Raw genomic sequence first — 55771 nt, 5'->3', positions numbered from 1 at the left:
CCCAGCCCCCGCCGAGCACCGTGGCGTAGAAGCGGGACACGTCGTCGATGCCGTGGTACTCCAGCGGGATCGGCGGCATGGAGACGCGGATGTCGTCGGTCAGCAGCGCCAGCAGCGCCTCGACGTCACCCGAGCCGTACGCCCGGACGAACCTGTCCACCAGGGTCCGCTCCGCCGCGGAGCCGGGCGCCGGCGGCGGCTCGTGCGCGCCGGCGGGCGGCAGCCGGTCCCGCAGACCGGCGCGGGCCCGCTTGAGCGCGCTGGTCACCGAGTCGACGGTCGTCCCGAGCAGTCCGGCGACCTCGTCGGCGTGGTAACCGAGCACGTCGCGCAGGATGAGCACGGCGAGCTGCCGGCCCGGCAGCAGCTGGAGCGCCGTCACGAAGGCCAGCGAGACGGCCTCCGTCTGCTCGTAGCGGGCGGCGGGACCCAGCGGCTCCCCGAACGCGCCCTCCAGCAGGGCGTCCGGATACGGCTGGAGCCAGACGGCCTCCCCGAGCCGCGTCGGCTCCGGCGGTTCGACCCCGGGGAAGTCCCAGGCCGCGGCCGGCCGGCGGCTCGCCGCGCGCAGGGTGTCCAGACACCGGTTGGTCGCGATCCGGTACAGCCAGGTGCGCACCGAGGCCCGCCCCTCGAACCCGCGCATGCCCTGCCAGGCGGACAGCAGCGTGTCCTGGAGGGCGTCCTCCGCGTCCTGGAGGGAGCCGAGCATCCGGTAGCAGTGCACCTGGAGTTCCCTCCGGTGCGGCTCGGTCAGCTCCCGGAACGCGTCGCCGTCCCCGGCCCGCGCCCTGGTGATCAGGTCGGCGGCAGCCGTGCTCACTCTCGCGTCACCCCTCTTCCGTTCTTCCGTGATGTGCCGTTCGGGGTATGGACTCCGGCCGGACCCGGAACTGGGCGCTCGGCGCGCGCCCAGTTCCGCGGGAGGGCGGCGTCTGCACCCCCGAGACCCGGGCGGCCGGAGCACACCGGCCGTCCGCACACCGAGGAGGACACATGCAATTCGCCGACAAGACGGTCCTGATCACCGGGGCGAGCCGCGGCATCGGACGGGCCCTGGTCGACGAGGTCCTGGCCAGGGGAGCGCGGCGGGTGTACGCCGGGACCCGCGGGCCGCTGCCCCATCCCGACGCCCGCGTCGTACCGCTGCCCCTGGACGTCACCAGCGAGGAACAGATCCGGGCCGCCGCCGAGCACGTCGGCACGCTCGACGTCCTCGTCAACAACGCCGGACTGGCGCTCTACGGGGACCTGGCCGAACGGTCCGCCCTCGAAAGGCAGTTGGCCGTCAACCTGTACGGCCTCCACGACGTCACCGGCGCGTTCGTGCCCCACCTCGTGCGGTCCCGGGGAACCCTCGTCAACGTGCTGTCCCTGGCGGCCGTCGCGGCCGTACCGGTCATGCCCGCCTACTCGGTGTCCAAGGCCGCCGCGTTCGCCCTGTCCCAGTCGCAGCGCGCCCTCCTGGCCGGGCAGGGCGTCAGCGTCCACGCCGTGCTGAGCGGACCGGTCGACACCGACATGACCCGCGACCTCGACATCCCCAAGTCGACACCGGAGTCCGTCGCCCGGGGCATCGCAGACGGCGTGGAGAAGGGGGAGGAGGAGATCTTCCCGGACCCGCTGTCGGAGACGATCGCCGAGGGCTGGCAGTCCGGGCCGGCCAAGGCGCTGGAGCGCCAGAACGCCGAGCTGCTCTGACCGCACCGCCCGCGGGACGCGGGGCGGCCGGTGTCAGCCGGCCGCCTCCCGCCCCGGGTGCGCCGTCGGCCGGGGGCGTTGGTGAGGATGCGCTGGTGGAGCAGGCTGAGCGTCGGCCCGGGGGAGATGCCCAGCTCCTCGGAGAGGAAGCGGCGGGCGTGGTGGAAGGCGTGCAGCGCGTCGGCCTGCCGGCCGGAGCGGAACAGCGTCGGCATCTGCAGCTCCCGCAGCCGCTCGGACAGCGGATCCGCCGCGATCAGCACCGCCAGATCCGCCAACGCCTCGCCGAACAGTCCGAGTTCGACCTCCGCGGCGATACGGTCCTCGGTCGCGGCGTTCCTCAGGAAGGTCAGCCGGTCCCGCTGCGCCCGTGTGTACGGACCGGTGAGCCCCGCGAGGGCCGGACCGCGCCACAGACCCGGCGCCTCGCGCAACTCCCGGGCGGCGACGGCGAACTCACGGCGCCACAGGGCCTGCGAGCCGCTGCGGGCGAACCGTTGGAAGCGGAACACGTCCACGTTCCCGCACGGCATCGCGTAGCCGCGCGCCACCGGCATGATGACGCTCGGCCCGCCCGGACACGCCCCGTCGTCCAGCACCCGGCGCAGCCGGGAGACATAGGTGCGGACCGTGCTCCCGGCGGTGCGGGGCCGGTGCTCGCCCCACAGGCCGGCGGCCAGTTCCTCGGGCCCGGTCTGGGTGCCCTCGCGCAGCAGCAGCGCGGCGAGCACCGCCCGCTGCTGCGGCGGGCCCAGCTCCAGTTCCCGGCCGCCCCGCCAGGCCCGCACGGGCCCCAGCAGGGAGAACGTCAGGTCCGTCCCGTACATCGTCCTCGTCCCTCGTCCGTGTGTCCGTCCGTCGCCGCCCGTCCGAAGGGGCGTCAGCACGCCTCCAGTTCGATCAGCGAGTACAGCGACCGGGTCGGGCTGATCGCCGTCCGCTTCCAGCCCGTCGAGGAGAACAGGGCGTCGAACTCGTCGAGGTCGCGCTCCTGCCCCGCGGACACGGCAAGCATGTTCATGTCCAGGAGGGCGGCGGGACCGGGGTCGCCCGCCTCCCCGACCAGGGCCTCGATCACCAGGAGCCGGGCGCCGGGCCGGGCCGCCGCACGGCAGTTGCGGAGGATGGTGAGGCACTGCTCGTCGTTCCAGTCGTGCAGGATCCACTTCAGCAGGTAGTAGTCCGCCTCCGGCACCCGCTCGAAGAAGTCGCCGGCGACGGCCTCGAACCGGTCCGCGAGCCCCGCGTCGGCAGCGGCCCGCGCACTGCCCGCGACCACGTGGGGCAGGTCGAACACCTCGCCGCGGAGGTGCGGATGGGTGGCAAGCGAATTCAGCCCGTACGGTCGGCGGCGCCCGGGTCGACACGGCCCAACAGGGCATCCAGACCGGCCAGTTCCCGCGCGTCGAGCGTCCCGAACAGCCGCTGGAGCGAACGCATCCCGGCCCGTTCGCCCGCCGTGAGCGCGGCGCGCCCCCGGTCGGTGAGGGCGACGGTCTTGCGGCGCCGGTCCTGGGGATCGGCGGTCCGGGTGACCAGACCGAGCCGTTCCAGGGCCTCCACGGCCTGGGTGACCGAGCGTGGGGCCTGGCCGAGCGCCCCGGCGAGTTCGGCCTGGTGCACGTCACCGCGTTCGGCCAGCAGCCGCAGCACCTTGGCGCGGGACAGCGACAGCCCCGCGGCGTTCATGTCCCGGTCGACCGTCTCGCGCACCCGGTGGGCAACGGCCAGGAAGGACAGGCCGACCAGGGCGGAAGCACTCTCGGCGGGCCTCGCTTCTTGCTCACTCATCGTGTCGGGTATCGTCCCACACGTACTTCATGAGGTACCTCACCAATGGAGGGGCGATGACCCACCGTCCTGTCGCAGTGATCACCGGCGCCACGTCGGGCCTGGGCCGGATCACGGCACTCGAACTCGCCGGCCGCGGCTACCGCCTCGGCGTCGTGGCCCGCTCCCGCGCCAGGGCGCAGGCGCTGCTCGCGGACCTGCGGGCGGCGGCGCCCGGCGCCCCGGCCGACGTCTTCCTCGCCGATCTGAGCCTGGTCTCCGAGGCGCGGCGGTTGGGCGAGGAGATCGCCGCCGCGTACCCCCGCCTGGACGTACTGGTCAACAACGCCGGTGTGCACGCCTTCTCGCAGCGCGTCACGTCCGAGGGCCTGGCGGAGATGACCGCGGTCAACCACCTGGCCCCGTTCGCCCTCACCGCGGCCCTGATCCCCACCTTGGCGGCCGGCGGCCCGTCCCGCGTGGTGAACGTCGCCTCGGAGGCCGCCCGGCACGCGAGGGGGATCTCCCCGAGGGCCGACCTGCGCCGTACCGACCCCTACACCCGACGCGAGTCGATGGTCCGGTACGGCCGCACAAAGCTGATGACGATCATGTGGACCCAGGAGCTGGCCCGGCGCCTGGACGCCACGCGGACCACGGCCAACTGCTGCGACCCCGGCTTCAACACCACCGGCCTCGGCCGCGACCTCCCCGGTGCCGAACCGCTGCGACGCCTGCTGGGTGCCCTCCGCGTCGGCGACCCCCGCCGGGGCGCGTCCGTCATCGTCCGCCTCGCGACGGCCCCGGACCTGGCCCGGACGACGGGAGCCTACGTCTCCGTACGGGACGCCGCCCCCCTGCCGTGCCCGGCGCCCGGCCGCGACGAGTCCGTCCAGCGGGAACTGTGGGAGGAAACGGCCGCGCTGCTCGGGGAGTTGGGGGAGACGGGGCCGGAGACGGGTTCCGCGGAACGACCGGCGTGAACACGGACGTGCCGGACGCCGCCGCCCGCCGCCCGCCGACGAGGCGAAGCCCGAACCCCGCACCGGGCCCCGCGTCCCCGTCCGTGCCGTCCGACGGAAATCCCGACGGTCCGTCACCTTCCGGTTCGTCCCGTTGCAACCCTTGACGTACCACAAGGCGGGAGCGAGCATTTCAGGCGCACTGACAACGTTGTCTTGGAAAGGTGCCGCGTGTGTCCCACGGACCCGTACCCCTCGACCGTCGCCGCTTCGTCCAACTCCTCGGCGCCTCCGCCGCCCTCGCCGGCGTCCCCCTCACCCTCGCGTCCGGTACCGCCCACGCCGACGCGGAACCGGCCCGCCGGACGCCGGACGAGGTCGCGGAGACCTACTACCGGGTCCTGCTGAACCACACCCACTGGTCCGAGACGCAGTGGGACCAGACCCGCGGCTACTACACGGACAAGGACTTCGGCTTCGCCGTGGTGCTCGGCAACGCCGTGCTGCTCACCCGCGGTTCCTACGACGCCGAGCGCGCCGGCGTCGACGAGCCGACCCTCAGGTCCCGCACCCTGGCGACGATCCGGCACTTCGCGACGTCCAACCGGCTGACCGGTGGCACCCAGTGGGGCCGCACGCTCTTCTTCGACACCACCTTCCAGCTGTACTTCGTGCTTGCCGCCCGCCTGCTGTGGGACGAACTCGACGAGGCGACCCGTACCGCCGTCGACACCATCGCCCGCGAACAGGCCGCCTACACCACGGCGTTGGGCACCGCCGACGACCCCGCCTCGGCGGGCTGGACCCCGCACGGGCTGACCGGCGGCTTCCAGGGCGACACCAAGCTGGAGGAGATGGGCGTCTACGCGCAGTCCCTCGCCCCCGGCCTGGCCTGGGCCGCGGACGACCCCCGGCACGCCGACTGGCTGGCCGCCTACGGCACCTGGTCGCGCAACGAGACCGGACTGCCCCCGGCCGACCTCGCCAACCCGGCCCGCGTCGACGGCGTCCCCGTCTCCGGCAACACGGCCCGGAACCTGTACGACACCTTCATCGTGGAGAACCACGGCTCCTTCGGCCCGCACTACCAGGAAGAACTGTGGCGCACGTCGGGTCGCAACGCCGCCCACTTCATCGTCGCCGGCCGCCCGCTGCCGCAGGTGCTCACCGACCAGCCGAATGCCACCCCGCTGTGGCGCACCCTCCTCGGTGTGATGAGCGACGCGGGCGAGCCGCTGATGCCCATGGTCAACGACCGTGAGCACCTCTACGGCCGGGACGTGATCCCGCTCGCCTTCCTCGCCCAGGTGACGGGCGACCGCGCCGCCGCCCGCGCCGAAGTCGCCCTGGCGCAACGGCTGGAGGCGTACCAGGCATATCCGCCGCAGTACCGGCTCGCCAAGTTCTCCGGCGAGCCCAAGTACGAGCCGGAGGCCCGCGCCGAACTGGCCATCAGCTACCTCCTGCACCAGTGGGCGGCGAGCCGGGGCCGCACGGTCCGCCCGCTGACCGAGGAGGAACTGTTCCGCGGGGCGTCCGGTGCCACCGACTTCGGCACGGGCCCCGGTCTGGTCTCGCACCAGTCGCCCGGCGCCTGGGCGGGCGCCGTCACGAAGCCGGGCTTCGTGAAGTTCGCCTGGCAACCGGCGCACGACGACTGGCTGTTCAAGCTCAGCGGCACCACCCCCATGTTCCTGCCGACGGCCACGGCGTCGGTGACGGGCCGCCAGGTCCGCACGTACACCGGGCCGCGCGACGGGTTCGACGGCAGCGCGACCCTGCTCCGTCTCGGCTCCGGCCACGCGGGCCTGACCACGCTGCCCTCGGGTGCCGTGGTCTACGCGACGACGGGCACCGACGCCGGCGAGGGCCATCTGGAGGTGTACAACCTCACCATGCCGGGGGTGGCGGGCCTGACGGGCTCGCGCACCTACCGCTTCGCCGAGGGCAGCGCGACCGTCGCCGCCCAGGACTCCCGCCCGGCGACCGGTGCGGCACGAGTGGACGACCTCACGTTCCCGCCCGCCCAGGTGCGCCACCTGCGCATGCTCGGGGTCCGGCCGGACCCGACGTACGGATACTCGCTGTACGCCTTCGAGGCCCGCGACGGCGCCGACGGCACCGACCTCGCCCGCGGCGGCACCGCCACGGCGTCCTCCTTCGACTCCGGCAAGGAACCGGCGCTCGCCGTCGACGGGAACGCGACGAGCCGATGGGCGGTGTCGCGGGCGGACCGTCCCCGCGCGGACAGCTGGCTCGCCGTGGACCTCGGCGCCACCCGCACCGTGGACCGGGTGACCCTCCGCTGGGAGGCCGCGGCCGGTCGCGCCTACACGGTGCAGGGCTCCGCCGACGGGCAGCAGTGGACCGACCTCGTCTCCTGGCCGGTGCCCGACGCGGCCAGCCGGGGCGGCTGGCTCGACGTCGACGGCCGCGCCGGCCTCGTCGTGCGCGACGCGAAGCGGCAACTGGCCGTGTACGGCGACACCGTCGTCCTGTCCGACGGCCCGGCCGCACCCCTCCTCGTCGAGGCGCTCCCCGGCGCGACCGCCGCCCGGCTGGCGGAACTCGCCCGCGCCGCCGCCCCGCAGGCCGACGACGACGCCATCCGCGCGGCGCTCACCGAGGACCACCTCAGCCTGTTCAACCTCTCCGAGCGGCCCGTCTCCACGCGGGTCCGCATACCCGGGGCCCGCTCCCGCGCGGTGCTGTTCGAGGGCCGGCAGACCCTGACCGCGGACGGCACCGACTACGAGGCGGACCTCGACGCCGCGACCGCCCTGCTGCTCGCGCCCCGGCTGACCCTGCGTCCGATCCCCGGCGAACGGCTGCCCGTGGGCCTGCGCGCCCAGGTCGTCGACGCCGCCACGGTCCGGCTGGACGGGCCGTCCTGCCGGGTCCGGGTGACGGGCCAGGGCCAGGACGAGGTGGCCGTGGTCCGCGCGGGCCGCACCACCACCGTCACCCTGCGTGGTGCCGTCGCCTTCCCCCTGGACGACCTCGCCCTCGGCCGCACGGTCTTCCCGACCAGCCCCCTGCCGCCCGGCATGTCGGACCCGGCCGCCGCCGCGGACGGCGACCCGCACACGGCGTGGACGCCCGGCCCCGACGGCCGCATGGTCGTCGACCTGGGCGCCCCGGTCCGCGTACGCGATCTCCGCACGGAGTGGACGGAGGGTCATGTGCCCGCCCTGCGCGCCGAGTACAGCACGGACGGTCTGACCTACACGGCCGCAGGACGGCTCGCCGGTCACGGCCGGACCAGGGAACTCGCCCTGGACGCCGTCGCCCGCTATGTCGCGCTGGCGACGGACGCGGGGGAGCGGGGCGGCGCCCGGCTCGTACGGCTCGCCCTGCGCTGACCGGGGTCTTCGGCCGCGGTACGGGCCGGTCGTGGTGAGGACCGGCCCGTACCGGTGGTCGGTGGGGCCTCCGGCACGCTCCCGGAGGCCCCTGTCCGGGGGCCACGGATGTTCCTGCCCGGGTGCCGCGGACGTTCCTGTCCGAGTGCCGCGGACGGTTCCCTCGCGCGTTTCCGTCGCGCGACCCGTTGACAATTACGCTGTAGCAAATACGGTACGTGGCATGGGACAGCTTCCGCACCTCGCCTCGCCCGTGACCCTCGGGGACCAGGCGTACACCGCCATCCGAGAGGCCATCGTCTCGGGCGTGCTCCAGCGCGGTGAGAAGGTGACCGAGCGCGGGCTCGCCGAGTCCCTGGACATCAGCGCCACCCCGGTCCGCGAGGCGCTGCGCCGTCTCGAACAGGACCGGCTGGTGGAGCGGATCGGTCCGCGCTCCGTCCGGATCGCCAAGTTCGACGAGGACGAACTGCGCGAGTTCACCATGATCGAGGACGTGCTGCGGGCGCTGGCCGCCCGGCTCGCCGCGGAGAAGGCGACCGCGGCCCAGCGCCGGGGGATGAGCGACCTGCTGGAGGAGGCCGACGCCCTGCGGGCCCAGGTGGAGAGCGCCGAACCCGGCAGCGCAGAGGAGCGCGGGCTCATCGTCTCGATCATGGACCGCATGCGCCGGTTCCACACCCTGGTGGACCAGGCCAGCGGAAACTCCTCGCTGATCCAGATGCTGCGCATGGTCGACGCCTTCGGGGCGGACGAACGACGCCACAGCGTCCTGTCCGAACTCGGCGGCGAACGACGCCAGGCCGTGGAGGAGCGCTACCGGCAGCACCGCGCCATCTACGACGCCGTCGCCGCGGGCAACGGCGAGCGCGCGGAGGAGCTCATGCGGGCCCACAGCCGCACCTCCAACATCTCCCGGCTGGCTCAGCGCTTCTCCGACTGAGCCGCCCGAGCCACCCGAGCCGCGAAAGCGGCCGCGCGGGGCCGTCCGGCTCCGCCACACAGCTCACGCTATAGCAAATAGTGGAGGATCGATGAGGATCTCACTCCCCGGCATCTGCGCGGTGACGGCCGCCTGCTCCCTGGCACTGGCCGGCTGCGGCGGCTCCACGGCGGGAACGCCGACACGGACGTCCGGAGCGGGCGCCGGCGCGGGTGCCGGCGTCGACGTCGGCAAGGCGTCCGCCCCCACCCCCGTGGACGCCGCCACCCTGGCCAGGGCCAGGAAACAGGGCTCGGTCCTCCTGTACACGAACGCCGACGAACAGCAGATGAAGCCCGTCACCGCGGCCTTCCACGCCGCGTACCCCGACCTGACCCTGCGCGTGCTCAGCATGGACGACAGCCAGACCTTCCAGCGCTACGCCACCGAGTCCGCCACCGGCGTCCGCACCGCCGACGTCGTCATGGGCACCGACGCGGTCGGCATGCTGAACTTCGTCGGCGAGGGCAACGTCCTCGACTACACCGACCCCAACCTGAAGAACCTGCCCGCGTACGCACGGCTCGCGCCCGGTGTCACCGCCATGTCCGAGGACCCGGTGGTCGCCGTCTACAACACCGCCCTCGTCCCCGAGGACCGGCAGCCCAAGGACATCACCTCGCTGGCGAAGCTGTCCGACTCGCTCAAGGGCAAGGTCGCCACCACGGACCTCACCAACCCCACCTCGTTCGGGGCCGTCGCCGGCTACCTCGACAAGCACGGCGAGGCCGGGTGGAAGAACATCGAACGGCTCGGGCCCAACTCCGGTGTGGAGTCCGGGACCGGCAACCTGATGCAGAAGCTCGCCCAGGGCCAGTACCAGGCCGGCTACTTCGTCGTCGGCACCGTACGCGCCCTGATCACGGGCGACGCCGCCAAGATCCTCGACTACACGTACCTCACCGACGGAACTCCCCTGCTCCCGAGGGCCGTCGCGGTCACGAAGAAGGCCGCCGCACCCGACGCGGCGAAGGTCTTCGTCAACTTCCTGCTCTCCGTGAAGGGCCAGGAGGCCGCCTGCAAGGGCGGGTTCACCCCGTACCGCGACGGCGTCGACTGCGCCTACGGCGTCCCCGCCGTCAAACAGGCCGTCGGCGCCGACAACCTGATCCTCGGCGGCTACCCGAAGGGCATCGTCCAGGACAAGCCCGGCATACGGGCCCGCTGGAACAAGGCGTACGGCCGGTGAGCACCACCCGGTCCACTTCCCCCGCGCCGCCTCGCGACCGCCTCCGGGCAGGCGTCCGACGGCACCCGCGCACCAGCCACTACCTGCTGTGGGCCCTCGCCCTCGTGGTCGTCGTCGGCCCCGTCGTACCGGTGGCCGTCGCCTCCCTGTGGTCCACGCCGCTGTACGACTCCGGCGGACACCTCACCTGGAAGAACTACCGGGCGCTCCTCACCGACGGCGAATGGTGGACGGCCGTCGCCCACTCGGTGCTGTTCGCCGCGCTCAACACGATCGGCTCCCTCCTCCTCGGCACCGCCTGCGCCGTCCTGTTCACCCGCACCGACCTGCCCGGCCGCCGGCTCCTGTCCACGGTGCTGCTCGTGCCCCTGGCCCTGCCCGGCCTCGTACTCATCCTCGGCTGGGCCGTCATGTGGACCCCCGCCGGATTCGCCTCCTCCTGGCTGAGGACCCACACCGTGCTGCGCATGCCCGTCGACCTCTACAGCATCCCCGGCATGGCCCTGGTCGGCGTCAGCGTGGCCGCCCCGGTCGTCTTCCTGCTGTGCCGCGCCACCCTGCTCGCCGTCGATCCCGCCCTGGAGGACGCGGCGCGCACCTCCGGCGCCGGTCCCCTGCGCAGCCTGGTCTCCGTCAGCCTGCCCCTGCTGCGCCCGGCCCTGACCAACGCCGCCCTGCTGGTCTTCGCCCTGTCCATGGAAGTGCTCGGACTGCCCCTGATCCTGGGCTTCTCCAACAAGATCACCCTGATCTCCACCTATCTGTACGACCACTGGGTCAACGACTCCGAGCAGGGCCTCGTCTCCGCTGGCGCCGTCTGTCTGCTGGCCGCCGTCTCGGGACTCCTGGTGCTCCGCAACCGGCTGGTGGGGGACACCGCGCGCTTCACCACCACGACCGGGAAGGCCACCGGCGTCCGCCTCCTCCGGCTCGGGCCGTGGCGCTGGCTGCCGTCGGCGCTGATCGCCCTCGTCCTGCTCGTCTCCGTCGTCGTTCCCCTCGCGGGCGTCGTCCTCGCGGCCTTCACCTCGATCCTGTCGCCGTTCATCTCCCCGTGGAGCGTGCTCACCCTCGGCAACTTCTCCACCGTCCTCGACAATCCGCTCTACACGCGGTCCCTCGTCAACAGCCTGCTCATCGCGACGGTCGGCGGCGCGCTGACCACCGTCGCCATCGCCGTGCTGTCCGTCGTCGCCCACCGCTCCGACTTCCGCTTCCGCGGTTCGCTGCAACAGGTCATGCTCTGGCCGCGGATGATGCCCGCACTGATCACCGGCATGGCCTTCTTCTGGAGCTTCGCCCTGCTCGACAGGTCGGGAACGCTGCGCGCCGGACTCTGGGGCGTCGGCCTCGCCTTCGCCGTCCGCAGCCTCGCCCTCGGCTACAGCGCCTTCCACCCGGCCCTGGCCGGCATCGGCGCCGACCTCGACAACGCCGCCCGCACCTCCGGGGCCACCTGGTGGAAGGCGATGCGCACCATCGTCTTCCGCCTGGTCGCGCCCGCCATGGCCGCCTCGTTCGTCCTGCTGTTCGTGTCCATGCTCAACGAGTCCGAACCGGCCGTCTTCCTCGTCACCGACCGGACGCCCGTCCTCGGCCTGACCATGCTGCAACTCGCCGCCACGAGCACCGGCGGGACCGTCGCAGCGCTGGGAGTGATCCAAATGATCATCACGCTGGTCGTCCTGGGCGCGGGGCGCGCCCTGCTGGGGGTGCGTCCCCGTGCCTAGCCTCCACCTCGACGGGATCACCAAGCGGTTCACGCAGCACACCGCTCTGCACGACCTGTCCCTGACCGTCCGGGAGGGCGAGATCTTCACCCTCCTCGGCCCCAGCGGCTGCGGCAAGTCCACCACCCTGTGGTCGATCGCCGGCCTGCACCGGCCCGACTCCGGCACCATCGCCTTCGGCGACCGCGTCGTCTACGACCACGGCCGGGTCGACGTACCCCCCGAACACCGCAACTGCGGCGTGGTGTTCCAGTCGTACGCCGTCTGGCCCCACATGTCGGTGTACGACAACGTCGGCTACCCGCTGAAGCTGCGCAGGACCGGCAGGGCCCAGCGCGACCGCCGCGTCCGCGAAGTGCTCGACCTCGTCGAACTCGGACACCACGCGCGCCGCTACCCGCACGAACTCTCCGGCGGCCAGCAGCAACGTGTCGCGCTCGCCCGCGCCCTGGCCCATCCGCCCGAGATGCTGCTGCTCGACGAGCCGTTCTCCAACCTGGACGCCAAGCTCCGCGACCGCTCCCGCCACTGGCTGAAGACCCTTCAGCAACAGGTCGGCGTCACCACGGTGTTCGTCACCCACGACCAGGACGAGGCGCTGGCCGTCAGCGACCGCGTCGCCGTCATGGACCAGGGCCGGGTACGGCAGATCGGCACGCCCGTCGACGTCTACGACCACCCGGCCGACCTGTTCGTGGCCGACTTCGTGGGCACCGCCAACATCCTTCCCGCCACGGTCGTCGAGGCCGACGGGACGGACGCGCTGATCCACGTGGCCGGCCTGGACGCCCCGCTGACGGTGCCGCACACCGGCAGGCGCCGCGGGCCGGCGCACATCGTCGTCCGGCCCGAGAACATCGACATCGTCCGCGACACGGCGCGGGAACGCGCGGCCGACGAGCGTGCGGCGGCGCGGGACACCGTCACCGCGCCCGTCGAGAGCCGGACGTACCTCGGCGACCACTACCGCTACCGCATCCGCATCGGCGGAACGCCGGTGACGGTCACCACCACCCGCCGCGTCGACACGGACACCCTCACCGTCCGCCTCCCTCCCGAGGCCGTCCGCATCCACCACGAGGACCCGGCAGAGGAATCCGCAGAGGACCGTGCGGAGGGCTCCGGCAGGGACCCCGCGGAGGGCTCCGGCAAGGAGTCCGCGGAGGAATCCGCCGGGGACCCCGCAGAGGAATCCGCCACCCACGAGGAGAACCCCCATGTCCCCGTCCAATGACGCCCCGTCCGCCGAGACCGCGGCCGCCGGTGCCCCGGTCGCCGGTCCCGCCGACCGGGCCGGTGTCCTGGTGCCGGCCGGCATGCTCGGCGCCGGATTCGACCCCTCCACCGTCGAACGCGGTCTGCTCCTGAACCCCGACGTCATCGCCGTCGACGGCGGCTCCACCGACTCCGGCCCCCACTACCTCGGCACGGGCACCGCGAAGACCACCGCCGCGGCCGTCGCCCGCGACCTGCGCATCCTCCTCATCGCCGCCGCCCGCGCCGACGTCCCCCTCGTCGTGGGCTCCTGCGGCACCGGCGGCACCGACTCGGGGGTCGACTGGGTGGCCGGCATCACCGAGGAGGTCATGGCGGACGAGGGCCTCGACCTGAGAGTCGCCCGCGTCTACAGCGAGCAGGAGTCCTCGTTCCTGAAGGAGCAACTGGACGCCGACCGCATCCGGCCGCTGCCGCCGCTCGGCCCCCTGGACGCGGCCACCCTGGAGGACTGCACCCACATCGTCGGCATGATGGGCCACGAACCCATCGCCGACGCCATCCGGGCGGGCGCACAGGTCGTCCTGGCCGGCCGCGCCACCGACACGGCCGTGGCCGCCGCCGTCCCCCTGATGCTCGGGCTGCCGCCGGGACCTACCTGGCACGCCGCCAAGATCGTCGAATGCGGCGGCCAGTGCACCACCGACCCCCGATCGGGCGGCGTCTTCGCCACCATCGACCGGACCGGCTTCGTCGTCGAACCGCTCGCCCCGCACGCCGCCTGCACCCCGATCTCCGTCGCCGCGCACATGCTCTACGAGACCGTCGACCCCTACCGCATGCGCGAACCGGCCGGCACCCTCGACGTCTCCGACGCCGTGTACACCGCGCTCGACGACCGTCGTGTCCGCGTCGAGGGCTCCCGCTTCGAGCAGGCCGAACAGCACACGATCAAACTGGAGGGCTCCCGCGTCACCGGCTACGAGACCGTCTCGTTCACCGGCATCCGCGACCCCTACATCACCGCCCACATCGACCGCTGGGCCGCGCTGCTGCGCACGATCCTCGCCGAACGCATCGCGCAGACCCTCGGACTGCCCCCCGACGACTACGCCGTGGACGTCCGCCTGTACGGCCACAACGCGATCCTCGACGACCTCGACCCCGATCCCGGCCCGCCGCGCGAGGTCGGCGTCATGCTCCTCGTCAACGCCCCCACCCAGGCCCTCGCGACCGCCGTCGCCAAGGTCGCCAACCCGCTGATGCTGCACCTGCCGCTGCCCGAGATGCAGTACCTGCCCAGCTTCGCCTTCGCGACCTCCCCCGCGGAGACCGAACGCGGCGCCGCCTACGAGTTCGCGCTCCACCACGTCGTTGAGGTCGACTCGCCGACCGGCATGTTCCGCACCCACCACTCCCACGAGGTCACCCGTGCCTGAGCCCCACCGCCGGCCCCTGCTCGCGGACCGCGCCCTGGAGATCCGCTCCAAGAACGCGGGCCCGTTCTGGGTCACCCTGGAAACCTTCATGGAGGACGCCGCCGGCTACGCCGTCGCGGCCGACGACACCTTCCTGAACGAACGCACCATCGCCGGCCTCTACCGGGTCGACCCCCGGCAGGTACGGATCTTCCGCATCCCCGAGCTGAACGTCGTCAAGATCTCCTTCCCCCGGCCCGTCCCCCAGGCCGGCCTCCGGGACCGTGACGTCCACGCCGGCCAGCACCACGTCCCGCTCGCCTCCCTGCCGATCCCCGACCGCCACCTCGGTACTTTTGGCACCCCAGGTACCCCAGACACCCCCGGTGCCCCGAGTACCCCCGGCACTCCTGGTGCCGCCGGTGAGGAGGCCGACCGTGCCTGAACCCACCGCCGCGGTGGACGTCACCGCCGGCCGGCTCGACCTGCTCCGCCGACTCGACACACCGACGGTGTGCAACGCCCTGGCCCTCGCCGACCCCTCCCTCGGCCTCTCCCACGTCACCACCCGGCCGTTGCGCTGCGTCCGCCCGGACCTGCCGCCCATGGTCGGCTTCGCCCGCACCGCGACCATCAGGACCGCCGCCCCGCCCGCCGACCGGGAGGAGGCGGCCGAACTCCGGGCCTCCTACTACAAGTACGTTGCCCTTGGAGGACCTCGACGGCGACCGGGCCGGCACCGGCTGCATGTGGGGCGAGGTCAACACCACCATCCACCAGCGCCTCGGCTGCCTCGGCACCGTCACCAACGGCAGTGTCCGGGACGTCGACGACAACGCCCCCGGCTTCCAGATCCTCGCCGGCGGTGTCGTCCCCTCCCGCGCCCACACCTGGATCACCGGCTTCGGCCGGCCCGTGACCGTGCACGGCATGGAGGTCCACCACGGCGACCTCGTCCACGCCGACCAGCACGGCGCCGTCCGGATACCCGCGCCGCTGGTCGACCAGGTCCTGGCGGCCGCCGACACCGTCACCCGGCGCGAACGGGCACTGCTCGCCACCGTCCGCGCGGACTCCTTCACCGCCGCCGGCCTCCGGGAGGCGTTCCGGGCGTCGGACGAGATCCACTGACCCCCGCTCCGCGCGCCGCACGGCAGGGCGGGACGAAGGGAGACGGCGGGGCGCGGGTGGAGGCGCCGGGGCCGGGTACTCGGGTGCGCGGAAAGTCTGTGATCCCAGGGAGAGGATCTTGTCATGCTGATGGCTCACCCGGCGGTACTGCGAAAACTCGTCGACCAGTACACGGCGCTGAAGGTGCTCCACGCCGAGGACGGCAGCCCGGAGGTCCGGCAACGCCTGGACGACATCTCCTACACCCTGTGCGTCTCCACCGGCACCTGCGACGTCGACGCGGCCCTCGTCGCCGCCCGCTACCACCTCCCCGGCGCCCGCCCGGAAGACGACTCGATCCTCTCCGCAGGAGCCTGACCCACCCGCCCCACACATCGACGCACCGACCACCGATGACGGCGAGTCCCAGCCCCGGGGCTCGCCGTCATCGTCCTGTGGGGGCCCCGACAGGACGGCCGGCACCCCCGGTCCCTTTCGTTTTCCGTACAGCCCCGGCGGCAGGTCTTCGTTTTCCGCGCCACCGATTCCGCGTTCCGGGGCAGCGTGACGGTGACCGGACAGGACGTCCGGCCGGGGAGGTCACCGCACGATGCCAGAGCAGCAGAACCGGATCGGCGAGGTCGCCGTCCTCAGGGAGGAGATCGCGCAGCTCAGACGCGCGCTCGTCTCGCACGCGGTCGTGGACCAGGCGATCGGCGTCGTCGTCGCCTACGGCGGCGTACGCCCCGGCGTCGCCTGGGACGTCCTCAGGGAGGTCTCTCAGCACACGAACATCAAACTGCGCGAGGTGGCCGAGCACCTGGTGCAGTGGCCCCACTGCGAGTGGCTGCCTCCCGAGGTCCGCCGGAGCCTGGACGCCGCGCTGGAACGCCGCAGACCTCCCACGCGCCGCGAGCGGCAGCCCTTCGGACCCGCCCGGTGAACGGCTCAGCCACGCAGGGTGGCCGACGGGCTGGTGCCGTAGGCGTCGCGGTACAGCGCGGCGAAACGGCCGGCGTGCGCGAAGCCCCACCGCACGGCGACGTCCCCGACGGTCGTGCCCCCCGCCGGATCGGCGGCCTGGAGATCACGATGGGCATGGGCGAGACGGGCCCTGCGCAGATACGCGAGGGGTGTGGTGTCGAGATGACGCCGGAAGGCGTACTGGAGAGCACGCACGGTCACGTGCGCGGCCGCCGCGATCTCGGCCACGGTGAGGGGCTGATCGGCGTGGTCGTCGATGTGGGCGACGGCCCGGCGCAGCGTCGTCGGGTGCGCGTCGTCGCGGTCCTGAGCCGTGGGATCGGTACGCGCCGTGTTCGGGAACGCCGCGAGGACACTGGCGGCCAGCAACTGATCACCGGCCGCCGCTATCAACGGCTGCCCGGCGACCACCGGATCGGCCAGCACATGATCACGCAGGTAGACGATGGTCTCCCGGAGATGGCGGGCGGCGGCCGGGGAGTGCGGCCGGTGCCCGGTCAGCCGCACCGGCTCACGCAGCGGTCCCGCGCCGGACGCGGCCACCTGGTCCAGCAGACGGGGGTCCAGCATGGTGATGTTGTAGCGGGCGGAGCGGATGCGCCCCGCGTACGACAGGTCCGGCGGGGCGAACAGCACCACGTCACCGGGACCGAAGTCGTCCCGCACGTTCTGGTACACGTGGTCCGTGATCGTCCCCTCGTGGACCACGCACAGACAGATCCTCCCGAGCGGCGTCACCGCGTAGCTCATGTCGAAGTCCAGGTCGAGTTCGTCGACACTGATCGACGCCGTCGCGTCCCGGCGGATACGGGCCCGACCGGCCTCGGCCGTACCGCTGCCGATCCGCATCCGCGCGTAGGCCCGGCTCAGGAAGTCCTCCGTGACCGCGAGGTCGTCACTGTCGAACACCAGCGACTCCATCACAACACCCCCGCCCTTCCCGGCCCCGCCCGGACGATCGCGCCCCTGCGGCGCCGCTCCCTCCCGTTTCCCCAAGCGCGAGAACCAAACCGCCGCGAACTCCCCCCGCCGACTCCGCCCCCGCCGGCCTGCCGTCAGGCGAGATTGACGAGTCTGATGTAGCGGACCCAGTCCCAGAGGGAACCCGGATCCGTGTGATCCGTCCCCGGCACCTGATAGTGCCCCAGGATGTGCGCCCGGTCCTTCGGGATGCCGTATCTGTCGCAGATCGCCGCCGTCAGCCTCGCCGACCTCTCGTAGAGCGCGTCGGTGAAGTACGACGGCTTGTCCACCCAGCCCTCGTGCTCGATGCCGACGCTGCGCGTGTTGTAGTCCCAGTTCCCCGCGTGCCAGGCGACGTCGGCCTCCCGCACGCACTGCGCCACGTGCCCGTCGGCGGACCGCACCAGATAGTGCGCCGACACCCTCTTGGCCGGGTTCTGGAAGATGGACAGCGTGGTGCCGTACGACTCCTGCGTCACATGGATGATCACGCGGTCCACGGCGTAGGCGACGGGACGGTCGGACGCCGTGTAGTTGGCGGAGTCCGCCGCCTGCCACTCGGCCGTCGGATAGTCGACGGCCTGCGACTGCGCACCGGCCCGCGCGTCGGGAAGCAGCGCGTACGGAACGGCGGCGAGCGCCGCGCCCTTCAGGATCCGACGCCTGCTCGGAAACGGCCTTGCCCGGTCCATGCTGGATGCCTTTCGGGAATGGGGGAGGAAGCGGGCACCGACGTCACGTGCGCAGCGCCGCCGCGGTCTCGCGCAACCGGGCGTGCAGTCCGCGGTGCGTCTCGCGCGCGGGCAGCCAGTCCTTGCGCAGCTTGGCCACGCACGTGTAGTTGGTGTCGCACACGTTGGCCAACGGTGATTCGACCGCCTGGGTTGCGAACTGATACGCGTCCAGCTCAGTGAATCCGTAGTCGCGCACCAGCCACCGCACCAGGTCAAGCTGCGAGATCCGGAACGCGTCCTCCAACGGCCTGGCCGAACCGGTGGAGATGATGTGCGTGTCCGACTCCAGCCGCGGCCAGGGAGTGGCGATGCCCTTGAGGAGCTCGACGATCACCACGGTGTTCATCGCGCACTCGACGGCCACCCCGCACGTCTCGCCCTCTCCCTGTCTGGCGTGCCCGTCGCCGAGGCTGAGCAGCGCCCCCTCGACGTTCACCCCGAGGTAGCAGGTGACGCCGGCCCGCATCTCGGGGGTGTCCATGTTCCCGCCGTGCGCGTCCGGCACCAGCGCCGAGCGGACCTCCAGGTTGGCGGGCGCCACCCCCACCGTCCCGTGCATCGGGTCGAGCGGCAGCTCGGCCTCGAAGTCGCCCTCGCGGGCCCGGAACAGCGCGGTGCGCCGCTCCCGGTCCAACTGCCAGATCCACACCGTCTCCGGCAGCGGCGGCTGGAGCGTGGCCGTGGTGTGCGTCGAGGTGAGCGCCCCGAAGAGGGGGACAGTGGTCGACGCGGCCCAGTCGCGGGCCGGTTCGACCGACACGAAGTGCACGGCGACCGTGTCGCCCGGCTCCGCGCCCTCGATGTGGAAGGGGCCCGTCTGAGGGTTCAGGAAGGGGAACTCGCAGACCTCGGACACCAGGTCCTTCTCGGACCGCACCCGTCCGGCGAAGCAGTCCTCCGTGTAGAGGTCCAGGACCGTACCGGGGGCGATCCGCGCCACCGGCGGGGCACCGCCGAACGTCCAGGCGTACTCGCCCGGTTCGGGGCGTACCGTCAGGATCCGGGGGTCGGTCATCGCTGTTGTGCTCCGTTCTGCCGCAGGCCGGCGGGGGCGGGTTCGTCGAGGTGGACACGGGCGGTGTCGGCTATTCGGCCGGGGTGGCGCCGCAGCAGCACCAGGAGCACGACGACTCCGGCCGCCATCCAGACGCCCACGACGGGACCCGCGTACGACACCGGGGCGCTCAGCTCGGTCACGAAGTCGAACACCGGCAGTCCGGCCGCGGTCAGCAGGGCCGGGACGAACGCCACGATGCCCAGCAGTGGCAGCAGCAGATGCCGCACCGGCTTCAGGGCCGGGCGTCCGCGGCGCAGGAAGTAGCCCGCGCAGGCGAGGTTGACGACGATGTAGACCCCGATGACAACCGTGACGATCACCGTGGCCAGCAGCAGGAACGCGGTCACCGGGTCGTAGCCGAAACCCAGCCCCAGCACGGCGGCGACCGCGATCACCGTCTGCGCCGCGATGCCCGCGACGGGGGAGCGGTGGCGGGGATGGAGCACGGCCAGGAAGCGGGGGAGGACGCGGATGCGGGCCAGTGCGAAGGCCGTCCGCGTCGAGACGTTGGCGGACGCGTTGGCGTTGGCGATCGTCGAGTTCACCACCGCCAGGAACACCAGCACCCAGAACAGTCCGAACGACGCCCGCGCGACGCCCTCCCAGGACGCGGCGCCCGACGCCCCGAACGTCCCGAAGCGGTCCGGGCCGAAGTAGACCGTCATCGCGTACGTCGTCACCACGTAGACCAGCCCGATGCCGAGGGCCGCGCCGAGGACCGCGCGGTGCATCGTCCGGCGGGGATCGCGTGTCTCCTCGGCCAGCGGCGCCGCCGCCTCGAACCCGGCGAACGCCAGCACCGTGTAGACGGACCCGGCGAAGACGCCGCCGATGCCCTCGTACCCGTCGGCGGTGTGCGAGGTGCCGAACACCGACAGGGTGTTGTCCCCGCCCGCCCTGCCGATGAGCCAGACGGCGAACACCAGGAAGACGAGGACCTCGAAGACCCCGAGGACCGTGCCGAACCGGGCCGAGGCGCGGACCCCCAGGAACCCGGCCACGGCGATGACCGCCGCTCCCGCGAGCGACCACGGCCACCACAGGTCCGCCGGATAGGACGACCACTCCTGGTGCAGGGTGCCCGCGGTGGTGAAGCCCAGTTGCAGGAGCAGCAGCGGCGGGACCAGGGCCTCCACGAACACATAGCCCCAGCCGACGAGGAAGCCCACGGTCGGGTGCAGTCCCTGCGCGGCATAGGTGGCGACCGAGCCCGCGGCGGGCAGCTCCCGTGCCAGTTCGGCCACGCAGGACGCGGTGAACAGACACGCGACCAGCGCGATCAGCACGGACAGCGGCAGGCTGCCACCGGCGAAGGCGGCGCCCGACGGAATGGACGCGGCGACGGCCGCGGCGGGCGCCATCGCGGTGATGCTCTGGAACAGGACCTCGCGCAGCCCGACGGCGTCGCGTCGCAGTCCGCCGACCGTCTCCTCCGACATGCGTGCACCTCCCCCTCGCTCACCACGAAGCACCCGTCGCCCGGACGGTCCGGCGGCGCCTCGCGTGAATCACGGTACGGCGCCCACCGGTTGGGCAGAAGGGCACCACGTGGTTCCGTGGACGACGCGGGATCTGTGGACAACTCGGCCACCCGTTCGGGTGAAGTGCCCCAGGAATCAAGGGAGATGAGCCACGATTCGGGGGCGACGCACTTGTGACGGGCCTGTGACCGGAGGAGTGGCTTCCGCCACTGCTCGCGCCGAAGAGGTTCTGATCGACTCGCCCGATGCGCCCCCTCACCCTCGGCCCGGCCGTCGCCGCCGGCCTTCTGCTCCTCACCGCCTGCGGCTGGGAGACCGGCCCCGGGACCGTCCGGCCCGACCGGGTCGCCGACAATCCCGCCTGCGGCGAGGCGGGTTCGCCGGTTCCGGCCGTCCCCGCCGAGCCGTCCGGCGGGGAGACGGACGGAGTCACCGTCACGGGCGGGGCGAACGGCTGCGCCGAGTACCGGGTCACGAACCACCACACGGAGCCCTACACCTACACCGTCACCTTCGCTTTCCACTCCGCGTCGGGGGAGGCGCTGTGGCACGCGGACCGCGTCGTGCCGGACGTCGCGCCGGGGAAGACGGTGCCGGGGGTGATCGAGCCGGTGGGCGACCAGCCGCCCACCGCGCCGGCCCCGGCACTGGTGAAGCTGGTCGAGGTGCGGAGCGTTCCCGTCGCCGAGGCACCTTCGCAGTCGGGCACCTGCCCGCCCTCCGGGGTGCATGTGTACATCGACGAGGGCGACGCGGCCATGGGACTTCGCATGGTCGGGATCCATCTGCGGAACTGCGGAAAGGACACCTACCGGCTCGCGGGCTACCCCCGGCTGGGCGTCCTGGACGAGTCGCACGAGCCGGTGCGGGACGTGCGTGTCCTGCACGACGGCTCCTCGGTCGCCATGAGCACCGGGGCCGACGGCCCGCCCCGGCCACTGGACCTGGCGCCCGGTGAGGGCGCGGTCGCCGGCCTGGTGTGGCGCAACACCGTCCTCGACGGCACCCCGGTGAACGCCCCCTACGTCAGGGTGTGGCCGAAGCCGGGCGCGGCGCCCGTGACGGTGACACCGGAACTGGACCTGGGAACCACGGGCAGACTCGCCGTCGGCCCCTGGAAGAAGGACACCTGACCCGCGGTCACACCGGCGCTCCTTCACTCGGACATCCGCGGTCACGCCGGTTTCCCCTCCCTCAGATACACGACGGTCCCGGACCGGGCGGCCCCGCACAACGCGGTGAGCGTGCCGTGCGGGGCCGTCGACCGCACCCCGCCGAGTTCCCCCACGTCCCGCGCGTGGGAATCCGGTTGCCGTGTCGCGGCCGGGGTGCGACCGTCCTCGGCATGCCCACCTTCAGCGCGCACGACGGCACCCGGCTCGCCTACCGGGTCACCGGAGAAGGCGACCCGCTCGTCTGTCTGCCCGGCGGTCCCATGCAGGCGTCCGCCTACCTCGGAGACCTCGGGGGACTCGCCCGGCACCGGCGGCTGATCATGCCGGACCCGCGGGGGACCGGTGACTCGGCGGTGCCGGACGACCCGGGAACGTACCGTTGCGACCGGCTCGTGGCCGACGTGGAGGCGCTGCGCCGGCACCTGGACCTCGACCGGATGGACCTCCTGGGGCACTCCGCCGGTACCAACCTGACGGTGCGTTACGCGGAGCGTCACCCGGAGCGCGTCGGACGGCTCGTGCTGATCACTCCGAGCCCCATGGCCGTCGGCCTCACCGTCACGGCGGACGATCGGCTCGAGACGGCACTGCTGCGGCGCGGCGAACCCTGGTTCCCTGCTGCCCACGAGGCGCTCGAAGCGGCCGTCGCCGACCGCGCCACGGCCGACACCTGGCAGGCCCTCGCCCCGTTCGCCTACGGCCGCTGGGACGAGGCCGCGCGCGAACACCGTGCCCTGGAGGACACCCAGCGCAACAACGAGGCGGCGGCCATTCATGGTGCCGAGGGCGCCTACGACCCGGACGCCACCCGCCGGGCACTCGCGGCGTTCCGGAACCCCGTGCTGCTGCTCGCGGGTGCGTACGACCTGAACTCGCCCACGCGCATGGTGGCCGAATTCGCCGGACTCTTCCCCGACGCGCGGTTCGAGGTCCAGCCGGGGAGCGGCCACTTCCCCTGGCTCGACGACCCCGAGCGCTTCGTGAAGACCGTCGCCGCCTTCCTGGACTGAGGCCCACGCGGGGGCGGCCGAGACCCCACGCGCGGGAGCAGCCGTACGAGCACCCGCGTGTGGGGAAGCGGTGCGACCCGCGCGGGTCAACCGTGCTCGGCCACCGCCGCCGGGTCGTCCAGCACGGCCCGCACCACGGAGTGCGCGGCGCCCAGCAGCGGCCCCTGAGAGCCGAGCCGGGACACCGTCACCGGGCACGGCGGTCCGGCCGTCCGGTCCGCCAACTCGCCCGACAGCGAGGGCAGCAGCCACGGCGAGAGCCCGGCCAGCGCACCGCCGAGCACCACGGACTCGGGGTCCAGCAGATTGACCGCCCCGGTCAGGGCGATCCCGAGCGCCGCACCCGCGTCGTCCAGGGCCCGCCGCACCTCCGCGTCGCCCTCGCCCGCGCGCCGGGCCAGCAACCCCACCTGATCCTCGCCCGGTTCGAGACCGGCGGCGCGCAGGACCGCCTCCTCACCGGCGTACTGCTCCAGACAGCCGCGCCCGCCGCAGGCGCAGGGCGGCCCCTCCGGATGAACGGGCACATGGCCCAGCTCACCGGCGAACCCGCGCGTACCGCGCAGCAGTTGCCCGTCCACCACGACCGCGGCACCGATACCGATCTCCGCGGACACGTGCAGGAAGTCGCGCGGAGTGCCCTCGCCGAGCCACAGCTCCGCCAGGGCGCCGAAGTTGGCCTCGTTGTCCACGCTCAGCGGCAGACCCGCGGGCAGCAGCGCCCCGAGGTCCGTGTCGTGCCAGTCGAGGTTCGGCGCGCGGACGACGGTGTGCCCGTCGCGCGAGACCAGACCCGGAACGGCCACCGCGAGCCCGGCCGGCCACAGCCCCGCGCGCTCCGCCTCGCCCACGACACCGCGGACGAGCGCGGTGAGTTCGGCCAGCACCGGACCGGACGCCCGGCCCCGGTTGGGGGCGTGCCGCACCGCCCGCGCGCGTACCTCGCCCCGCAGATCGACCGCGCACACCGCCAGGTGGTCGACGCCGACCTCGGCGCCGATCCCGGCGGGCCCGCGCCCGCTGACCGCGAGCGCCGAGCCGGGCCGGCCCACGCGGCCGGGCCGCTCGGGGCCCAGTTCCTCCAGCAGCCCCCAGCGGATCAGCTCGTCCACGAGCGTCGACACCGCCGCCCGCGTCAGCCCGATGCGGGAGGCGACCGCGGCCCGCGACAGCGGACCGTCACCGCTGACGGCGTGCATCACGCGCGCGAGGTTGCGCCGGCGCATGCCCTGCTGGGTGTCGGGCAGGGCGCGGCCGGGAACGGGTGGGCCCTCGTGCAGCGGTGCGGTCATGCCTCCGTCAATCCTCGGTCCGTGCCCTCGCGGGCGTCACTCGCGGGTGGGGTCAGCCGGCGTCCGTCCCGCGCTCCAGCAGCGGGGCCGCGTCGGAGAGTACCCCGGAGATCCTGGCGAACGCCGCCTCGTCCCGCTCCACGGCCTCCAGCACCGGACCCGAGGCCGTGTTCCAGCGGCGCGCCACCGCGGCCGGGTCCTCACCGGTCAGCAGTCCCGCCGCCTGCGCCGCCGCGCCCAGCGCCACCAGTTCCTTGGCCTGCGGCACCTGGACCGGACGCCCCGACAGCCGCCGCACGGTCTCCTGCCAGGCCGTGCCGCGCGCGCCGCCGCCGATCAGCAGCAGCGGCGTGGTGCGGTCCGCGTCGGCGTCGAGGACCAGGTCCAGGGCGCCCAGCAGCGCGTGCACGGCGCCGTCGTACGCGGCCTGGAGGAGCTGCCCGGGGGTCGTGTCGTGACGCAGCCCGTGCAGCACCCCGGAGGCGTTCGGCAGGTTCGGGGTGCGCTCCCCGTCCAGGTACGGCAGGAACGTCACCGTGCCGCCCGGCTCGACCGCCTCGCGGTCCCGTCCCAGCAGGGTGGCGACCCGGTCGACGGCCAGGGTGCAGTTCAGCGTGCAGGCCAGCGGCAGCCAGTCGCCGTGGGCGTCGGCGAAGCCCGCGACCGTGCCCGTCGGATCGGCCGGACGGTGCCGCGACACGGCGTACACCGTGCCCGACGTGCCCAGGCTCAGCACCGGGGTGCCCGGCCGCAGCCCCAGGCCCATCGCGGCCGCCGCGTTGTCACCGGTGCCCGCCGCGACCAGCGTGCCCTTGGAGAACGGCAGACCGTGGCCGTCGCGCACGGTGCCCGCGACCTCGCCGGGCCGTACCACGCGCGGGAGGAACGCCGGGTCGAGCCCGATGTGCGCCAGGGTCTCCTCGTCGTACGCCTCCGTGCCGGACGCCCACCAGCCGGTGCCGGAGGCGTCGCCGCGGTCCGTCGTGCCCTGACCCGTCAGGCGTTCGGTGAGGTAGTCGTGGGGGAGGCGCACCGCGCGGGTGGCGCGCACCGCCTCCGGCTCGTGCTCGGCAAGCCACGCCCACTTCGTCACGGTGAACGAGGCGCCCGGCACACTGCCCGTGCGCTCCGCCCACCCCTTCGGGCCGCCCAGCTCCTCGACCAGCCGACGGGCCTGCGGCGCGGAACGCACGTCGTTCCACAGCAGCGCGGGACGCACCGGCTCGCCGTCGGCGTCCAGCGTGACCAGGCCGTGCTGCTGGCCGCCGATCGACACGGCGGCCGCCTCACGGGCCGCGTCGCCGCACTGGCGCAGCGCCTCGTTCAGGGCGTCCCACCACTGGCGCGGGTCGCTCTCCCGGCCGGCGCCGGTGGTGACCGTGTGCGGCGCCTGGCCGCTCGCCACGACCTGACCGGTCGTCGCGTCGACGACCAGCGCCTTGGTGGACTGGGTGGACGTGTCCACGCCGACGACGAGCGGACCCTCGGCTGCTGACATCGTGCTCTCCCTCTTCCGCGGCTCGCGGGATCTGGCCTGGTGTTCTCCGGCGTGTCCACGCGGCGGCGACCGGGCTGTCACCTCTTCGAGGACATCTTGTCTCTTCCCAGGGACGAGAGTGCATACTAATTTGTAAACGGCCATGACGAAATAGTCGGAGCAAGCAAGGAGCCGCGGCATGAGCTACCAGCCCACCCCCGAGGACAGGTTCACCTTCGGTCTGTGGACCGTCGGCTGGCAGGGGAGGGACCCGTTCGGCGACGCCACGCGGCGCGCCCTCGACCCCGTCGAGTCGGTGCAGCGCCTGGCCGAGCTGGGTGCCTACGGCGTGACCTTCCACGACGACGACCTGATCCCCTTCGGGTCCTCGGACACCGAGCGCGAATCGCACGTCAAGCGCTTCCGCCAGGCCCTCGACGCAACCGGCATGACCGTGCCGATGGCCACCACCAACCTCTTCACCCACCCCGTCTTCAAGGACGGCGCGTTCACCGCCAACGACCGCGACGTACGCCGTTACGCGCTGCGCAAGACGATCCGCAACGTCGACCTGGCGGTCGAGCTGGGCGCGAAGACCTACGTCGCCTGGGGCGGCCGCGAGGGTGCCGAGTCCGGCGCCGCCAAGGACGTCCGCGTCGCCCTGGACCGCATGAAGGAGGCGTTCGACCTCCTCGGCGAGTACGTCACCTCGCAGGGCTACGACCTGCGCTTCGCCATCGAGCCCAAGCCGAACGAGCCGCGTGGCGACATCCTGCTGCCCACCGTCGGCCACGCGCTGGCGTTCATCGAGCGCCTGGAGCGCCCGGAGCTCTACGGCGTCAACCCCGAGGTCGGCCACGAGCAGATGGCCGGGCTGAACTTCCCCCACGGCATCGCGCAGGCCCTGTGGGCGGGCAAGCTCTTCCACATCGACCTCAACGGCCAGTCCGGCATCAAGTACGACCAGGACCTCCGCTTCGGCGCCGGAGACCTGCGTTCCGCCTTCTGGCTGGTCGACCTCCTGGAGAGCGCCGGTTACGAGGGCCCGCGGCACTTCGACTTCAAGCCGCCGCGGACCGAGGACATCGACGGCGTCTGGGCCTCGGCGGCCGGCTGCATGCGCAACTACCTCATCCTGAAGGAGCGCGCGGCCGCCTTCCGCGCCGACCCGGAGGTCCAGGAGGCGCTGCGCGCCTCGCGTCTGGACCAGCTGGCGCAGCCCACCGCGGGCGACGGCCTGGAGGCGCTGCTCGCCGACCGCACGGCGTTCGAGGAGTTCGACGTCGAGGGTGCCGCCGCGCGCGGCATGGCCTTCGAGCGCCTCGACCAGCTCGCCATGGACCACCTGCTGGGCGCCCGCGGCTGAGACCCACGCGCGCGTGGAGCGAAGATTCCCTGATTCCCTCAGGACTCCACATGCGCCGGCCGTCGCCGAACCCCGCGCGGAATGACACGGAACCATGCGGTCCATGACCTGGCTCCGTACCAACGTCCGCGCGGGGGTCGCGTCATGACGGGGGGCACGGCGAACCTGGGCGACATGGTCACACCGCCTCCGCCGCCCCGGCCGCCCGGCCCTCCGGGCGGCGATCCCTCCCCGGACGGCTTCGGACCGCCCGTCCCGGGCGGCGCGCTACCGCCAGGAGCCCCCGCGAGGCGCCGGGGCCTGCTGTTCGCGGTGCTCGGCGTGCTCGTGGCCGCCGCCGCGGTCGTCGCCGTGGTGCTGACGACCTCGGGCGACGACTCGCCCGACGGGAGCGGGGCGAGCACCGGAGGCACCACCGAGCCGTCGCTCGGCATCCCCAGCGGCCTGCCGAGCGGCCTCCCCACGAAGCTGCCCAGCGGATTCCCCACGGCACTGCCGAGCGGGCTTCCGACAGCGCTGCCGAGCGGCTTCCCGACCGACCTGCCGAGCGGGCTGCCCTCGGGCTTCCCCAGCGAGCTGCCGAGCGACCTGAGGTCGCTCCTCCCCTCCCTCGGCGGGGAAGCACCCCAGGGGTGACCCGCTCGCTTCACCAGGTGTTCGATTTTTTCGGTCGGGTATCGGCCCTCGGGGTGTGTCAGGGTCGGGAGTCGGGGGCGACTCAGGGACGTCTCAGGGTCGGTGCCCGGAACCGCCGGGAGCGCGCGCCCGTTTTCACATCAGAGAGCGGCAGTGGCCGCGAAGGAGGCGACGCTCATGTCCAAGAACGCGAAGATCGCCGCAGGGGGTGTGGCGGTCGGGCTCATCCTGTTGATATGGCTGCCCTGGTGGGTGACGTTCCTGATCGTGGTGGGCGTCCCGGTGGCCGCGTACCTCACGCTCGACCCCTCGCAGCGCCGCAGGCTGCGCCGGGCCACGCGGAAGGAAATCGGCCGCTGAGGCGCTGACACCCGGCCGCGTACCCGGTCAGGGAGCAGGAGCCGACCACGTCGCCGCCCCCGGACCCGCCGACGGTCCGGTCCGCGGGCGGCGGAGCGCCCCGCTCCACCCGGGAGACCGGCGCGTCGAACGAGACAGGTCGAAGCAGACGGAAGGGCCGGATGTGCCGTGCCCGTGCCGGGACGCTGGCCCTTGCGCGGGCCCGGCAGGCTCAACTGGGCCGTACGGCCATCTTGTCGAGCGCCTCCAGGAGGCCGGGCAGCTCCGGGCCCCGGCCGACCGGCAGGACCTCGCCGGGCTCCTCGTCCAGCAGGACGAACGCGATGTCGTCGGTGCGGGCCACCATCGACCAGCCGGGCCCGTCGACGCGCAGCGTGCGGGCGTCACCCGGGGCGAACGTGGAACGGACCCGGCCCAGGGGCGGCGGCGAGCCCACATAGGCGCGGGCCTCCGCCAGCACCCGCCGTATGCCGCGGCGGCCCGTGGGAGCGGCTTCGGCACCGCCGTTCCCGGACTGCGGGGGCTGCGGGGGCTGCGAGGGCTGTTGGGGCCGCGCCGGAGCGTCGCCCGGTGTCGAGAACTCGGCGTCGTCGATCTGCTCCCGCCAGACAGCCCACTGGAGGGCGATCTCGTCGGCGCCGAGCCGCCGTTGGGCCGGCCCCCAGGTGCTGGTGTCCGGCGGGGCCAGCGGTGGGCCCTCCGCGACGTCGGGGCCGGGATCGTGCGGCGCGGGCACCCCGGGGGCCGCGACGGCGACCGCGAGGGGCCAGCCCGGCAGCGCGGCGACCACCGTGTGCTCGTCCGGCGACAGGTCGTACTCCATGCCGCAGTCCCAGGACGCGATCGCGACGGCGACCAGCGACACGTCGTCGACGACCACCGTCCAGCGGGCGCCGGAACCGTCCTGGCCGAGCACCAGGCCGTAGCCCTCGGCGAGCGGCGTGAGACCGAGGGCGGCGCACGCCTCCGGGTAGTCGTCGCCCAGCACGCTCGGAAACTGCGGCGGCGTCAGCAGCACCGCCGTGAGCACGTACAGCGCGTCGTCCGCGGCGACGGCCTCCGTGTCCGTCCCGGCCATCCCAGCCTCCCCAGTGGTTCGTCCAACGGCGCGCACCCTAGTGCGAGCGGAAGGCGGTTGTCACGACTCCTCCTCACACCCGGAGCCGCCGTCCTCCACCACGGAAGGGGCGAAACGGCCACGTGGAGCGGCCGGTGGAACGGGACCGGATCAGGCCGACGGCAGCCCCAGCAGATCCCGGGCCACCGCCCGCGGGGGCTCGTCCCGCTCCCGGGCCAGGGCGATGACGGCCCGGCAGGCCAGCTCCCTCACCCCGAAGGACAGGGCCTCGGGCGACACCCAGGCCGCTGCTTCGTCCATGCCGTCCTGGTCGTCGTCGACGGAGGACGCGACATAGGAGGCAGCCGCCTCGAACAAGTTGTGCGCGCCCTTTTCACGACCGCCGACCGCCTCCGCGCGCGTGGAGGTCCAAAACCCGGTGACGTATGTGCGGATCCTGTCGAACATGCGGAGCACCTTCCCACTGCGCGGTGACGTACCCGACCCTCCATCTGCTCCTGTTCAACGTAGGGTTGGAGCCGCGGCCACAGAAGGGCGACGCCCGGATGAACCGACTCCGCCGTGCGCGTTCAGGGCTCCCGGACCGCCAGCGCGAGGAAGCGGGCGTCCTCGTCGGCGTACGACGTCATGCGCCAGCCGGAACCGGCCAGCAGCGGGCGCAGATTGGGCTCGGCGCGCAGGTCGTCCGGCGTGATGTGGCGGCCCTGGCGCGCGGCGAGCGCGGCCCGGCCGATCGGATGGAACAACGCCAGCGTGCCGCCCGGCCGCACCACGCGTGCCAGCTCCCGCAGATTCTCGGCGGGACGGGGCAGATGCGCGATGAGCCCGGCCGCGAACACGGCGTCGAGGGACCGCGAGCGCAGCGGCAGCGCCGCCACGTCGGCGAGCAGGAGCCTGCCGTCGTGATCCCGTCCGGCCCGCACGGCGGCCTGAAGCATCGCCGGGGTCAGATCGACGCCGAGCACGACCCCCGACGGTCCGACGGCGGCGCGCAGCGGCGGAAGCGCGCGTCCCGTGCCGCACCCGGCGTCGAGCACGCGGTCGCCCTCGCGGACCCCGAGGTCGGCGACGGCGGCCGTGTAGGCCGGGCCGTCGTCCGGGAAGCGGCTGTCCCAGTCGGCCGCGCGGGCGCCGAAGAACTCCTGGACATGTGTGTGGTCGTCGCTCATGCCCCGCATGATTCCGCACCGGTGCCGGGGCGTGGAAGGAAGCGCTGATCAGGCCGGTGGAGCACGCCGGATGGACCCGCGCCGCCCGACCACTCCGCTCCGTCGGCCGGCACTGCTCAGCCCGACAGGTTCTTCACCGCCCTCACCTTGTCGACGGCGACCCGGACCAGGAGTTCCCCCGGAACACCGTTGCGGGCACCGAACTCCTCGGCGCGCTCCTCGCCCATGTATCGCGCGGCGATCCTCGTCGCCCACCGCCGGACCTCGTCCAGGTCCTCCGACAGCGTGGCCCGCCCGTTCAGGACCACGAAGTGGAACGGCGGACGCTCGTCGTCCACACACAGGGCGACACGCCCGTCACGTGCCAGATTGTGCCCTTTCACCGTCTCCTTCCCGGTGTTGAACACCAGCTCGTCCCCGTCGAGCAGGAACCAGATCGGCGTCACATGGGGGCTCCCGTCAGCCCTGACGGTCGACAACTTGCCGGTGCGGGTGCCGTGCGAGACGAACGCCCGCCATTCCTGGTCGGTCATCTTCTGTGCCATGGCTCCCATCCTCCTTGCCCGAGCGGCACTCGTGGGGAAGGCTGGCTGAGAGATCCTCCGGCCAGGAGGAGACGTCACACGGGGAGACGGAACATGGCGCAGAACCAGGGATTGAGCTGGTTGCTGGACGATCTGACCGAGCGCGTCGACCACGTACGACACGCGTTAGTCCTGTCGAACGACGGACTGGTGACCGGAGCCAGCACGGGACTCCGTCAGGAGGACGCGGAGCACCTCGCCGCGGTCTCCTCCGGGCTGCACAGTCTGGCCAAGGGGTCGGGACGGCACTTCGGCGCGGGCCGGGTGCGCCAGACGATGATCGAGTACGACGAGGCGGTCCTGTTCGTCACCGCGGCGGGCGAAGGCAGTTGCCTCTGCGTGCTCAGCGGCGCTGACTCCGACATCGGGCAGATCGCCTACGAGATGACCCTGCTCGTGAACCGCGTCGGAGAACACCTCGGCGTGGATGTAAGGCAACCTCAGCGAACGTCCGCGTCAGACCTCTGACCTGCACGTTCGTCAATCCCCGTGGAGTTTTCCACAGGCCGGCCACGGTGTGTGGCCGAGGGGCTACGGTGTGTTTCACGGCGAACGCACACAGCGTGAGCACCCACTCCACGGGGGAGTACGACCATGTCGGGCAGCACCATCGCACAGCCACGCCACCGCACCTGCGCACCGGGCCGAGCCGCACGTGAACTGGACCTCAAGCGGAGCGAGTTCGACCTCGCGATGCACCTCGGGCGCATCCGCACCGTGCCGGACGAGGGAGGCGGCGGAGACCGTCGCGTCGAGCGGGCCGAGATCGAGCGGCTGCGTTCGGCGGACGGCTTCCCCGAAGCGCTCCGGGAGAGCGTCAGGACCGTCGGCACCACGGAGGCCGCGACCCTCATGGGCGTGCCGCCCAGCAGGTTCACCCGCCTCGCGCGCCTGGGACTGATCGTCCCGGTCACCTTCTACCTCAACCGCTACCGGGCCGTGGTCTGGCTCTATCTGGCCGACGAACTGCGGCAGTTCAGCGCCGAGGAGAGCAACACGTCCTTCCTGACGGGCCGTACGCCCGAGCGGCTGCGGGACCAGCTCGGCGCGGGAGCGGACCTGCGGGCCCGCACCTGGCGCGGACGCCACCTGGGATTCCTGCTGCGGCAGGCCCACGACCCCTGGGAACACGCCGCGGCGGTGGCCGCGTTCCTCGCCCCCGACCAGGTCGCGGATGCCGTCCCGGACCCCCATGAACGCGCCCACCTGAACCGCCTCCTGCCGGGACCGCCCGTCCAGCGTGCGCCGGGATCACCCTCCGCGCACCTCGTCGAGCGGATCATGACGGCGGACGCCCCCGACGAGATCGACTGGCTCCGCAGCGACCTGGTCCGGGCGGTGGAGGAAGCACGCGCGCACCACCCCGCACCGCGCCCCGGGCAGATCCCGACCCCGCCCGGGACCGAACCGTCCCGCGGGCTGCTGGACCGCCTGCTGCGCAGAGGCCCCCGGCCGGCGGGGCCGTGAACCCGGTCCCGCGGACGGCGGCGCCCCGCTCTACAGGGCCCTGAACAGGCCCTCCTGGACGACCGAGACGAGCAGACGCCCCTCCAGGTCGTAGATGCGCCCGCGGGCGAGACCGCGGCCGCCCGTCGCGATCGGCGACTCCTGGTCGTACAGGAACCACTCGTCCGCGCGGAACGGCCGGTGGAACCACATGGCGTGGTCCAGCGACGCCATGTCGAAGTTCCGCGGACCCCACAGGGGCTCGACCGGGATGCGCACGGCGTCCAGCAGGGTCATGTCACTGGCGTAGGTCAGCGCGCAGGTGTGCACCAGCGGATCGTCGCCCAGCGGACTCACCGCGCGCATCCACACCGCGCTGCGCGGCTCGGCGCCCCGGATCTCCTCGGCGTTCCAGCGCAGCCGGTCCACATAGCGGATGTCGAAGGGCTGACGCCGCGCCATCCGCTCCAACTGCTCCGGCAGCGCGCCCAGATGCTTGCGGATCTCCTCGGCCACCGTCGGCAGGGACTCCGGGTCCGGCACCTCACGGGCCGGCGGCAGCTGGTGCTCGAACGGTCCTTCCTCAGGCTTGTGAAAGGAGGCGGTCAGATTGAAGATCGTGCGGCCCTGCTGCACGGCGGTGACCCGCCGGGTGGTGAACGACCGCCCGTCCCGGACCCGCTCGACCTGGTACACGATCGGCACGCCCGGACGGCCCGGACGCAGGAAGTACGCGTGCAGCGAGTGCACCGGACGGTCGCCCTCCGTGGTGCGCCCGGCGGCCACCAGCGCCTGGCCGGCCACCTGGCCGCCGAAGACCCGCTGGAGCGACTCCTGCGGGCTGCGGCCACGGAAGATGTTGACCTCGATCTGCTCCAGGTCGAGCAGGTCCACGAGCCTGTCGGCCGGGTTCGTCATGGGTGGGATTCTCCTGTGTTCACAACTGACCGACATCGGTGACCCGGACGACCGCGCGGCCCTCCGCGTCGGAGGCCGCGAGATCGACCTCCGCGCTGATGCCCCAGTCGTGGTCGTCGTTCGGGTCGTCGAAGATCTGACGGACGCGCCACAGACCGTTCTGCGGCTCCTCCTTGATCACCAGCAGCTTGGGGCCGCGGGCGTCCGGACCGGTGCCGAGGTCCTCGTACTCGTCCCAGTACTTGTCCATCGCCTCGCCCCACGCGTCGGCGTCCCAGCCGCTCTCCGCGTCCATCTCGCCCAGCTCCTGGACCTGGTCGAGCGCGGCCAGCTCCACGCGGCGGAACATCGTGTTGCGGACGAGGACGCGGAAGGCGCGGGCGTTGGTCGTGACCGGCTTGACCTCGTCGGCCTTCTCCTGGGCCTCCTCGGCGGTCAGTTCCTCCGGGTTGGCGAGCTGCTCCCACTCGTCCAGCAGACTGGAGTCCACCTGGCGCACCATCTCGCCGAGCCACTCGATGAGGTCCTGGAGGTCCTCGGACTTGATGTCGTCCGGGACGGTGTGGTCCAGGGTCTTGTAGGCACTGGCCAGGTAACGCAGCAGGATGCCCTCGGTGCGGGCCAGCTCGTAGAGGGACACCAACTCCGTGAAGGAGAGTGCCCGTTCGTACATGTCGCGGACGACCGACTTCGGCGACAGCGGATGGTCGCCGACCCAGGGGTGGCTCTTGCGGTAGGTGTTGTACGCGTGGAAGAGCAGCTCCTCCAGCGGCTTCGGGTAGGTCACGTCCTGGATGCGCTCCATGCGCTCCTCGTACTCGACGCCGTCCGCCTTCATGGCGGCCACCGCCTCACCGCGCGCCTTGTTCTGCTGGGCCACCAGGATCTGCCGCGGATCGTCCAGTGTGGACTCCACGACCGACACCATGTCCAGGGCGTACGACGGCGACTCCGGCTCCAACAGTTCGAACGCGGCCAGCGCGAACGTGGACAGCGGCTGGTTGAGCGCGAAGTCCTGCTGGAGGTCGACGGTGAGCCGGACGATGCGGCCCTCGGCGTCCGGCGTGTCCAGCTTCTCGACGATGCCGCCGTCGAGGAGCGACCGGTAGATGGCGATGGCCCGCCGGATGTGCCGCAACTGCTGCTTGCGCGGCTCGTGATTGTCCTCCAGCAGACGCCGCATGGCCTCGAAGGCGTTGCCCGGCCGGGCGATCACCGACAGCAGCATCGTGTGCGTCACACGGAAACGCGAGGTCAGCGGTTCCGGCTCGGACCCGATCAGCTTCTCGAACGTGGTGTCCGTCCAGCCGACGAAGCCCTCGGGCGCTTTCTTGCGCACCACCTTGCGGCGCTTCTTCGGGTCGTCGCCCGCCTTGGCCAGCGCCTTCTCGTTCTCGACGACGTGCTCCGGCGCCTGCGCCACGACCAGCCCCGCGGTGTCGAAGCCCGCCCGTCCGGCCCGGCCCGCGATCTGGTGGAACTCTCGGGCGCGCAGCGTGCGCACCCGGTTGCCGTCGTACTTGGTCAGGGCCGTGAACAGCACCGTGCGGATGGGCACGTTGACGCCCACGCCGAGCGTGTCCGTGCCGCAGATGACCTTCAGCAGACCGGCCTGCGCCAGTTTCTCCACCAGCCGCCGGTACTTGGGCAGCATGCCGGCGTGGTGCACCCCGATGCCGTGGCGGACGTAACGGGAGAGGTTGCGGCCGAACTTGGTGGTGAAGCGGAAGTTGCCGATCAGCTCGGCGATCTGGTCCTTCTCCTCCCGCGAGCACATGTTGATGCTCATGAGCGCCTGCGCCCGCTCCACGGCCTGCGCCTGCGTGAAGTGCACGATGTAGACCGGCGCCTGCCGGGTCTCCAGGAGGTCGGTCAGCGTCTCCGTGAGCGGGGTGAGGCGGTATTCGTAGGACAGCGGCACCGGGCGGGTGACCGAGCGGATCACCGAGGTGGGGCGGCCGGTGCGGCGGGTGAGGTCCTTCTCGAAGAAGGAGACGTCGCCGAGCGTGGCCGACATCAGGACGAACTGCGCCTGAGGCAGTTCGAGCAGCGGGATCTGCCAGGCCCAGCCGCGGTCGCCCTCCGCGTAGAAGTGGAACTCGTCCATGACGACCTGGCCGACGTCGGCGTCCTTGCCGTCGCGCAGCGCGATCGACGCCAGCACCTCGGCGGTGCAGCAGATCACGGGGGCGTCGGCGTTGACGGAGGCGTCACCGGTCAGCATGCCGACGTTCTCCGTGCCGAACAGCTTGCACAGCTCGAAGAACTTCTCCGACACCAGCGCCTTGATCGGGGCGGTGTAGAAGGTGACCTCGTCACGGGCGAGCGCGGCGAAGTGGGCGCCCGCGGCGATCATGCTCTTGCCGGACCCGGTGGGCGTCGACACGATCACGTTCGCACCGGAGACCACCTCGATCAGCGCCTCCTCCTGATGGGGGTAGAGCGTGAGACCGCGCTCCTGGGCCCACGACTCGAAGGCTTCGTAGAGGGCGTCGGGGTCGGCGGTCGGCGGCAGCTGATCGATGAGGGTCACGGACCCATCTTGCCTGGCCTCGGTACCGATGGGGGAATCGGCTGCGGGCACGAAGATCGCTGCCGCTACGCTGTGACGCCGACAGAACGTCAGTGCACCAGGTCAACTGGACAGCGGTACACGAGGAATGGGGCGGACAGCGGCCATGATGGGACCAGCACACTCACTGTCGGGGGCCGCGGCCTGGCTCGGGGTCGGAGCGGCCGCCGCCGCGGCCGGGCATCCGATGCCCTGGCCCGTCGTGCTGTGCGGCGCGCTGATCTGCGCGGGCGCCGCGCTGGCCCCGGACCTCGACCACAAGGCGGCCACCATCTCCCGGGCCTTCGGACCCGTCTCGCGCTGGCTCTGCGAGATCGTGGACAGGCTGTCCTACAGCGTCTACAAGTCGACGAGGAAGCCGGGCGACCCGCGTCGCTCCGGAGGGCACCGCACGCTGACGCACACCTGGCTGTGGGCGGTCCTGATCGGCGGGGGCGCCTCGGCCCTGGCGATCGTCGGGGGCCGCTGGGCGGTGCTGGCGCTTCTGTTCGTGCACATGGTGCTGGCGATCGAGGGGCTGCTGTGGCGGGCGGCCCGCGGCTCCAGCAGCGACGTGCTGGTGTGGCTGCTGGCCGCGACGAGCGCGTGGATCCTCGCGGGCACCCTGGACAAGCCCGGCAACGGCTCCGACTGGCTGTTCAGCCAGCCCGGCCAGGAGTACCTGTGGTTGGGCCTGCCGATCGTGCTGGGTGCGCTGGTGCACGACATCGGGGACGCGCTGACCGTCTCGGGCTGCCCGATCCTGTGGCCGATACCCCTGGGCCGCAAGCGCTGGTACCCGCTGGGCCCGCCGAAGGCGATGCGGTTCCGTGCCGGCAGCTGGGTCGAGCTGAGGGTGCTGATGCCGGTGTTCATGGTGCTCGGAGGGCTGGGCTGCGCGGCGGCCCTCAACGTGATCTGACGGGGCCACGTGATCCGGCGGGGTCGGCCCGTCCCCGTGCGGGCCGCACCGCACCTCCGTCGTGCCGCCTCGCCCCCTTCACGGGTCGGGGCGCCGCTCCCTCAGCCGGAGTCGCGGCCGGCCCCGCCGTAGCGGCGCTCGAAGCGGGCGACGCGGCCCTCGGAGTCGACCGTGCGGGCCCGTCCCGTGTAGAAGGGGTGGCTCTCGGAGGAGATCTCCACGTCGACCACGGGGTACGTCTCGCCGTCGTCCCATTCGATGGTCTGGTCGCTGGACGCCGTGGACCGGGTCAGGAACGCGTAGCCGGCGGAGCGGTCGCGGAAGACCACGGGGTGGTACTCGGGGTGCTTGTCCTGCTGCATGGAGGCTCCTTGCGCGGGGCGGTCGGCTGGCAGGTGGTCCGGGGATCAGGTGAACGAGGAGTCCTCGTCCACGATGTGCATGGCGGCCTCCTCGGCGGAGGCACCGGCGCCGTCGATGCCGACGTCCGTGGCGACCAGCGCGCTCTCCTCGTCCTCGTGCGCACCCTCGTCGGGGGCGACCAGACGGCCGGAGCGCAGGTCGCCGACCTCGTTGTCCAGGACCTCGCCGTCGGTGCCCTGGCAGTCACCGATGTCGTCGCCGTCCGGCGCGACCAGATCGGGCAGCTCCTCGGCGAGCCGCTGGTCCAAGGTCTCGCCCCGGGACCGTTCGGCCGCGGTGACGCCGGTGTGCTCCACCGCCCAGGGCCGCTCCGGCGGGGACCAGCCCCGGTCGAGCGGGTCGTCGACACCGTCGTCGACGAGCGTGTCCTCACCGTCGAGCAGCCCCGCGTCGTCCTGGATCTCGGACGCATCGGGCTGGTAGACGTCGTCTCCCCATCCGTCGGCGCTGTTCACGGGTACCTCCAGGTGGTGGGGACGGCCCCTTCTCTCCGGGGTCGGCGGACGACCGCCCACCCGCGGGGCACAGGTTTCACCCGGACTCGAACCAGAGGGCTGCCGGGTGTCCCCGGAACCCGTGCCGCTCTCCAGACTTCCACTCCGCTTCGGGACCGCGCAACGCCACGACACGTGTGCCCCGTGCACACCTCACCGCCCGGGGCCGGACGAACACCCGGAGCGAGCGGCCGTGACCCGCGGGCCGGCGGGCCTCGGTGGGGCCGGCCGGAACCGGCCCCACGCACCCTGCCGACATCGCCGCCCCGGCGGGGCCACGCGTCAGCCGTGCGACGAGGTTCACCCCCGCGACGCGCCTCAGCCGTGCCACGAGCGCCACAGCGCCGCGTACGCGCCGTCGGCCGCGACCAGGGCGTCATGGCTGCCCAGCTCCCTGATGCGGCCGTCCTCCACCACGGCGATCACGTCGGCGTCGTGGGCGGTGTGCAGACGGTGGGCGATGGCGACCACCGTGCGGCCCTCCAGGACCCGGGCCAGGGAACGTTCGAGGTGACGGGCCGCGCGCGGGTCGAGCAGCGAGGTCGCCTCGTCCAGGACCAGCGTGTGCGGGTCGGCCAGCACGAGACGGGCCAGCGCGATCTGCTGCGCCTGCGCCGGGGTGAGCGCGAGCCCGCCCGAGCCGACCTCGGTGTCCAGACCGTCCGCCAGGGCCTGCGCCCACCCGTCCGCGTCGACCGCGCCCAGCGCCGCCCACAGCTCCGCGTCCCGCGCGTCCACGCGGGCCAGCAGCAGGTTGTCGCGCAGCGAGCCCACGAACACATGGTGCTCCTGGTTGACGAGGGCGACGTGCGAGCGGACCCGCTCGGCGGCCATCCGGGACAGTTCGGCGCCGCCCAGGGTGACGCGGCCGTCCCGGGGCGCGTAGATCCCGGCGAGCAGTCGGCCCAGGGTGGACTTGCCCGCGCCGGACGGTCCGACGAGGGCGAGCCGGGTGCCGGGGGCGACGTTCAGGGACACCTCGCGCAGCACGTCGACGCCCTCGCGGTAGCCGAAGTGCACCCGGTCCGCGTGCACGTCACGTCCCTCGGGCGCCGTCCCGGCGTCACCGGTGGCCGGCTCGATGTCCCGCACACCGACCAGGCGGGCCAGCGACACCTGGGCCACCTGCACCTCGTCGTACCAGCGCAGGATCAGGTTCACCGGGTCCACGAGCATCTGCGCGATGAGCGCGCCCGTCGTCAGCCGGCCCACGTCGATCCAGCCGCGCAGCACGAAGAAGCCGCCGATCATCAGCACCGAGCCCAGGACCAGCACATGGGTCAGGTTGATGACGGGGAAGAGCACGGACCGCAGCCACAGCGTGTAGCGCTCCCACGCCGTCCACTCCTTGATCCGCCGTTCCGACAGGGCGACACGGCGGTCGCCGAGCCGGTGGGCCTCGACGGTGTGCCCGGCGTCGACGGTCTCGGCGAGCACGGCGGCCACGGCGGCGTATCCGGCGGCCTCCGAGCGGTAGCCCGACGGCGCCCGTTTGAAGTACCAGCGGCAGCCGATCACCAGCAGCGGCAGCGCGACGAGCACGGTGGCGGCCAGCGGAGGCGCGGTGATCACGAGGCCGCCGAGCAGCAGCGCGATCCAGACGACGCCGATGGACAGCTGGGGGACGGCCTCGCGCATGGCGTTGGCGAGCCGGTCGATGTCCGTGGTGATGCGGGACAGCAGGTCGCCGGTGCCGGCCCGTTCGAGGACGCCCGGCGGCAGGCCGACCGACCGCACGAGGAAGTCCTCACGCAGATCGGCCAGCATGCGTTCGCCCAGCATCGCGCCGCGCAGCCGCACCTCGCGCACGAACACCGCCTGCACGACGAGGGCGAGCACGAACAGCCCGACGGTGGTGCCGAGACGGAGGTCCCGAGACCCTTCGGACACCCGCTCGACGAGTCCGCCCAGCAGATAGGGGCCCACCATGGAGGCCACGACGGCGAGGGAGTTGACGCCGATGAGCAGCAGGAAGGCCCGCCGGTGCCGGCGGAACAGCTCGGTCACGTAGGCGCGGACAGTAGCGGCGGCGCCGACGGGCAGGGTGGTCGCCGTCGTCGGGGCGGCCGGGTCGTAGGCGGGTGGCGCGACGCCGATCATGCGCTCTCCTCGATCTCTTCCCAGGCGCTCCGCAGAGCGTCCTCTTCGTCCGACGGGCCGGGACGGGCGGCACCTTCGGGTGACGCGTCGGACAGGACGGCGCCCTCACCCGGCAGGACGGCGTTCCTCTCCGGCAGGACGGCGTCCCCGCCCGGCGCACCCGCGCCGTCGGCCAGCTCGTCGTCGGTCTCCCGGGTGACGACGGCCCGGTACCGGGCGTCGGAGTGGACCAGTTCGCGGTGGACGCCGGTCGCCGCCACCTCGCCCTCGTGGACGAGGACCACCCGGTGGGCCCGGTCCAGCAGCAGCGGGGAGGAGGTGAGGACCACCGTCGTCCGCCCGGCGCGCAGCTTGCGCAGGCCCTCCGCGATGCGGGCCTCGGTGTGCGAGTCGACGGCGGAGGTCGGCTCGTCGAGGACCAGGACCTCCGGGTCCGTGATCAGCGACCGGGCGAGCGCGAGCCGCTGGCGCTGGCCGCCGGACAGCGAGCGGCCGCGCTCCGTGATGCGGGCGTCCATCGGGTCCGTCACGTCCAACGACCCCTGGACCAGCGCCTCCAGCACGTCCCCGCACTGGGCCGCGCCCAGCGCGTCCTCGGCGGTGACCTCGCCGGACGAGGGCACGTCGAGCAGGTCGCGCAGTGCACCGGACAGCAGCACCGGGTCCTTGTCCTGGACCAGGACGGCGCTGCGGGCGGAGTCGAGGGGGAGTTCGTCGAGCGGCACGCCGCCGAGCAGCGCCGACGCACCTGGCTCGGCGGGGTGTCCGCCCAGCCGTTCCGCGAGCCGGCCCGCCGCGTCCGGGTCGCCGCACACCACGGCGGTGAGACGGCCGGCGGGGGCGAGCAGACCGCTCGTCGGGTCGTACAGATCGCCGCCCGCCACTCCGGCCCCACGGGAACCCCCGGCGTCCGTGGGCCGTTCAAGAGACAGGACCCGGGCGGCGCGCTTGGCGGCGGGGCGCGAGAAGGAGTACGCCATGGCGATCTCCTGGAAGTGCTGGAGCGGATAGGTGAGGACCATCACCGCGCTGTAGACAGTGACCAGTTCACCGACGCCGATGCGGCCCTGCTGGGCGAGGCGGACGCCCTGCCAGACGACCGCGATCAGCAACAGCCCTTGCAGGAGCACCTGGATCGCGGCGATCAGGGACCACATCCGGGCGCTGCGCACGGCGGCGCGGCGCACCTCCTGGGAGGCGGTGCGGTAGCGGGTGAGGAAGAGTTCCTCGCCGCCGATCCCGCGCAGCACCCGCAGCCCGGCGACGGTGTCGGACGCCAGCTCCGTGGCCCGTCCCGCCTTCTCGCGCTGGACGTCGGCGCGGCGGGTGGCCCGGGGCAGCAGCGGCAGCACAGAGAGGGCGAGCAGGGGTACACCGACGGCGACGAACACACCGAGGGCGGGCTCGTAGAAGAGGAGGCCGACACAGACCACGACCACCGTCAGCGCGGCCGCCGTGAAGCGGGAGACGGCCTCGACGAACCATCCGATCCGCTCCACGTCACCGGTCGAGACGGCGACCACCTCGCCCGCGGCGACCCGCCGGGTGAGCAGCGAACCCAGCAGGGACGCCTTGCGGGCCAGCAGTTGCTGGACGCGGGCGGCGGCGGTGATCCAGTTGGTGACGGCGCTGCGGTGCAGGAAGGTGTCGCCGACGGCGATCCCCACCCCGCACACCAGCATCAGCGCGCCCGTCAGGGCGAGCCGGGTGCCGGACCGGTCGACCACGGCCTGTACGGCCAGGCCGACGCAGAACGGCAGGGCCGAGACGGAGACGAAGTGCAGCAGGCCCCAGGCCAGGGCCTTGAACTGCCCGCCCAGTTGGTTCTGTCCGAGCCACCACAGGAAGCGGGGACCCGATCGCGCGTCCGGCACGCCCGGATCGGAGTACGGGAGGTCTTGAATCTGCATGGCGTCCCAGCGGCTCTGGTCGGGGAGGAGGGCAACGAGCCGTGAAAGGGTCGCGTTGCGACGTGGTCAAAATCAAACGGTTTTCTGTGACCCCGGCCGGGTGCGGGCACACGACGGCGCGGTGGGCCGACGCCCGGTCAGCAGTGTTGCGCGGGTGCCCCGTCCACCAGGGTGTCCAGCAGTCCGCCCAGCGTCTCCCGCTGTTCGGGTGAGAGGGGGGCCAGGATCTCCCGGGCCGCCGCGCGGCGCGCGGCGCGGAGTTCGCCGAGGGCGTGCCGGCCGTCGTCGGTGAGCTCGATGCGGGTGACCCGGCGGTTGGTCGGGTCGGGCACGCGGCGCACCTTGCCGCTCGACTCCAGGCCGTCGACCAGCGTCGTGACCGCGCGCGGCACCACTTCCAGGAACTCGGCGAGATCCGCCATGCGCGGCGGGGAGCCGAAGTGCGCCAGGGTGCGCAGCAGACGGGACTGGGCCGGGGTGATGCCCAGGTCGCGCTGCTCCAGATGGCGTTTCTGGATGCGGTGCACCCTGCGGGTGAGCCGCAGTAGCTGCTCGGCGAGCAGTGCGTCGGGGTCCGGGCTGGTCATGCCGGGAACAATATCAGGACACCATTCATTGTGAGTATAGGTAACAGTGAGCTATGATCCGTCAGTCATCGTCGGCCGGCGTCCGGCCGGCCTCCGCACACCTCCGTAGGAGCCCATGAACCCCGACCGCCAACCCTCCTGGACCGCACCCGCCGACGCGAAGGAACAGCCCCGGCAGGTGCGCCGCATCCTCACCCTCTTCCGTCCCTACCGCGGCCGGCTCGCCCTCGTCGGGCTGCTGGTCGGCGCCTCGTCGCTGGTCTCGGTGGCCACGCCGTTCCTGCTCAAGGAGACGCTGGACGTCGCGATCCCCGAGGGTCGCACCGGTCTGCTGAGCCTGCTCGCGCTCGGCATGATCCTGAGCGCCCTGCTGAACAGCGTCTTCGGTGTGCTCCAGACGCTGATCTCCACCACCGTCGGCCAGCGCGTCATGCACGACCTGCGCACCGCCGTCTACGGCCGGCTCCAGCGCATGTCGCTCGCCTTCTTCACCCGCACCCGCACCGGCGAGGTGCAGTCCCGCATCGCCAACGACATCGGCGGCATGCAGGCCACCGTCACCTCGACGGCCACCTCCCTGGTGTCCAACCTGACCAGTGTCGTGGCCACGATCGTCGCGATGATCGCCCTCGACTGGCGGCTCACGATCGTCTCGCTGGTCCTGCTGCCGGTGTTCGTGTGGATCGGCCGCCGCGTGGGCAACGAACGGCGGCGGATCACCACCCAGCGCCAGAAGCAGATGGCCGCGATGGCCGCCACGGTCACCGAGTCGCTGTCGGTGAGCGGCATCCTGCTCGGCCGCACCATGGGCCGCTCCGACTCGCTCACCCGCTCCTTCGCGGACGAGTCCGAGCAGCTGGTCGACCTGGAGGTCAGGTCCAACATGGCCGGGCGGTGGCGGATGGCCGTCATCACCGTCGTCATGGCAGCGATGCCCGCGGTCATCTACTGGGCGGCCGGCATGACGCTCCAACTGGGCGGTCCGCAGGCGTCCATCGGCACCATCGTCGCCTTCGTCTCGCTCCAGCAGGGCCTGTTCCGTCCGGCCGTCAGCCTGCTGGCGACCGGGGTGCAGATCCAGACCTCGCTCGCGCTGTTCCAGCGCATCTTCGAGTACCTGGACCTGCCCGTCGACATCACCGAGCGCGAGCGCCCGGTCCACCTCGACCAGATCAAGGGCGAGGTCCGCTTCGAGGACGTCGAGTTCCGCTACGAGGACGAGGGCACACCGATCCTCGGCGGCATCGACGTCACGATCCCGGCGGGCGGCAGCCTGGCCGTCGTCGGTCCCACCGGCGCGGGCAAGTCCACGCTCGGCTATCTGGTGCCGAGGCTGTACGACGTCACGGGCGGGCGGGTCACCCTCGACGGGGTCGACGTGCGCGACCTGGACTTCGACACCCTCGCCCGCGCGGTCGGCGTCGTCTCGCAGGAGACGTACCTCTTCCACGCGTCGGTCGCGGACAACCTGCGTTTCGCCAAGCCCGACGCCACCGACGAGGAGCTGTACGCGGCGGCGAAGGCGGCCCAGATCCACGAGCACATCGCCGCCCTGCCCGACGGGTACGAGACGGTGGTCGGTGAACGGGGCCACCGCTTCTCCGGCGGGGAGAAACAGCGCCTCGCCATCGCCCGGACGATCCTGCGCGACCCGCCGGTCCTCATCCTCGACGAGGCGACGAGCGCGTTGGACACCCGTACCGAGCACGCCGTCCAGGAGGCGATCGACTCCCTGTCGGCCAACCGGACGACGCTCACCATCGCCCATCGGCTGTCCACCGTCCGGGGGGCCGACCAGATCGTGGTCCTCGACTCCGGGAACGTCGCCGAACAGGGCACGCACGAGGAGCTGTTGGAGCAGGGCGGGCGGTATGCGGCGCTGGTCCGCAGAGACGCGCAACTGGAACCGACAAGCTGACGATATGCCGGGTTTGTGGCGATGCGCGGGTTAACGTGCCCGCATGCAGACGAACACTCCGCCACGGAGAATGACCCGACTGACGCGACGGGGCAGGATCGCCCTCGTCGCGACCGGCGCCGTCGTGGCCGGCACCGCCGTGGCGGTGCCGCTGCTGAGCCTGGGCGACGACGTTCCGGACCAGCCCGCCGCGCTGGTCGTTCCCGAGGGCTGGCGTTCGGGCCAGGTCTACGACGCCGTCGACAAGGCGCTCGCCCTCCCCGCCGGCACCACCCGCAAGTCCGTCGCGCGGGCCGGGCTCAAACTGCCCAACGACGCCGAGGGCAATCCCGAGGGCTATCTCTTCCCGGCGACGTACCCCCTGGACGAGCGGACGACGCCCCAGTCGCTGCTCCAGTCCATGGTCGACACCGCCAACAAGAGGTTCAACGCCGCCCCGATCGCGGCCGGTGCGCAGCGCAACGCGATGAACGTCTACCAGGCGGTCACGATCGCCAGCATCGTCCAGGCCGAGGCCGTCGGCAAGGCCGACATGGGGAAGGTCGCCCGGGTCGTCTTCAACCGGCTCGAACGCGGGATGCCGTTGCAGATGGACTCCACCCTCAACTACGCCCTCAACCGCAGCACGCTGCGGACCACCTCGGACGACACCAGGATCGACAGCCCCTACAACTCCTACCAGCGCATGGGCCTGCCGCCGACACCGATCGACAACCCCGGCGAGGAGGCGATGCGCGCCGCGCTCAACCCGCCGGCCGGCGACTGGCTGTTCTTCGTCACGGTCAGGCCCGGCGACACCCGCTTCACCGCCGACTACGAGCAGCACCAGCGCAACGTGACCGAGTTCAACGCCGAGCAGCAGAAGCTGCGGGCGTCGCACAGCCCGAGCCCCCAGCCCTCCGGGAAGTGAGCCGGCGGGACGTCACGCGGCGACGGGTTCGCTGTCCAGCAGCCGTCTGATGTCCCGTACGGCCGCGCGCCCCGCGCGGTTGGCGCCGATGGTGCTGGCCGAGGGACCGTAGCCGACGAGGTGGACACGCGGATCGGCGACCGCGCGGGTGCCCTCCACCCGGATGCCGCCGCCCGGCTCACGCAGCCGCAGCGGCGTGAGGTGGTCGAGGGCGGCGCGGAAACCGGTCGCCCACAGGATGACGTCGGCGTCGACGCGCTTCGGCAGGCCGGGCTCCTGCCCGGGCGGGGCGGGCTCCGGGTCCCACTCCACCCCGTCCGGGGTGAGCCGGTCGAACATCGGCAGCCGGTCGAGGACCCCTTCGGCGATCCCGCGCCGGATCGCGTCGTTGAGCGGCAGGCCCGTGACGGAGACCACGCTCCGGGGCGGCAGGCCCCGCCGGACCCGCTCCTCCACCAGCGCGACGGCGGACCGCCCGAGGCTCTCGTCGAACGGGCCCTCGCGGAAGACCGGCGGGCGCCGGGTGACCCAGGTGGTCCCGGCCGCGTACGGCGCGATCTCCAGGAGGTGCTGGGTCCCGGAGGCTCCGCCGCCCACCACGATCACCCGCAGCCCGGCGAACTCCTCGGGTCCCCGGTACCGCGCGGTGTGCAACTGGCGTCCGCGGAAGGTCTCCTGGCCCGGGTAGCGCGGCCAGAACGGCCGGTCCCAGGTGCCCGTGGCGTTGATCAGCGCCCGTGTCGCCCACGTCCCCGCGGACGACTCGACGAGCAGCCGCCCGTCCCCGCCCTCGCGCACGGCACGGACGTCGACGGGACGGCGTACCCGCAGGTCGAAGGCGCGTTCGTAGGCGGCGAAGTACTCCCCGACGACCTCGGACGACGGCCGCGCCGGATCGGCGTCCGTCAGTTCCATGCCGGGCAGGGAGTGCATCCCGTGGACCTTGCCGTACGTCAGCGAGGGCCAGCGGAACTGCCAGGCGCCGCCCGGGGCGGGGGAGTGGTCGAGGACCACGAAGTCGCGGTCCGGCCCGAAGCCGGTGCGGCGCAGATGATAGGCGCCGGACAGACCCGCCTGACCGGCGCCGATGACGACCACTTCGACCTCGCGCACAGCGTTCACACCCGAGCAAACAGCGGGGGGAGCGGGGATCTTCCCCCGCTCGGCACCGCCCGCGCGGGACGGATGGACCCGGCGCGGTCCCGTGGGCCGCAAACGTGTGGACGGCGGCTCGTGGGTCAGGATGGGGGCATGCCAGATGCCTTCACCACCAGAGTGCTGAACGTGACCACCGGTTCCCGGGAGCGGGTCGTCGACCTGACCGGCGACTGCGAGGCGTTCCTCCGGGAGGCCGCGGCGGGCCGCGACGGCCTCCTCAACATCTTCGTCCCGCACGCCACGGCGGGCATCGCCGTCATCGAGACGGGAGCGGGCAGCGACGACGACCTCCTCGCCGCCCTGCACACCCTGCTCCCGGCGGACGACCGCTGGCAGCACCGCCACGGCAGCGCGGGCCACGGCCGCGACCACGTCCTCCCGGCGATCGTGCCCCCGCACGCCACCCTCCCGGTGGTGAACGGCCACCTCGAACTGGGCACATGGCAGTCGGTCTGCCTGGTGGACACCAACAGGGACAACCCCGGCCGCCGGGTGCGGCTGAGCTTCCTCGGCTGAGGGCCGGGACCGTCGGACCTCGTGACCCGCTCGGCGGAGAACGGTGGTTGACTGACCCCGGCAGCCACAGCACCCACCTCGCAGGAGGACCCCGCCGTCATGAGCCAGCCCTACGCGTACGAGTACAAGGTCGTCACCTTCCGGGAGTCGCTGATCGGCGACGCCCTGGACTCCGACAAGCTGGAGAAGGTCCTCAACAAGCACGCCGAGGACGGCTGGGGGCTGAAGGCGATCACGTCCGCCGACGTCAAGGGCCGTATCGGGCCCGGCGCGGTCGAGGGGCTGCTCCTCACCTTCGAACGGCCGCGCCAGTAGCGACCGGGATCTTCGGCCGTCCCGAGGGCGGTCGTCGCCCCGCGCGCCTCTTCCACGATGCCGCCGACGGGTCGTCACCGTCGGCGGCATCCGTGTGCCACGGGGGTCCTGGGGGAAGGGGCGGGTGAACAAGAACCGAAGCATGGCGGAAGAAGTGGGACGACAGGCGGCTCCGAGGGGGCGCAAGCGCCGTGTCCGGCGGTGACGGCGACGGCCTGGTCCTCGGCGGCCCCGGGGACGACTTCCTCTACGGCGGCACGGGTGACGACGTCCTGTACGGCAACAGCGGCGACGACACCGCCCACGGGAACAGCGGCGACGACCGGCTGTACGGCGGTCCGGGCACGGACACCCTCTCGGGCGGACCCGGCACCGACGTCGTCCACCAGGACTGACACCGTCGCCGGTCCGGGCACCACACGTCCGGCGACGGTCCCGGACCGGCGATCCCCTCCTGCCGGAACCGGTGCCGACCTCCCGCCGAAAACAGTCGTCACCGCGCGTCGTCGAGGCTGAATTCGGCCGCTATGATGCTCGCGGTGATCATGCCGATCACCCGCTCCCGTCTTCCGCCGTCCCTTCGGACCCGGTCTCCCTCCCCGGCACCGGCCGCCTCCCGATCGCGCGCCCCACGACGGCGTCGCCCGCCTCACGACGGTGGAGCGCCGCACGTCCGCGCCGCCCGGCCCCTGCCGAGACACCCCCTTGACGCACCGACCGGCCGACCGACGGAGCGCGGAACCCGCGGGCGCTGGTCCGTACACGCAGGAGGGGCCGTGAGCGCTGCCCGAACCGCCCGGGAACGGGTCCGTGAGGAACTGACCCGCAGGATCAAGGAGGAGGCCCGGCGGCAGCTCGCCGTCGAGGGCGCGCAGCGGCTGTCGCTGCGCGCCGTGGCCCGTGAGCTGGGCATGGTCTCGTCGGCCATCTACCGGTACTTCCCCAGCCGTGACGACCTGCTGACCTCGCTGATCATCGACGCCTACGGGGCACTGGGCGACCAGTTGGAGAAGGTCGCGACCGCTCCGGGGGAGCCGGGACCGCGGGAGCGCTGGCGTGCCCTGTGCGCCGCGGTGCGCGACTGGGCGCGTGCGCATCCGCACCAGTACGCCCTGGTGTACGGCACCCCGGTCCCCGGCTACGTGGCTCCGCAGGCGACGATCGAGCCCGCGGTCCGGGTCTTCGAGGCCCTCGCATGGGCGGTGAAAGAGGCACCGGCCGGTGACGACACGGCACGCGGACGTGCCCTCCCGGACGAGCTCGCCCGCCAGTTCACGGGTGTCGGCCTGCTCGTCGCGCCGGGGGTCGCCCCCGCCGTGGTGGGTCGTGCCGCCATCGTGTGGATGCAGCTGTTCGGCATGGTGAGCTTCGAGCTCTTCGGTCATCTGGCGGGGGCGTTGGAGCCCGCCGACGGTTTCTTCGCGTACGCGGTCGAGGAGATGGCCGACTATCTCGGTCTCGAGGCGTGAAGGTCCCGCGGTCCGGCGGACGCCGACGGTGTTCGTGGGCCCGCCCCGGTGACACGGTGGAGGAGCCTCCGGTCGGAGAGGTCCTCAGGCGGTCGCCCGCCGGCGCCCGCGAAACCCCGTAACGGTGGTTCTGTGGTGCGTCCTACAGCGGGCCGAACCGGCGTGCGACCTTGGAGCCCGCCGGCATCCCCGCGACGATCGAGCGCAGCACCGAGGCCAGTGACTCGAGTTCGCCGTTGTCGAGCGAGGCGGCGGTCACGACGTCGAACGCGCGGTCCACGTCGTGGATGCGCGTGGCCAGCGCCCGCCCCTCGACGCTGAGGCACAGATGGATGACGCGCCGGTCCTCCCGGCCGTCCTCCCGGTCGACGAGGCCGCGCTCGATGAGCGTGTTGACGAGACGGCTGGGACTGCCCGTCTCACAGACGATGTACCGGCCGAGTTCGGCCAGGGTCAGGGGCGCGTACTGCTCCAGGACCGTGATGGCCTCGGCCTGGGCGGGAGTGACACCCAGGGGGCGCAGGGCCTTCGCGAGTTGCCGCTGTCCCTCGCGTTGCGCTGCAAGCACCAGGAACCGCACCTCCTTGGCAACCCTCAGCCTGTGGTCCTCGGTGGACACGAGGTCGGTGGTGTGTGACATCGGAGCCTTAGTGGTCATGTCGGGGATCCCCAGGGTAACGGCAGCGCTTTCTTGACCGAAAGACAGCCCGTTCAACTTCAGTATGCCGGGAAGTTCCATGATGGATCATCCATGCTACATCACGGATGTGTGCACGTGATCTGGCCGTAACCTGCCCCAACAACCCTTCAAAACTAGCCAGTTGAACATTGCAGGGAACCTTTTAGATATGGAACGATGACACCGCATCGATGACGTGACATCGATTATGGCGACAACGAAGTCGTAGCCCACTACCCGTGCATCAGTGGACGCCCTACCCGGCGTCACCCTTTTGGGAGAGCACCGTGACTGTTTCGACCCGCGTCACCGCTGAGGACCGTGCCACGTCGAACCCCGAGGTGGGACAGATCGTGCTGGACGAGGCCGCGGAGGCCGTCGCCGCGATCCGCCGTGGTGAACTGATCGTCGTCGTGGACGACGAGGACCGGGAGAACGAGGGCGACCTGATCGTCGCCGCGGAGTACGCGGACGCCGACGCCATCAACTTCATGATCACCCACGGTCGCGGCCTGGTCTGCATGTCCATCACCGCCGAGCGGGCCAAGGAGCTCGACCTGCCCCCCATGGTGGCCAGGAACGAGGACCACCACGGCACGGCCTTCACCGTGAGCGTCGACGGCACCAAGGAGCGTGGGGTGAGCACCGGCATCTCCGCCTTCGAGCGTGCCACCACCATCGACCTGGTGCTGCACGGCAAGGCGGACGACCTGGCCCGCCCCGGCCACATCTTCCCGCTGGTCGCCAAGGACGGCGGTGTGCTGGAGCGCCCCGGTCACACCGAGGCGTCCGTCGACCTCGCCCGCTTCGCCGGTCTCGAGCCGGCCGGTGTCATCGTCGAGATCATCAACGAGGACGGCACGATGGCCCGCCTGCCCCAGCTGGCCGTCTTCGCCAAGCGGCACGGCCTCCTGCTCACCAGCATCGAGAAGCTGCGCGAGTACGCGCGCACCAACGGCTCCGCCGCGGACCTGAAGGCAGTCACCCGTTGAGCATGCTCAGCCGGATGTGCCAGGGCGTCACGACCGGGGTCAGCCGGCCCTCGGTCGTGCGCCGGCACCTCGCCGGTGTCAGCGGCCTGGAACACATCCCGGCCCAGGGCCCGTTCGTCCTCGTCTCCAACCACACCAGTTTCGCCGACCACTTCATCTACGACGTCCTGCTGTACGCCGCGCGCGGCGACCGTGCGGCCTTCCTCACCAAGGCCGACAGCTTCACGGGCATGCGCCGGCTGTGGTTCGACGCCATGGGCGCCGTCCCGGTCGACCGCAGCGCGCCCGCCCGCGAACTGTTCGACGTCACGGGCCGGGTGCTCGCCGCCGGTCAGGTGCTCGTCGTCTACCCCGAGGGCACGCGCAACCCGGTGGCTCCGCTGCTGGAGTTCAAGGACGGCGCGTTCCGCTTCGCCGAGCGCGCCGGCGTCCCCGTGGTGCCCGCCGCGCTGTGGGGCGCCCAGGACATCCTGCCCAAGGGGAGCCGTCTGCCCCGCAGGGCCCGGGCGACCGTGGCCTTCGGACCCGCCCTGACCTCGGACCCCGACCTGCCGCGCTCCGCGCGCATCAAGGACCTCGGCCGCCGCGCCGAGGAGGCGGTCGTGAGCCTCCTGAAGGAGGTGCACGCGACCGACCCCTTCACCCGGGAGACGGCGGCGCGCGCCACCGTGTCGGTGGCCGACGAGATCCTTGAGCAGTCCATGTCCGGGACGGACACCGTCGCCGTCAAGGTGCGCCGTCAGCAGGCCCGGACCCTGATCCGCCTCGCCCGGGTCAACGACCCGGTCAGCGTCGACGCCGAGGTCACCGAGGCCCGCCTCGCCGGACTGCGCGCCCTGGAGAGCAAGGTGCTCCCCGTGAAGGTGCTGCGCGTCATGCGGATGCGCTCCCGCATCCAGCAGGTCCTGCACCGCGCCCCCGACCACCTCATGGCCCTCTACCTGATGGGCCGTTGGCACCTCTCGGCCCCGCGCTTCCTCGGCGGCAGCCGCGACGAGGCCGTACGGCACCTCGCGCGGGCGGAGGAGGTCGTCGCCGGCGCCGACACCCGGTACGCCATGGCGCACGCCGAGGCGCTGGAGGCGGCCGGCCGGCGTGACGAGGCCCTCGCCGCCCTCGGCCGGGTCGTCGCCGCCCCGGCGCCCGACCTGCGGGCCCGCCGCCGGCGCGAACGCGCCGACAGCCGGCTCGCCGCGCTCGGCGCGACCGCCCCCGGCGCCACGTCCGACGCCCACCGGGCCGCCTCGGAGACCGGTACCCACCAGGCCGTCGTGGAGACCGGTACCCACCGGACCGTCGAGGAGACCGGGTGACCGGCAACCCCCTCACCGCGGCCCTGATCGCCTTCACCGCGCCGTTCGCCCCGCTCGCCTCCGTCACCGACGGGCGGGCGGGGGAGCGGCAACCGTCCACCGTCCCGTCCGCACCCCCAGCGGACGATCCCGAGTCGGGGAGCGGAGCGTGCCAGTGCTCCGAACGTCCCCACAGGAGCGCAGCATGACCCGCATCATCCGTTTCGCCGTCCAACGGCCCAGGGCGGTCCTCGCCGGCTGGCTGCTGGTCCTGCTGGTATCCGTGCCCTTCGCCCTGCAACTGGAGGGCGCCCTCAAGGCCGGCGGCTTCTCCAGCCCGCGCGGCGCCTCCGTGGAGGCCCAGGCCACGCTCGAGAGCGCCTTCCACGAGGCCCCCAACTCGCTGCTGGTCGTCCTGCACGACGACCACGGCCAGGTCGTCGACCAGGTGTCCGCGGCCCGCGCGGCCGCCCAGCGGCCCGAGGTCTCCCAGATCACCGACCTGAAGACCCACCCCGAGTGGCTGTCCAAGGACGGCCGTACGACCTTCCTCCAGCTCAGCTTCCGCACCGACAACACCACGGTGCAGAACCTGGTGCCGACCGTCCGCAGCGACATCTCCGCGAAGGTCGGGAACGGCACGGAGGTCGACGTCACCGGCGCCCCCGCGCTGGACTACGCGCTGAACATCCACTCCCAGGAGGACGTCACCCGCGCCGAGGCGATCGCCTTCCCGGTGCTGTTCGTCGTTCTGCTGCTGGTCTTCCGCTCGGTCGCGGCCATGGCCGTCCCGCTGGTCCTGGCCGGCGTCACCCTCGCCATCACCCAGGCCATCGGCTACGGCCTCGCCCAGGCCACCGACGTCAACAACCTCTTCGTCAACATCGTCTCCATGGTCGGCCTCGCCGTGGCCGTGGACTACTCCCTGTTCATCATCAAGCGCTTCCGCGAGGAACTCGACGAGGGCCGGCCGGTCCCCGAGGCGCTGATCCGCACGATGAGCACGGTCGGCCACTCGGTGGTCTTCAGCGGACTCGCGGTCGCCGTGGCGATGTCGGCCCTGTTCATCCCCCGCGCCATGTCGTTCACCAGCATCGCGCTCGGCGGTCTCGCCGTCACCGTGGTCGCGGTCGCCATGGCCACCACGCTGCTGCCCTCGGTGCTCGTCATGCTCGGACACCGCATCAACTGGGGCACCCTGCGCCGCCGCAAGAACGCCCCGGCGCCCCAGGCCCCCGCCGCGGCCCCGGCCGCCCGCTTCGTGGGACGGCCCGCCCTGCTGCTGGCCGCGCTGGTCGTGGGCTTCGCCGCCCTCGCCTACCCCGCCGTCCGGCTGACCTGGCAGGTCCCCGTCGCCAGCGCCTCGATCCTGCCGGACGACGACAGCGCGCGCATCGGCATCGAGCGCATCAAGAAGGACATCGGGCTGCCCGCGATGTTCCCCGTGCAGGTCGTCCTGACCGCCCCCGCCGACGACGCGTCGGCCCTGCTGAAGGCCGCCGACCGCATCACGACCGAGGCCAAGCGGGCCCCCGGCGCCGACGGCGTCCAGTCCGTGACCACGCTCGGCCTGCCCGAGCAGGCGCTTCCCCAGGCCCTCGCCGACGGCGGCGCCGGACTGCCCGCCGCCGGCCGCGCCGCCCTCACCCAGCTCTGGGCGCCCGACGGGAAGGACACGCTCGCGACCCGGGTCGTCGTCACCCCCGACGCCGACCCCGACAGCGCCGCCGCCCACCACCTGGTCGACGACCTGCGGGACCGCGCCGACGCCGTGGGCCGGGGCACGGTGACGGCCCGCATCGCCGGAGCCACCGCCACCGGCAGCGACTTCGACCGGCTCGTGCTCGACTCGGTGCCGCTCGTCGTCGGCGTCGTCGCCCTGCTGAGCCTGCTGATCCTGCTGTTCGCCTTCCGCTCCCTGCTGCTGCCCCTGCTCGCCCTGGCCTTCAACGCGATGGTCGTCGCCGCGAGCCTGGGTGTGCTCGCCCTCGTCTCCGGCGACGCCGAGCACACCATCAACAGCGTCACCCCGCTGATGCTCTTCTCGGTGATGTTCGGCCTCAGCATGGACTACATGGTGATCATGATCTCCCGGATGCGGGAGATGCGGCTCACCGACGGGGTCTCCCACCGCCAGGCGGTGCTCGGCGGACTGGCCCGCACGGCCGGTCTCGTCAACGGCGCGGCCGTCATCATGGTCGCCGTCTTCGCCTCCTTCACCACCGCCCAGATCAGCATCGTGCGGGAACTCGGCATCAGCCTCGGCGTCGCCGTGATCCTCGACGCCCTGGTCATCCGGCGCCTGGTCATGCCCGCCGCGCTGCTCCTCGTCGGCGACCGGGTCTGGGGGCGTGTCCTGCGCCGCGAGGACCGTGACGCCGGTGCCGCGACGTCCCCATCCGCACAGGAGGTGCCGGGTGTCCTCTCCCACACGCCGACTCGGTGACGTCCTGGTCGTGTTCGACGGCACCCGGCGCGTGCGCTGGAGCGGTCCGCAGAACGGCGGCGCCACCCCGGTCGCGCTGTGGCCCGACCCGGCCCAGGCCCGTGAGGTGCAGCGCCAACTGCTGCGGCAGGCACCGCTGCTGGTGATCCTCGACCACGATCGCGAACCGGTCCCGCTGCTGCCCGAGGAGGTCACCGACCCGCCCGCGGCACTCGCCCCGCACCTGCACGGCGACGGCGCCCTCGTCGAGCTGCACGTCCCCCTGCTCGACTGGCTGCCCGAACCGCTGCGCGCCCGGGGCGAGGAGTTCCTGGACCAGGTCAGGACCCGGCGGTCGGCGACGCCCCGGCCGCTGCTGCCCGACCTCGTCGTGGAGGACCCCTCGGCGGGCCCGGTGCGCATCGCGGTGCGCACCAGCCCCAGGCCGCTGGCCGACCACGAACTCGCCTCGGCCGTCCAGTACGTGTTCGGACCGGACGGAGGGACGGCGTCCGCCGGCACGTCCGTGCCGCACCCGCGGAGCGCGACCGCCGGCGAACCGTTCATCACAGGAGTGGGAGCATGACGACGAGTGCCGACGAGCAGCCCACGGTGGCGGTGACGGGGGCCGGGCGCGGCCTCGGTCTGGTCATCGTCGGGTCCCTGCTCGCCAAGGGGGCGAAGGTGGTCGCCAACCACCGCTCGCCCTCGCCCGAACTGGACACCCTGCTCAAGGAGTTCCCCGATCGGCTGACCCTGGTGCAGGGCGACATCGGCGACGAGGCGACCGCGAAGGCGCTCGCCGACGCGGCGCGGGCCGTGGGCGGGATGGACGCGCTGGTCTGCAACGCGGCCATCGCGCGTGACGAACTCCTGGTGCGTACCACCGTGGAGGACTGGGACGAGGTCCAACGCGTCAACGTGCGCGGCTCGTTCCTCGCCACCAAGTACGCCCTCAAGCTGATGATGCGTCAGCGGCGCGGCCGGATCGTCTACGTGTCCTCCGTCGTGGGCCGCATGGGCAACGCGGGCCAGGCGAGCTACGCGACGTCCAAGGCGGCCCTGGTGGGACTCGCCAAGAGCGTCGCCCAGGAGTACTCGGGCTACAACGTCCGTACGGTGGTCCTCTCGCCGGGTCTCCTCGACACCGGTCTGGGCGAGGCCCTCGACGCGGACTACCAGCAGCGCATCGTGGACCGGGGCCTGGCCGGGAAGGTCGACAGCGCCCAACTGGCCGACGCCGTCAGCTTCCTGATCAGCCCCGGCGCCGACATGATCAACGCGACGGTCATCCACGCCGAGGGAGGGGTGCGGTACCCGTGAACGAACAGGAGGCCGCGCAGTTCATCCCGGCGCCGCCGGAAGCGGTCCGCGCCGTGCTGCTCGACCCCTCCGCCCTGCCCGACTGGAACCCGGCGATCCACAGCATCGTCGCCGGCGGCAGGGCCGAGGTCGGCGTTCCCTACCGCATCACCGCGCCCGCGCGCCTCAGCGGACACCTGGAGTACGTCGGCATCGGCGACGATCGCATCGAGGTGAACCTGCGGGTCCAGGGGATGCGCGAGGAGGGCTGGTGGGAGCTGACCCCCCAGGGCTCCGGCACCCGGGTGGCCCACGGCTTCACCCACAGCGGACCCCTGGCCCGGCTGCTGTCCAACGCCTACCGGGGCGTCGCCCGGCTGCGGCTCCACCGCCTGGAGGACCGGGTGGGCCTGATCGCCCTGTGACACACCGACACCCGCCGCACGGCACCCGCCCCCGCCACTTCGGGGGGCCGGCCGCGTCCGTGCGGCGGGTGCGTCGTCCTGCCCGCGCCCGACGCGAGCAGCGGCCGACGGTCCGTCTGGGGCGTGTTTCGAAAGTGGCGCCGTCCGCCCGGAGGGCGGGGCCCGCGGCGTCTGGTGCGTGCAATCGCAAGGCGGAGGATCGCCCTCGTACTGG

55 protein-coding genes and 1 pseudogene (1 of these 56 cut by a window edge) are annotated in these 55771 nt (G+C 72.6%); 33 read left to right on the top strand and 23 right to left on the bottom strand.

Translation table 11 applies throughout. The annotated features are described in order from the left end of the window. Positions 1 to 823 carry the 5' portion of a sigma-70 family RNA polymerase sigma factor gene (locus tag AB0F77_RS24730; protein ID WP_361952593.1) on the bottom strand. The gene continues 191 nt to the left of window position 1, outside the view, so 823 of the gene's 1014 nt are visible here — the first part of the coding sequence; the start codon lies at positions 821 to 823; its stop codon lies beyond the left edge, outside the window. Positions 824 to 996: 173 nt separating this feature from the next. On the opposite strand from AB0F77_RS24730, the gene AB0F77_RS24725 reads away from it, so the two are divergent. Then, on the top strand, positions 997 to 1701 hold the full coding sequence (locus AB0F77_RS24725) for an SDR family NAD(P)-dependent oxidoreductase (RefSeq protein ID WP_361952590.1): 705 nt from the start codon (positions 997 to 999) through the stop codon (positions 1699 to 1701). 95 nt (positions 1702 to 1796) lie between these two features. Here AB0F77_RS24725 and AB0F77_RS24720 read toward each other — a convergent pair. The 3 genes and pseudogenes from AB0F77_RS24720 to AB0F77_RS24710 form a co-directional block, all read right to left on the bottom strand. Next, positions 1797 to 2528, bottom strand: a pseudogene (locus AB0F77_RS24720) (AfsR/SARP family transcriptional regulator); the annotation flags it as partial. Positions 2529 to 2581: 53 nt separating this feature from the next. Beyond that, on the bottom strand, positions 2582 to 3037 hold the full coding sequence (locus AB0F77_RS24715) for a methyltransferase (RefSeq protein ID WP_361952863.1): 456 nt from the start codon (positions 3035 to 3037) through the stop codon (positions 2582 to 2584). Next, the gene (locus tag AB0F77_RS24710; RefSeq protein WP_361952587.1) at positions 3034 to 3492 is read right to left on the bottom strand and encodes a MarR family transcriptional regulator; all 459 of its coding nucleotides are present in this window, start codon (positions 3490 to 3492) and stop codon (positions 3034 to 3036) included. The genes AB0F77_RS24715 and AB0F77_RS24710 overlap by 4 nt, the downstream gene beginning before the upstream one ends. Positions 3493 to 3548: 56 nt before the next feature. Here AB0F77_RS24710 and AB0F77_RS24705 point away from each other — a divergent pair, with 56 nt between their 5' ends. The 11 genes from AB0F77_RS24705 to AB0F77_RS24655 all read left to right on the top strand — a co-directional run bounded on the left by AB0F77_RS24705 (position 3549) and on the right by AB0F77_RS24655 (position 16382). Next, entirely contained in the window at positions 3549 to 4454 is a 906-nt protein-coding gene (locus tag AB0F77_RS24705; RefSeq protein ID WP_361952584.1) for an SDR family NAD(P)-dependent oxidoreductase, read from the top strand. A 212-nt stretch (positions 4455 to 4666) separates the two neighbouring features. Further along, positions 4667 to 7795: a discoidin domain-containing protein gene (locus AB0F77_RS24700; RefSeq protein WP_361952581.1), complete on the top strand. Its 3129-nt coding sequence runs from the start codon at positions 4667 to 4669 to the stop codon at positions 7793 to 7795. 223 nt (positions 7796 to 8018) lie between these two features. Further along, complete coding sequence (locus AB0F77_RS24695) at positions 8019 to 8738, top strand: GntR family transcriptional regulator (RefSeq protein WP_361952578.1); 720 nt, start codon at positions 8019 to 8021, stop codon at positions 8736 to 8738. A 91-nt stretch (positions 8739 to 8829) separates the two neighbouring features. Further along, on the top strand, positions 8830 to 9966 hold the full coding sequence (locus AB0F77_RS24690; protein WP_361952575.1) for an extracellular solute-binding protein: 1137 nt from the start codon (positions 8830 to 8832) through the stop codon (positions 9964 to 9966). Then, a complete protein-coding gene (locus AB0F77_RS24685) occupies positions 9963 to 11696 on the top strand; it encodes an iron ABC transporter permease (RefSeq protein WP_361952572.1) in 1734 nt (577 codons plus the stop codon). The genes AB0F77_RS24690 and AB0F77_RS24685 overlap by 4 nt, the downstream gene beginning before the upstream one ends. Further along, the gene (locus AB0F77_RS24680) at positions 11689 to 12930 is read left to right on the top strand and encodes an ABC transporter ATP-binding protein (protein ID WP_361952569.1); all 1242 of its coding nucleotides are present in this window, start codon (positions 11689 to 11691) and stop codon (positions 12928 to 12930) included. The genes AB0F77_RS24685 and AB0F77_RS24680 overlap by 8 nt, the downstream gene beginning before the upstream one ends. Then, entirely contained in the window at positions 12914 to 14350 is a 1437-nt protein-coding gene (locus tag AB0F77_RS24675; protein ID WP_361952566.1) for an acyclic terpene utilization AtuA family protein, read from the top strand. Before AB0F77_RS24680 ends, AB0F77_RS24675 begins: the two co-directional genes overlap by 17 nt. After that, positions 14343 to 14774: a DUF4387 domain-containing protein gene (locus AB0F77_RS24670; protein WP_361952563.1), complete on the top strand. Its 432-nt coding sequence runs from the start codon at positions 14343 to 14345 to the stop codon at positions 14772 to 14774. The genes AB0F77_RS24675 and AB0F77_RS24670 overlap by 8 nt, the downstream gene beginning before the upstream one ends. 257 nt (positions 14775 to 15031) lie before the next feature. Continuing rightward, a complete protein-coding gene (locus AB0F77_RS24665) occupies positions 15032 to 15460 on the top strand; it encodes a hypothetical protein (protein ID WP_361952560.1) in 429 nt (142 codons plus the stop codon). A gap of 123 nt (positions 15461 to 15583) precedes the next feature. Next, entirely contained in the window at positions 15584 to 15817 is a 234-nt protein-coding gene (locus AB0F77_RS24660; protein ID WP_361952557.1) for a DUF5133 domain-containing protein, read from the top strand. Between the two features lie 232 nt (positions 15818 to 16049). Then, on the top strand, positions 16050 to 16382 hold the full coding sequence (locus AB0F77_RS24655) for an ANTAR domain-containing protein (protein ID WP_361952554.1): 333 nt from the start codon (positions 16050 to 16052) through the stop codon (positions 16380 to 16382). 5 nt (positions 16383 to 16387) lie between these two features. Here the strand turns inward: AB0F77_RS24655 and AB0F77_RS24650 are convergent, their stop codons facing one another. From AB0F77_RS24650 to AB0F77_RS24635, 4 genes are all read right to left on the bottom strand, one after another. Then, positions 16388 to 17344, bottom strand: a complete 957-nt coding sequence (locus AB0F77_RS24650) for a helix-turn-helix transcriptional regulator (RefSeq protein WP_361952551.1) — start codon at positions 17342 to 17344, stop codon at positions 16388 to 16390. A 134-nt stretch (positions 17345 to 17478) separates the two neighbouring features. Then, positions 17479 to 18078 (bottom strand): N-acetylmuramoyl-L-alanine amidase, encoded by a 600-nt coding sequence (locus AB0F77_RS24645; protein ID WP_361952548.1) that lies wholly within the window; start codon positions 18076 to 18078, stop codon positions 17479 to 17481. 43 nt (positions 18079 to 18121) lie between these two features. After that, complete coding sequence (locus AB0F77_RS24640) at positions 18122 to 19135, bottom strand: acetamidase/formamidase family protein (protein ID WP_361952546.1); 1014 nt, start codon at positions 19133 to 19135, stop codon at positions 18122 to 18124. After that, positions 19132 to 20616, bottom strand: a complete 1485-nt coding sequence (locus AB0F77_RS24635; RefSeq protein ID WP_361952544.1) for an APC family permease — start codon at positions 20614 to 20616, stop codon at positions 19132 to 19134. The genes AB0F77_RS24640 and AB0F77_RS24635 overlap by 4 nt, the downstream gene beginning before the upstream one ends. A 287-nt stretch (positions 20617 to 20903) precedes the next feature. Between AB0F77_RS24635 and AB0F77_RS24630 the strand changes: the two genes are divergently transcribed. Together AB0F77_RS24630 and AB0F77_RS24625 are read left to right on the top strand one after the other, a co-directional pair. Further along, positions 20904 to 21791, top strand: a complete 888-nt coding sequence (locus AB0F77_RS24630) for a DUF4232 domain-containing protein (RefSeq protein ID WP_361952541.1) — start codon at positions 20904 to 20906, stop codon at positions 21789 to 21791. Positions 21792 to 22003: 212 nt separating this feature from the next. Beyond that, positions 22004 to 22843, top strand: a complete 840-nt coding sequence (locus AB0F77_RS24625) for an alpha/beta hydrolase (protein WP_361952538.1) — start codon at positions 22004 to 22006, stop codon at positions 22841 to 22843. 86 nt (positions 22844 to 22929) lie between these two features. Here the strand turns inward: AB0F77_RS24625 and AB0F77_RS24620 are convergent, their stop codons facing one another. Both AB0F77_RS24620 and xylB read right to left on the bottom strand, forming a co-directional pair. Continuing rightward, positions 22930 to 24135, bottom strand: coding sequence for an ROK family transcriptional regulator (locus AB0F77_RS24620; protein WP_361952535.1), 1206 nt, complete (start codon positions 24133 to 24135; stop codon positions 22930 to 22932). Positions 24136 to 24187: 52 nt separating this feature from the next. Continuing rightward, entirely contained in the window at positions 24188 to 25633 is a 1446-nt protein-coding gene (xylB, locus tag AB0F77_RS24615) for a xylulokinase (protein WP_361952534.1), read from the bottom strand. Positions 25634 to 25811: 178 nt separating this feature from the next. Here xylB and xylA point away from each other — a divergent pair, with 178 nt between their 5' ends. From xylA to AB0F77_RS24600, 3 genes are all read left to right on the top strand, one after another. Next, positions 25812 to 26978 (top strand): xylose isomerase, encoded by a 1167-nt coding sequence (gene xylA / locus AB0F77_RS24610; protein WP_361952532.1) that lies wholly within the window; start codon positions 25812 to 25814, stop codon positions 26976 to 26978. A 174-nt stretch (positions 26979 to 27152) separates the two neighbouring features. Beyond that, complete coding sequence (locus AB0F77_RS24605; RefSeq protein WP_361952530.1) at positions 27153 to 27614, top strand: hypothetical protein; 462 nt, start codon at positions 27153 to 27155, stop codon at positions 27612 to 27614. A 177-nt stretch (positions 27615 to 27791) separates the two neighbouring features. Then, positions 27792 to 27974 carry a hypothetical protein gene (locus AB0F77_RS24600; RefSeq protein WP_361952527.1) on the top strand — a complete coding sequence of 61 codons (183 nt, stop codon included), beginning with the start codon at positions 27792 to 27794 and terminating at the stop codon, positions 27972 to 27974. 211 nt (positions 27975 to 28185) lie between these two features. Here AB0F77_RS24600 and AB0F77_RS24595 read toward each other — a convergent pair whose 3' ends face one another. The 4 genes from AB0F77_RS24595 to AB0F77_RS24580 all read right to left on the bottom strand — a co-directional run bounded on the left by AB0F77_RS24595 (position 28186) and on the right by AB0F77_RS24580 (position 30766). After that, a complete protein-coding gene (locus tag AB0F77_RS24595) occupies positions 28186 to 29052 on the bottom strand; it encodes a hypothetical protein (RefSeq protein WP_361952524.1) in 867 nt (288 codons plus the stop codon). A 150-nt stretch (positions 29053 to 29202) separates the two neighbouring features. After that, a complete protein-coding gene (locus AB0F77_RS24590) occupies positions 29203 to 29499 on the bottom strand; it encodes a hypothetical protein (RefSeq protein WP_361952521.1) in 297 nt (98 codons plus the stop codon). A gap of 122 nt (positions 29500 to 29621) precedes the next feature. Further along, entirely contained in the window at positions 29622 to 30221 is a 600-nt protein-coding gene (locus AB0F77_RS24585) for a class I SAM-dependent methyltransferase (protein WP_361952518.1), read from the bottom strand. Positions 30222 to 30337: 116 nt separating this feature from the next. After that, positions 30338 to 30766, bottom strand: a complete 429-nt coding sequence (locus tag AB0F77_RS24580) for a PPOX class F420-dependent oxidoreductase (RefSeq protein ID WP_361952516.1) — start codon at positions 30764 to 30766, stop codon at positions 30338 to 30340. A 93-nt stretch (positions 30767 to 30859) separates the two neighbouring features. On the opposite strand from AB0F77_RS24580, the gene AB0F77_RS24575 reads away from it, so the two are divergent. Further along, positions 30860 to 31273: a roadblock/LC7 domain-containing protein gene (locus AB0F77_RS24575; RefSeq protein ID WP_361952513.1), complete on the top strand. Its 414-nt coding sequence runs from the start codon at positions 30860 to 30862 to the stop codon at positions 31271 to 31273. Positions 31274 to 31399: 126 nt separating this feature from the next. Then, positions 31400 to 32272 carry a DUF6397 family protein gene (locus AB0F77_RS24570; protein WP_361952510.1) on the top strand — a complete coding sequence of 291 codons (873 nt, stop codon included), beginning with the start codon at positions 31400 to 31402 and terminating at the stop codon, positions 32270 to 32272. Between the two features lie 30 nt (positions 32273 to 32302). Here the strand turns inward: AB0F77_RS24570 and AB0F77_RS24565 are convergent, their stop codons facing one another. Both AB0F77_RS24565 and AB0F77_RS24560 read right to left on the bottom strand, forming a co-directional pair. After that, positions 32303 to 33169 carry an acyl-CoA thioesterase II gene (locus tag AB0F77_RS24565; protein WP_361952507.1) on the bottom strand — a complete coding sequence of 289 codons (867 nt, stop codon included), beginning with the start codon at positions 33167 to 33169 and terminating at the stop codon, positions 32303 to 32305. A 19-nt stretch (positions 33170 to 33188) separates the two neighbouring features. Then, positions 33189 to 35702 (bottom strand): DUF3516 domain-containing protein, encoded by a 2514-nt coding sequence (locus AB0F77_RS24560; RefSeq protein ID WP_361952504.1) that lies wholly within the window; start codon positions 35700 to 35702, stop codon positions 33189 to 33191. Between the two features lie 145 nt (positions 35703 to 35847). Between AB0F77_RS24560 and AB0F77_RS24555 the strand changes: the two genes are divergently transcribed. Then, positions 35848 to 36642 carry a metal-dependent hydrolase gene (locus AB0F77_RS24555; RefSeq protein WP_361952501.1) on the top strand — a complete coding sequence of 265 codons (795 nt, stop codon included), beginning with the start codon at positions 35848 to 35850 and terminating at the stop codon, positions 36640 to 36642. A gap of 101 nt (positions 36643 to 36743) precedes the next feature. On the opposite strand, the gene AB0F77_RS24550 is transcribed toward AB0F77_RS24555, so the two are convergent. From AB0F77_RS24550 to AB0F77_RS24530, 5 genes are all read right to left on the bottom strand, one after another. Next, positions 36744 to 37004: a type B 50S ribosomal protein L31 gene (locus tag AB0F77_RS24550; protein WP_361952498.1), complete on the bottom strand. Its 261-nt coding sequence runs from the start codon at positions 37002 to 37004 to the stop codon at positions 36744 to 36746. Between the two features lie 45 nt (positions 37005 to 37049). Beyond that, positions 37050 to 37520 carry a DUF5709 domain-containing protein gene (locus AB0F77_RS24545; protein WP_361952495.1) on the bottom strand — a complete coding sequence of 157 codons (471 nt, stop codon included), beginning with the start codon at positions 37518 to 37520 and terminating at the stop codon, positions 37050 to 37052. 357 nt (positions 37521 to 37877) lie between these two features. Next, a complete protein-coding gene (locus AB0F77_RS24540; protein WP_361952492.1) occupies positions 37878 to 39659 on the bottom strand; it encodes an ABC transporter ATP-binding protein in 1782 nt (593 codons plus the stop codon). Further along, complete coding sequence (locus tag AB0F77_RS24535) at positions 39656 to 41569, bottom strand: ABC transporter ATP-binding protein (protein WP_361952489.1); 1914 nt, start codon at positions 41567 to 41569, stop codon at positions 39656 to 39658. The genes AB0F77_RS24540 and AB0F77_RS24535 overlap by 4 nt, the downstream gene beginning before the upstream one ends. A gap of 137 nt (positions 41570 to 41706) precedes the next feature. Further along, positions 41707 to 42156 carry a MarR family transcriptional regulator gene (locus AB0F77_RS24530; RefSeq protein ID WP_361952486.1) on the bottom strand — a complete coding sequence of 150 codons (450 nt, stop codon included), beginning with the start codon at positions 42154 to 42156 and terminating at the stop codon, positions 41707 to 41709. Between the two features lie 115 nt (positions 42157 to 42271). On the opposite strand from AB0F77_RS24530, the gene AB0F77_RS24525 reads away from it, so the two are divergent. Beyond that, positions 42272 to 44074, top strand: a complete 1803-nt coding sequence (locus AB0F77_RS24525; RefSeq protein WP_361952483.1) for an ABC transporter ATP-binding protein — start codon at positions 42272 to 42274, stop codon at positions 44072 to 44074. A 43-nt stretch (positions 44075 to 44117) separates the two neighbouring features. Next, positions 44118 to 44984, top strand: coding sequence for an endolytic transglycosylase MltG (mltG, locus tag AB0F77_RS24520; protein ID WP_361952480.1), 867 nt, complete (start codon positions 44118 to 44120; stop codon positions 44982 to 44984). A 12-nt stretch (positions 44985 to 44996) separates the two neighbouring features. On the opposite strand, the gene AB0F77_RS24515 is transcribed toward mltG, so the two are convergent. Continuing rightward, positions 44997 to 46106 carry an NAD(P)-binding domain-containing protein gene (locus tag AB0F77_RS24515; RefSeq protein ID WP_361952477.1) on the bottom strand — a complete coding sequence of 370 codons (1110 nt, stop codon included), beginning with the start codon at positions 46104 to 46106 and terminating at the stop codon, positions 44997 to 44999. Between the two features lie 129 nt (positions 46107 to 46235). On the opposite strand from AB0F77_RS24515, the gene AB0F77_RS24510 reads away from it, so the two are divergent. The 4 genes from AB0F77_RS24510 to AB0F77_RS24495 all read left to right on the top strand — a co-directional run bounded on the left by AB0F77_RS24510 (position 46236) and on the right by AB0F77_RS24495 (position 48442). Then, positions 46236 to 46658: a secondary thiamine-phosphate synthase enzyme YjbQ gene (locus AB0F77_RS24510; RefSeq protein WP_361952474.1), complete on the top strand. Its 423-nt coding sequence runs from the start codon at positions 46236 to 46238 to the stop codon at positions 46656 to 46658. Between the two features lie 99 nt (positions 46659 to 46757). Then, positions 46758 to 46973, top strand: a complete 216-nt coding sequence (locus AB0F77_RS24505) for a DUF4177 domain-containing protein (RefSeq protein ID WP_059133005.1) — start codon at positions 46758 to 46760, stop codon at positions 46971 to 46973. Positions 46974 to 47164: 191 nt separating this feature from the next. Next, on the top strand, positions 47165 to 47368 hold the full coding sequence (locus tag AB0F77_RS24500; RefSeq protein ID WP_361952471.1) for a hypothetical protein: 204 nt from the start codon (positions 47165 to 47167) through the stop codon (positions 47366 to 47368). Positions 47369 to 47749: 381 nt separating this feature from the next. After that, positions 47750 to 48442: a TetR/AcrR family transcriptional regulator gene (locus tag AB0F77_RS24495; RefSeq protein WP_361952468.1), complete on the top strand. Its 693-nt coding sequence runs from the start codon at positions 47750 to 47752 to the stop codon at positions 48440 to 48442. A gap of 142 nt (positions 48443 to 48584) precedes the next feature. Here AB0F77_RS24495 and AB0F77_RS24490 read toward each other — a convergent pair whose 3' ends face one another. Beyond that, positions 48585 to 49100 (bottom strand): MarR family transcriptional regulator, encoded by a 516-nt coding sequence (locus AB0F77_RS24490; RefSeq protein ID WP_361952465.1) that lies wholly within the window; start codon positions 49098 to 49100, stop codon positions 48585 to 48587. A 308-nt stretch (positions 49101 to 49408) separates the two neighbouring features. Between AB0F77_RS24490 and ribB the strand changes: the two genes are divergently transcribed. From ribB to AB0F77_RS24455, 7 genes are read left to right on the top strand one after another with little or no spacing between them, the layout of a single operon-like run. Then, positions 49409 to 50113 (top strand): 3,4-dihydroxy-2-butanone-4-phosphate synthase, encoded by a 705-nt coding sequence (ribB, locus tag AB0F77_RS24485; protein ID WP_361952462.1) that lies wholly within the window; start codon positions 49409 to 49411, stop codon positions 50111 to 50113. Between the two features lie 2 nt (positions 50114 to 50115). After that, positions 50116 to 51426, top strand: coding sequence for a lysophospholipid acyltransferase family protein (locus AB0F77_RS24480; protein ID WP_361952860.1), 1311 nt, complete (start codon positions 50116 to 50118; stop codon positions 51424 to 51426). Continuing rightward, positions 51423 to 51614, top strand: a complete 192-nt coding sequence (locus AB0F77_RS24475; RefSeq protein WP_361952459.1) for a hypothetical protein — start codon at positions 51423 to 51425, stop codon at positions 51612 to 51614. Before AB0F77_RS24480 ends, AB0F77_RS24475 begins: the two co-directional genes overlap by 4 nt. Then, positions 51611 to 53851, top strand: a complete 2241-nt coding sequence (locus AB0F77_RS24470; protein WP_361952456.1) for an MMPL family transporter — start codon at positions 51611 to 51613, stop codon at positions 53849 to 53851. The genes AB0F77_RS24475 and AB0F77_RS24470 overlap by 4 nt, the downstream gene beginning before the upstream one ends. Next, positions 53823 to 54416, top strand: coding sequence for a hypothetical protein (locus AB0F77_RS24465; RefSeq protein WP_361952453.1), 594 nt, complete (start codon positions 53823 to 53825; stop codon positions 54414 to 54416). The genes AB0F77_RS24470 and AB0F77_RS24465 overlap by 29 nt, the downstream gene beginning before the upstream one ends. Then, the gene (locus tag AB0F77_RS24460; RefSeq protein WP_361952450.1) at positions 54413 to 55153 is read left to right on the top strand and encodes an SDR family NAD(P)-dependent oxidoreductase; all 741 of its coding nucleotides are present in this window, start codon (positions 54413 to 54415) and stop codon (positions 55151 to 55153) included. The genes AB0F77_RS24465 and AB0F77_RS24460 overlap by 4 nt, the downstream gene beginning before the upstream one ends. After that, entirely contained in the window at positions 55150 to 55557 is a 408-nt protein-coding gene (locus tag AB0F77_RS24455) for an SRPBCC family protein (protein ID WP_361952447.1), read from the top strand. The genes AB0F77_RS24460 and AB0F77_RS24455 overlap by 4 nt, the downstream gene beginning before the upstream one ends. Positions 55558 to 55771: the final 214 nt, after the last annotated feature.

Origin of the sequence: Streptomyces sp. NPDC026672, from assembly GCF_040638185.1 — a bacterium.
Classification (GTDB): Bacteria; Actinomycetota; Actinomycetes; order Streptomycetales; family Streptomycetaceae; genus Streptomyces.
The sequence above is the reverse complement of the archived record's forward strand: the minus strand, read 5'-3'. Positions and strand labels throughout refer to the sequence as shown.

Bases quoted from the DNA above. Each gene is read 5' to 3' on its own strand.
- AB0F77_RS24725 (WP_361952590.1), top strand. From the start codon at position 997: ATGCAATTCGCCGACAAGACGGTCCTGATCACCGGGGCGAGCCGCGGC.
- AB0F77_RS24710 (WP_361952587.1), bottom strand. From the start codon at position 3,492: ATGAGTGAGCAAGAAGCGAGGCCCGCCGAGAGTGCTTCCGCCCTGGTC.
- AB0F77_RS24705 (WP_361952584.1), top strand. From the start codon at position 3,549: ATGACCCACCGTCCTGTCGCAGTGATCACCGGCGCCACGTCGGGCCTG.
- AB0F77_RS24695 (WP_361952578.1), top strand. From the start codon at position 8,019: ATGGGACAGCTTCCGCACCTCGCCTCGCCCGTGACCCTCGGGGACCAG.
- AB0F77_RS24690 (WP_361952575.1), top strand. From the start codon at position 8,830: ATGAGGATCTCACTCCCCGGCATCTGCGCGGTGACGGCCGCCTGCTCC.
- AB0F77_RS24675 (WP_361952566.1), top strand. From the start codon at position 12,914: ATGTCCCCGTCCAATGACGCCCCGTCCGCCGAGACCGCGGCCGCCGGT.
- AB0F77_RS24660 (WP_361952557.1), top strand. From the start codon at position 15,584: ATGCTGATGGCTCACCCGGCGGTACTGCGAAAACTCGTCGACCAGTAC.
- AB0F77_RS24655 (WP_361952554.1), top strand. From the start codon at position 16,050: ATGCCAGAGCAGCAGAACCGGATCGGCGAGGTCGCCGTCCTCAGGGAG.
- AB0F77_RS24650 (WP_361952551.1), bottom strand. From the start codon at position 17,344: ATGGAGTCGCTGGTGTTCGACAGTGACGACCTCGCGGTCACGGAGGAC.
- AB0F77_RS24645 (WP_361952548.1), bottom strand. From the start codon at position 18,078: ATGGACCGGGCAAGGCCGTTTCCGAGCAGGCGTCGGATCCTGAAGGGC.
- AB0F77_RS24640 (WP_361952546.1), bottom strand. From the start codon at position 19,135: ATGACCGACCCCCGGATCCTGACGGTACGCCCCGAACCGGGCGAGTAC.
- AB0F77_RS24635 (WP_361952544.1), bottom strand. From the start codon at position 20,616: ATGTCGGAGGAGACGGTCGGCGGACTGCGACGCGACGCCGTCGGGCTG.
- AB0F77_RS24630 (WP_361952541.1), top strand. From the start codon at position 20,904: ATGCGCCCCCTCACCCTCGGCCCGGCCGTCGCCGCCGGCCTTCTGCTC.
- AB0F77_RS24625 (WP_361952538.1), top strand. From the start codon at position 22,004: ATGCCCACCTTCAGCGCGCACGACGGCACCCGGCTCGCCTACCGGGTC.
- AB0F77_RS24620 (WP_361952535.1), bottom strand. From the start codon at position 24,135: ATGACCGCACCGCTGCACGAGGGCCCACCCGTTCCCGGCCGCGCCCTG.
- xylB (WP_361952534.1), bottom strand. From the start codon at position 25,633: ATGTCAGCAGCCGAGGGTCCGCTCGTCGTCGGCGTGGACACGTCCACC.
- xylA (WP_361952532.1), top strand. From the start codon at position 25,812: ATGAGCTACCAGCCCACCCCCGAGGACAGGTTCACCTTCGGTCTGTGG.
- AB0F77_RS24605 (WP_361952530.1), top strand. From the start codon at position 27,153: ATGGTCACACCGCCTCCGCCGCCCCGGCCGCCCGGCCCTCCGGGCGGC.
- AB0F77_RS24600 (WP_361952527.1), top strand. From the start codon at position 27,792: ATGTCCAAGAACGCGAAGATCGCCGCAGGGGGTGTGGCGGTCGGGCTC.
- AB0F77_RS24595 (WP_361952524.1), bottom strand. From the start codon at position 29,052: ATGGCCGGGACGGACACGGAGGCCGTCGCCGCGGACGACGCGCTGTAC.
- AB0F77_RS24590 (WP_361952521.1), bottom strand. From the start codon at position 29,499: ATGTTCGACAGGATCCGCACATACGTCACCGGGTTTTGGACCTCCACG.
- AB0F77_RS24585 (WP_361952518.1), bottom strand. From the start codon at position 30,221: ATGAGCGACGACCACACACATGTCCAGGAGTTCTTCGGCGCCCGCGCG.
- AB0F77_RS24580 (WP_361952516.1), bottom strand. From the start codon at position 30,766: ATGGCACAGAAGATGACCGACCAGGAATGGCGGGCGTTCGTCTCGCAC.
- AB0F77_RS24575 (WP_361952513.1), top strand. From the start codon at position 30,860: ATGGCGCAGAACCAGGGATTGAGCTGGTTGCTGGACGATCTGACCGAG.
- AB0F77_RS24570 (WP_361952510.1), top strand. From the start codon at position 31,400: ATGTCGGGCAGCACCATCGCACAGCCACGCCACCGCACCTGCGCACCG.
- AB0F77_RS24565 (WP_361952507.1), bottom strand. From the start codon at position 33,169: ATGACGAACCCGGCCGACAGGCTCGTGGACCTGCTCGACCTGGAGCAG.
- AB0F77_RS24555 (WP_361952501.1), top strand. From the start codon at position 35,848: ATGATGGGACCAGCACACTCACTGTCGGGGGCCGCGGCCTGGCTCGGG.
- AB0F77_RS24550 (WP_361952498.1), bottom strand. From the start codon at position 37,004: ATGCAGCAGGACAAGCACCCCGAGTACCACCCCGTGGTCTTCCGCGAC.
- AB0F77_RS24540 (WP_361952492.1), bottom strand. From the start codon at position 39,659: ATGATCGGCGTCGCGCCACCCGCCTACGACCCGGCCGCCCCGACGACG.
- AB0F77_RS24535 (WP_361952489.1), bottom strand. From the start codon at position 41,569: ATGCAGATTCAAGACCTCCCGTACTCCGATCCGGGCGTGCCGGACGCG.
- AB0F77_RS24530 (WP_361952486.1), bottom strand. From the start codon at position 42,156: ATGACCAGCCCGGACCCCGACGCACTGCTCGCCGAGCAGCTACTGCGG.
- AB0F77_RS24525 (WP_361952483.1), top strand. From the start codon at position 42,272: ATGAACCCCGACCGCCAACCCTCCTGGACCGCACCCGCCGACGCGAAG.
- mltG (WP_361952480.1), top strand. From the start codon at position 44,118: ATGCAGACGAACACTCCGCCACGGAGAATGACCCGACTGACGCGACGG.
- AB0F77_RS24510 (WP_361952474.1), top strand. From the start codon at position 46,236: ATGCCAGATGCCTTCACCACCAGAGTGCTGAACGTGACCACCGGTTCC.
- AB0F77_RS24505 (WP_059133005.1), top strand. From the start codon at position 46,758: ATGAGCCAGCCCTACGCGTACGAGTACAAGGTCGTCACCTTCCGGGAG.
- AB0F77_RS24490 (WP_361952465.1), bottom strand. From the start codon at position 49,100: ATGACCACTAAGGCTCCGATGTCACACACCACCGACCTCGTGTCCACC.
- AB0F77_RS24480 (WP_361952860.1), top strand. From the start codon at position 50,116: ATGCTCAGCCGGATGTGCCAGGGCGTCACGACCGGGGTCAGCCGGCCC.
- AB0F77_RS24470 (WP_361952456.1), top strand. From the start codon at position 51,611: ATGACCCGCATCATCCGTTTCGCCGTCCAACGGCCCAGGGCGGTCCTC.
- AB0F77_RS24460 (WP_361952450.1), top strand. From the start codon at position 54,413: ATGACGACGAGTGCCGACGAGCAGCCCACGGTGGCGGTGACGGGGGCC.